The following is a 57,671-nucleotide window of genomic DNA, read 5'->3' as shown; positions in this document are numbered from 1 at the left end:
GCTTTTCTTCTGCTGATTGGCATACCGTCCCGATGATGATACTTGTCGTGGCGGGTATCGTGGTTGCCGTGGCGTCGGTTGTGGCATGCGTGTGCAACGGCGGCGTGGCGCGGCTTCTGGAGCAGGACCGGGAGCGCGGCTTTTTCTGGTTTTCCCGCCGTCGCGCTGATGATGGCGATGCGGAAGATGATCTTGACGATTCCACTCAAGCACTGCTGGCGATGCTTCCTACGGCTTCGGCGGTTGTTGACGCCCATGACAGTGTCATCAGGGCGAGTTCCGCAGCGTACACGCTTGGCGTGGTGCGTGACGAGTCGATATGCAATGATGAGATTCTTGCCGCGGTCCATGAGGTGCGGCGTACGGGGGTCCGCAAGCAGCTTGATGTCACTACGCAAACCGCGGAACAGCGGATTGTCAGCCCGCAAGCGGATACTTGCAGTGCGGATGCCGGGTTGCAGAACATCCGGGTCATTCACGGCGTGTCGCGTCCGAATTGGCTGAAGGTGACGGTCGGGAACATCAACGACCGGTTCATTGTAGTGATGCTTGATGATGTCAGTGAAGCCATCAGGTTCGCCCAGGTTCGCGAATCGTTCATCCAGAACGTGTCCGAACAGTTGATTGAACCGTCGCATGCGTTGGAGCAGTTGGCGGATTCTTTGGAACATGATGATCTTGACCGCGATGAGGTCCGGCGTGATGCCGTCGAGGTCCGTACCGCGTGCCGGCATATGGAACACATGGTTTCCGATTTGCTGTTGCTGATCAAAGTGCAAGAGCCGATTGTCGCCTCCGGACATAACCGGATGAATGTGATGGAGCAGTTGCGAGACGTGGTCGACTCCCATCGCGAGATGGCGAGTACGGCCGGCGTATCGTTGGAATTGTCAGGTGACGAATCGTTGACGATTCACGGCGAGCCTGACCAGTTCAAGGCCGCGGTGTCCAAGCTGGTGGAGAATGCGGTCGGATATTCCCCTCAAGGCGCGGTTGTCGCGATTTCAGTGAAACGTTCCGATGATGGCAATGATGCCGCGGTCAGCGTCATCGATCGTGGCTGTGGTATTGCGAAAACCGAGCAAAACCGCATTTTTGAACGGTTCTACCGTGGGTCGCATCAGACTGAACGCACACGGCATGGTATCGGCTTGGGATTGGCGATTGTCAAGCATGTCGCGCTGACCCATCATGGGAACGTGAGCGTGTGGAGCGTACCGGGACAGGGCAGTACCTTCACCATGACGATTCCGCTGGCCGCGCAATCACAGAGTACGGCTTCCTGACAGTAAGCGCAGTAGCAGCGTGTAGCATGTGCAGGCGGTTGAATGCCGCCATCGCAGGCGGATTATTTCCCCAAGCGCCGGTAATCCCACCGGTCGAAATGCTCCCAGATGAGCAGCACGATACCGACGAACACGCCTGCCGCGCACACGACGAGTTCCCGAAGAACCGGAACGTGCAAGGCGAGCAGCATCGCGCAAATAATCAGCGCCGCGGTCCACAATGCAGTACCGATCAGGAACACCTTGCGCAGGTCGACGCGCACAGGCTTGGGCGACGGTTTGCGGGCCGCCGGATCGAAAATCGGAGCCAACTTCATATCTTTACCATAACGTGCGGGGTAACCTTGTTAGGTATTGTTCGCCGGAAGAAAGGGGCGTCATAGCCGTGTACGTGATACGTCCGGTCCCCAAACGCTACGCATGGGGGTCGTATACCCGCCTGCAATCCTTGTTCTCCGATGAGCCCGCCCTGGCTGCGGCAGATACGGGCGATCCGGCAACAGGCGCGGTCGATACGGCGAATAGTCCACTCGCGGAGATGTGGTTCAGCGGACACCCCCAGTCACCCTCGCAGCTCATCGCGCCGGACGGGACACACACCACGGTGCTGGATGCGATTCGTGAACGGCCTGAATACATGGTCGGCCGCCGCTGTTCCGAACAATTCGGTCCGGAACTGCCGTTCCTGTTCAAAATCATCGCAGCGCGCATTCCACTGTCACTGCAAGTCCACCCTGTGGATTTCGAGGCGAGGGCGGGATTCAACGCCCAGAACGCCCAAGGTATCGCGCAGGACGCTCCAGAACGGTCGTTCCATGACGCCGAAGCGAAAAGCGAGATGGTTGTCGCGCTCGAACCGTTTGAAGCGAGTGTAGGATTCAGCCCGATTTCAGTGATGCTGCACAATCTGAGTATGGTCAGCCACCCGCTCGCCGCCCGCATGGTTGATGCGTTGACGCAGCGGACACTGCGCATCGGTCAGACTCCTGAAGGCTTTGAGCATGCTGACGCGATGATGCCGATGTCGTCCATGGTTTGGCCTGATTCGAGACGCCGTATTTTCCGAGCATTCCATACGGCGATCACCGCGGGACCGGTCGAAGGGCTTGAAACGCAACTGCGATACGCTTCGCTGCGGGTGAGCGACCCGGTTGCCCGCAGCGCGTTCCATCATGCACTCGCCGCGGCCGCCGCGTTCCCGAACGATCCGAGTGTCTTGACGCTGCTCATGCTGAATCCGGTGTCCTTGCAGGAGGGGGAGTCGGTGTTCATCCCGGCGGGCATCCCACACGCGTATATCCATGGCATGGCGGCGGAAATCATGAATAATTCCGACAATGTGCTCAGGGCCGGAATGACAGTCAAGCATAAGGATATTCCCCGGCTGTTGCACACTTTGAATTGTCAGCCGGGGGCTCCGGTGGATCCGGCCGACGCTCGATTCGGCGATATGGCTACCCGTGACGGTGACTTGATTGTCTATACGCCCCATATTGACGAATTCATGCTCGCATACGGGCATACCGGCCCAACGGCTGCCGCCTGGCCGGTGATGGATCGGGTGCTTCGACGCTACGGCGCTTTGCTGCGCCAGCTGGCGCGAGGACGCATCGATCAGGGGCGTCACAAGCCGCGCATCGTGCTATGTACCGCCGGATCAGTGCGCTGCTCCAGCGAAATGGACGCACGGGAACTGTCCGCAGGCCAAGCGGTATTCATCCCGGCAGCTGAGGGATGGGTGAGTGTGGAATCCTGCGGAGGCGGCTCATCGGACGGCGGGTCGTTCCTGATGGCAACCACCCAAGTGTGATTCCCCGTGAGTCAAGCGCGAGCAGCTGTACAACAAAAAACCGGTTACGTTCGCGGTGAGCAAGCGTAACCGGTTCAACAAGACGGTGGCGTCTGGTTACATATGTTCGACGACGTAATCGACGCACTTCGTCAGCGCCACGATATCCGCAGGCTCAACCGACGGGAACACGCCGATGCGCAGCTGATTGCGCCCAAGTTTGCGATAGCCGCCGGTGTCCACGATGCCGTTGTCTCGCAGCATCTGGATGACCTGTTTCGCGTTGACGGACTCGTCGAGATCGATGGTCACCGTCGCGGTGGAGCGTGCATCCGGATTCTCGACGAACGGCTTGGCATATGTGCTGCGTTCCGCCCACTGGTAGAGCAGGGAAGCGGACTTCGTGCACCTCGCGTTCGCCCAAGCCAGACCGCCGTTATCGTTGAGCCAACGAATCTGGTTTTCCAGCATGATGAGCGTGGCCACGGCAGGGGTGTTCAGCGTCTGATCCTTGCGTGAATTCTCGATTGCGGATTTCAATGACAGGAACGACGGAATCCAACGGCGCGCGCCTTCCAGCTTCGTGCTTGCTTCAAGCGCGTACGCGCGTTCGATGGCCGCGGGGGAGAGAATGGCGATCCACAGGCCACCGTCGGAGCCGAATGCTTTCTGCGGAGAGAAGTAGTAGGCGTCGGTCTGCGCGATATCAACCGGCAGTACGCCGGCGCCGCTGGTCGCGTCCACCAGCATGATGGCACCCTGCTCGGCGCTGCCGGCGATACGCTTGACCGGCGTGGCAACACCGGTGGACGTCTCATTATGAGCCCAGCAGTAAGTGTCAACATATTCGGTCAGTTCCGGCAAACGGTATGTGCCGGGGTCGGAACGGAACATTTCCGGTTGCTCAAGGAACGGGGTGCGTTCGGCTTCGATGGCGAATTTCTCGCTGAACGAGCCGTACACGCCGAAAGCGGCCTTGCGGGTGATCAGTGAAGCACACGCCGTATCCCAGAACGCGGTGGCTCCACCATTGCCGAGCACGACTTCATATCCGTCAGGAATGCTGAAAAACTGGGCAAGCCTCTCGCGGATGGAACCGACGAGCTGCTTGATCGGCGCTTGACGGTGGGATGTGCCCAGCAGCGTGGTGGCGCCAGCGTCGAGCGCCTGCACCTGCTCCGGGCGGATTTTGCTCGGGCCGGAACCGAAACGACCGTCCCGAGGCAGCAAGGATTCGGGGATTGTCACTGTATTGCTCATGCTTGCAAGGGTAGCCAACACGGTGGATTGGCGGCAAGGTACGTGCGTATCGTGGTCACCTGGCGCTATGGCCGTATCGCGCTCGCTGTTGTCTGCCGGGCAACACGCCGTTCCCGGATTGCGTATCGGTGGCGGCGGTGGCCGCGGAGAGGCAAGTATTCCGCGGCAGAAGCCGGATTGTCGGCTGGTTGATGTTCGACGGCAATCGATTGACATGTTGCATACCGGACATATCGGGTTGTATCGTGGGGGGTATCGAGCCGGTTCGGCGCTGTCTGATTGGGAACGGTGATATTGCCGATTCCACAGGCATCCGTTGCGCTGTACCGCTCATGTAATCAGTGTTGCAGCATCATTGATGCGCGGCGTTAGGGAACGACAAACGACAACAAGGAGTGCACAGGTATGGGACATGCGGCACACAAGGCGACGCGTTCACAGCATCGCTTCAGTGTCACTGACGTCTTTTCCAAGTCGTCCCACGGTGCCCATGCGGCTCATGCGATGCGTTCCGTATCCGCCGGATCCGCGGCGGCTATCGACCCGGCGCTGGCTGCAAAACTTGATGAAGTCGCACCGTTGACGCGTCGCGCGATTCGCGAGTCCGCCCGCGCTGCCCGTCGTAAAACCCGTTTTATGGCTTCCGGATCGTTCGTGGCCTTGGCCGGTGCCGCGGCGGGAGCTATCAGTCTCAGCGATATGGGGGCTGTCACCTCAGTGGCATCGGGAACCTCGACTGTCCAGCAAGCAGGTCGGACGGGTACCGGCAGCGTCGTCTCGCGTTCCCAACAGCGTACGTCATTGGGGTCGGCCGGCCAGACCAGTTCGGGAAACTGGTCTCTTGGCGCTTCCAATTCCGATCTTGATGTTTCGCAGATGTCGCAGACCACCATATCCAATCCTGTGGTGGCCAAGCTGGTTGAAAGCGACAGGAACCAACTGCCTTCTGGTTTCGATCCGAATCATGCCACTGGCGACTCCGGCAACCAGTATTCGTTCAGCCAGTGCACGTGGTGGGCGTATGTACGTCGTCAGCAACTGGGATTGCCGGTCGGTTCGCATATGGGCGATGGTGCGCAATGGGCGGCTTCCGCGAGGAAACTGGGCTACTGGGTGGATTCCACGCCGCGGCATGTCGGCGATGTCATCGTGTTCCAGCGTGGCCAGTATGGTTCCAGCACGGTGTATGGGCACGTCGCCATTGTTGAGCAGATCAATGATGACGGTTCGATTGCGACTTCCGAGTGCGGTGCCACCCTTCAAGGCAAAACGGTTTCCCGCACGTTCACTGCTGATCAGGCGGCGCAATTGCAGTTTATTCATTACTGAATGATTGCTGAGTGATTACTCAGCAATGCATGGAATGTCGCCGACAGGTGGGTTCTTGGTGTCGTGGCGTAGTGTGTTCGGCGTGTCTTCAGGGATACCGCGGATAGCCCCCGATGCCCTCGGATTCTTGTAAGTTTCACATGGTACAGTGCCGTGTTGATGATGAAATTAGGTAGATCTCTTACAGCGATGGTCGCAGTTGCAGCCGCGTGTTTGTCGTTGGCGGCGACTGCCTCATCAGCGTCCGCACAATCCTCGACGTCCGCGACGGCGATCACGTCATCGCGCTCGTTCCCCAAAACCACAACGGTGAAGAAGAATCTGCTCGCTGAATCAACGTCGACCAGCGTGGACTCCAATTCCAATTGGGGTGGCATCGAATCGTTGAATCCGCCGCAGACCAAGTCCACGGCCGAAAAGGAAGCCGAAGCGAAGGCAGCCGCTGAAAAGGCGGCGGCTGAAGCGGCGGCCCAAGCTGCGGCGCAAGCGGCAGCCCAAGCGGCAGCCCAAGCTCAGCAGCAGGCGGCGAGCCGTTCGCAGAGCCGCAGCAGCTTGAGTGCTTCGACATCAAGCCCGAGTGCCACGGTGACGGTCAACCCGCCCGACAGCGCATCGGCCAGTGCTCTGGTCGCCTACGCGGCGCAGTTCGTGGGTGTGGTTCCCTATGTCTCAGGCGGCAATACCCCCGCCGGCTGGGATTGCTCCGGCTTCGTGCAGTATGTGTTCGCACAGATGGGTATCAGCCTGCCCCATTATTCCGGCGCCCAAGCCACGCTCGGTACGGCTGTGCCTTCTTTGGCTGAGGCGCAGCCCGGCGATATCATCGCCAATGGCGCGCATGCGGGCATCTACGTCGGCAACGGCATGGTGGTCAACGCATTGAACAAGAACGCCGGAACCGTGTACACGCCGGTCGCGTACGCGTTCAGCGGGTCCTACTCCATCCGCCGGCTGCTCTGAGCCGCAGTGCCTGTCGGCTCAATCCGGCTGAATTCGTGATCGTGAAGCGTCCGAAAGGGCGCTTCACGTGTTGTTAGGCGATTTTCATGCGACACCTCCTTGGAACACTCGTCCGGGTGGAGTAAGGTAACACGTAGGGACGGCGTACTGCTGCGCCGCTCATCAATGAAGGAGGTCGTCATGATCAACGACAAGGCAATCCTCGTCGGCGTGGATGGATCCCATGCGAGTTACAAGGCCACATGGTGGGCCGCAAACTACGCAAAGCACGCAGGCCTGACCCTGCAAATCGTGTGTGCATACTCACTGCCGAGCTATGCTGCTGTATCATTCGATGCCACGTACACGGCAATGGGGGATGACAATGCCGCGCATAATGATGCGCAGGAGATCCTGTCCAAGGCCAAGGCCATCGCGGATGAGCAGGGGGTGAAAGCCGCAACACTGATTGTCACGGGTGATCCCGCATCCGTGTTCGTGGAACTGTCCCGCAACTACAATCTCATCGTGATCGGCAACCGTGGTAAGGGCGGTTTGGCCGAGCGTCTGCTGGGCACCACCAGTTCCTCACTACCCGCCTATGCGTACTGCCCGATTGTCGTCGTACCGTATACCGACGATGAGGGCAATCTGATGCATTTGAACAACCAGATCACGCGCGTAGCCGTCGGCTCCGACGAATCCAAGTGGGGGTTGAAAGCCCTCGAAATCGCCGCCGACTTCGCGGCGAGCTGGAACGCGCAGCTCGATGTCATTTCCGCTGTGCCCAACGTCAAGGGTGCTGCGGAGGACGAAGGCGTGATGGCTTCGTACCTGGAAGATCTTGACGTGCGTATCAAGCCGATTGAGGAAGCTCACCCGGATCTTGAAATCCACAAGTCGATTGTGCCGGGTAACGCGGTCGATACGCTCACCAAGGCGAGCTACGACCATGATGTCGTCGTGGTTGGTTCGCGTGGTCGTGGCGGATTCACCGGCCTGCTGCTTGGTTCGACCAGTCAGGGACTGCTCCAGCATGCGGTCAGCCCGGTGTACGTGGTGCCGCGCAAGTATGTTGAAGCCGCGGAATCCCGTCTTGATACCGTGCCCAGCTCCCCGGCGGACGTGCCGACCAAGCCGATCGATGACATCTCCGGTGTCGAAACCGTACAGGTGCCGACGGCTGGTGCCGAGCAAGCCAACGCCATCGAGTCGAAGATCGATCCAGAACACAAGGAGTAGGGGCTCGGGCGTCCGGCAACGCGCCGAAGCCCGGCTCCATATACGGTGATGCCTCCATCCGCAAGTTACGGATGGAGGCATCACCGTGTTGTAGTCTGCGGTACGCCTGTCGCTGTGTGTATTCGCTGTGATTACTTGCGCACCGTGACGTTCACGCGCACCGGCGTTTCCTGGCGGTACGTATGGGCGACCGTGCAGCCCTTCTCGATATGGCGTGCGACACGTTCCTTGAGCTTGGCTGCATCTTCCTCGCTCAGATCGGCGGAAGTCGCATCCACGTTCACCTGCTCCTCGAACGCCGTATAGGAATCGGTCTCGGGGTCGTACGTACCGTCGACGAGGATCCTGGCGCCCGAACCCTCGCCCAGCGTGTTCTCGACCGGGAACTGGCTGGACAGCGCCGCGCAGCCCGCAAGAGCGACCTTCATGAGGTCGCCCGGCGTGAACAGGCCCTTGCCCTTGCCGAACTTGAGATGCGCGCCGTCCTCGCTGAACGCGTCCCATGAACCGTCCTTGTTGCGTTCTACCCAGAGCCTTTTGCCCATGTTGTGCCTCCTGGAGTTGCTGGCGCGCTTCTCGCGCCGATGCTTACAGATTAGCCCAAGCACCTGCCCGGTATCCGCTCACAGCGGGATTCGTGGACTCGATTGCGTCTGCAGCGGTGTCGCACTCGGTATCACACGCCGGTGTTTGGGCTGATACAGAGTCGTTTGCAGGATGGCTACCGGCGTAAATCGGCGGGTCACTGCTACCATAGGGTCATGCCTTTGACCGCCGAACAGCTTGCTGATATTCGCACCCGTATTCCGGAACGCCCGCAGACGGACATTCCCATGCCCTACGAGGACTTAGTCCGCAAGATCCTCAAGGAGGGGACGCTGAAATCAGACCGCACTGGTACCGGTACGATTTCGCTGTTCGGTCAGCAGATGCGTTTCGATTTGAGCAAGTATTTCCCGCTGCTCACCACTAAGACCGTGTTCTTCCGCGGCATTGCCTACGAGCTGTTGTGGTTCCTGAAAGGCTCCACGAATGTGCGCTGGCTGCAGGAGCACAATGTGCATATCTGGGACGAGTGGGCCGACGAGAACGGCGATCTCGGCCCCGTGTATGGTGCCCAGTGGCGTAGCTGGCCTGCTCCGACCCCTGACGATCCGAACCGTACCATCGACCAGATCTCCAATGTGCTTGATCTGATCCGCAATCATCCGGATTCACGTCGTATGGTCGTCAGCGCTTGGAATCCAGCCGAAGTCGAGCATATGGCCCTGCCGCCATGTCACGCGCTGTTCCAGTTCTATGTGGCTGATGGTCGTCTGAGCTGCCAGCTGTATCAGCGCAGCTGCGACATGTTCCTCGGCGTGCCGTTCAATATCGCGTCCTATTCGCTGCTCACCTTGATGATCGCACAGCAGACAGGCCTTCAGCCTGGCGAATTCGTGTGGACCGGCGGGGACTGCCATGTGTACGACAATCATATCGACCAGGTGCTTGAGCAGCTGTCACGCACCCCATACCCGTACCCGCAGATTGAGATCCGTAAGGCGGATTCGCTGTTCGACTACACGTATGACGATTTCAAGATTGTCGGATACCAGCATCATCCGACGATTAAGGCTCCTGTTGCCGTCTGAAGTATCGTCTACACTTATCCCAGTCCATTGAGTTCAAGGAGTTTATGAAATGGGGTATGACAGTAGCCAAAGCGGCTATCACGAACGCAAGCCCGGTTTGGCCGGGCTGGAGGACACCGAGGATTGGGGTGATGATTTCCCCAAGACGTTCACGGTGAATCTGATTTGGGCACAGGCGCGCGACAATGAAGGACGCGAAGGTGCTATCGGCTTCCATGGCGGCATGCCATGGCATTTGGCTGAGGATATGAAACGGTTCAAAGAACTGACTGTTTCCCACCCGGTCATTATGGGACGCAAGACATGGGAGTCTCTTGATCCACGGTTCCGTCCGTTGCCGAACCGCGACAATATTGTCGTGTCACGCAACAGCGGGTATGTGGCCCCGGGGGCCACGGTTGTGGAAAATCTTGATGACGCGTTCGACTTGGCGCGCCAGGAGGCGATTCCCGATGACGGGCTTGACCGCAGCGAGATCTGGGTGATCGGCGGCTCACAGATATTCAAAGAAGCCTTGCCGTTCGCCCGTCAGGCGTTTGTCACCAGGATCCGCGCCACGGTGGATGCGGACACGTACGCGCCGGATATGCGGGCGCTCACTGATTCAGGCTTGTGGAAGCTTGCTGATGTGACGCCGTGGATGCTGCCGAAACATCCGGAAAACGGTATCCGTGAATACCGTTTTGAAACCTATCGCAAAATCGACGGCGCAACGGAAGACGACGAAGCATTGTGAAGCGTAAGCCGTAAGCGCGTGTAGCACTTTCGGCTACGCGGCATAACGATACGTTTCATCCATGGAAAGGGGCTGCGGCATGGCCGCTACGCAATCATCCCAAGATCCGCGATACACGGTGATGACCGTGTGCACCGGCAACATCTGTCGGTCACCGATGGCGGAGATTATTCTGCGCGAACGGTTCAACGAGCGCGGGCTCGCCGACCAGGTACGGGTCATGTCCAGTGGTGTCAGTGATGAGGAATACGGTCATCCGATCGACCCTCGTGCGGTCGTGGTGCTGCGTCAACGCGGTTATGAGATTCCCGCACATCATTTCGCGCACCGCATCACGCGTCAGGAAATCAACGATAGTGACCTGTTCCTGCCGATGACCGCCTCCCATATGCGTGCGCTGGTGCGTTTACTGCCCCCGGCCAAACGGACGGAAGTACACATGTACCGCAGTTTCGACCCGAATCTGCCGAAGCCGCCTGCCGGGCGTGAGGATCGGATTGATTTGGTTGACCCGTGGTATGGCGGTCCGGAGGATTTCAATATCGCGATCGACCAGATCGAACAGGTCGCCCCGTATATCGTTGATTGGGTGAGCGAGCGGATCGGTCAGTAATTGCGGACGGTCAGCCGCGTCGCATATGTCTTGACACACGTGACGCGGCTGACCGTGCCCGCGTATCTGACGGGTAACACGTGAGTCGGCATACGCGATTCAAGGAATCGTGGTGAATACGAGCCTGATAATCATCGATGATGCTCGGTGGCCCGAGTCGAGGGAGGATAGCCGTAAAACAAAAGAACCCGCCGTTTGTGGCGGGTTCTGTATCCGTACCCCCTGAGAGAGTCGAACTCTCGTTGTCAGATTGAAAGTCTGGTGTCCTAACCGTTAGACGAAGGGGGCGTCAAACAACTTGATTATGATAAACACAACAACGTCAGAATGCAAAATCGGGGTCTTCGGCGTGTCGTTTTTTGATGGGCCGAAGACCCACGTCGCTCGATGTGATGCCGGTCAGATGGCCTGGTAGGCGAAATCGTGGATGACACGACCGGCATCCAGTCCTTTCTTCTCGAAATTCGTGAGCACTCTGCCGTCGAACCGTGCCGATTCGACGAAATCCGCGTGAGGCATATCCTGCGCCAGATCGGCGTTGCCTTTGCCGACATGCCCGGTTGGCAGGCTGACGGTCACATCGCCGGTATTCCTGAAGTCGGTGCGCGCATCCATGATTTCATGCACGTGCAGCGCATAATCTTCGATATCGGTGGCGATACGCCACAGGCCGCCAGGTATCAGCGCACGATGAATGGCTTCGGCAAGTGCCGGCTGGACGATGCGACGCTTGTGATGTTTCATCTTGGGCCATGGGTCGGGGAAGAACGTCCACACCTCGTTTACGGTTGCGGTATCGGCTTTCGCGAACAGCTCCGGAGCGTTGATCTGGGCGATCCGCAGGTTGCCGAGCTGCTGTTTGCCGGCGCGCAGCATGGTGTGCGCGACACCCGGATCGTACACTTCAAGCGCCAGATAATTGGTCTGCGGGTGTTGTGCGGCGGCCGCGACGATATTCTCGCCTTGCCCGGTGCCGATTTCAACAATCAGCGGGTGATCATTGCCCCATGTGGAGCGAATCCAATCATCGGTCAGACGCCAGTCGTCGCGAATATCCAGTGAGCCTTCCCCGGCGTTCAACGGCAGCAGATACGTGTCGGCATACGTGTCCCAAGCGCGCTGAAGTCTTGCGTCAAGCCTGCCCGAGCGGCGGACGAACGACAGCACCAGATGCTCGTGGCGAGGTTGTGCGGTGTCGTTTGTGGGTTGTTCCTCAAGTTCATGCATGGTTCTTTTATACCGGCCGGTGTCGGACACGCCTCTCACCAGCGTGGCACGTCCAAGTCGCCCAGACGCCAGATGCCGTATCCGGCGTCCGGCAGCGTGAAGAGCGCCCCGTGATCGCCCGGTTCCATAGTGCCTTCGCCGCACACCAGTTGCGGGTCGCCGCCGCCCAGCAGGTCACGCGTCACGCGCACATGCTGTCCGCCTCGCCGTGCGGCGACGACAAGCAGCCGGTCGTTTGCGTCCTCACGCAGGTAGGCGACCGCATCCGCCTGTACATTGACCCAACGTAGGCCACCGTGGGTGAGCGCACTTGACGTGCTGCGCAGCGTGAGCAGATCGCGGTAACGGCTCATCGTCGCACAATGCGCGTCTTCGGGCGCGTCCCAATCCATGGGGGTGCGGCTTTCCTCGCCGGTGACGCCGACCGCGTCCCGCTCATCGCCGGCGAACGCCATCGGCACGCCCGGGTAGGTCATCATCATGCCGAGTGCCGCATGGGCGACATGCGGGTTTCGGGTGAGCGTGAGAATACGCGCGCTGTCATGACTATCGATGAGATTCCATTGGGATTCGGCGACTTTCCACGGGATTTGGGCGAGCAGCTCGCGCATCGTGCCGACCATCGCGGTGCCGTCACGCCTGGGGAACGTCACGTCGAAGCCGAATCGTTTGACACCGCTGTCGGGGCTCGCCACCCACATCCACAACGGGTGGGAGAATGCGGCGTAATTCATGACGCCCTGCCAGCCGTCACCATCCAGGTCGCGGGTGGCGTCCGGCATGTATTCGGCGATGAGCGTCCCATTGCCATCGGTCAGCTCGTCGACGGTATGCCGGATGGTGGTGGCGACCATATGGTTCTCGTCCATGGCCGCCCAACGCCCCGTCTGGTTGGCGACGTCGATACGCCAGCCGTCCAGACCGCTTTCGCCGCCCAGCCATTTGCCTGCGCTGCTGGACGCTCCTCGGATCATCCGGTCAACCAGTTTGGCGGAAGTCCAATTGAGTTTCGGCAGCGCTTTGATGCCCATCCACGCCACATAATCGTCTGGATACCGGTTCCACAGGTAATAGTCGCGTTCTTCACTGTTCGGGTCGTGCAACGCCCGCTGGAACCATTCATGGCTGGAACCGGTGTGGTTGAGTGTCAAATCGCCCATGATGCGCATCCCGCGGGCGTGGCATGCGCGTGCAAGCGAGCGGAGCGCTTCGTCGCCGCCAAGCAATGGGTCGATATGGTCGAATGTCGAAGCGTCATACCGGTGGACCGAGCGTGCGGGGAAGCATGGCGTGAGATACACCGTGGTGAACCCGAGGTCGTGGATGTACTCAAGATGCTCTTCAATGCCCTTGAGATCGCCGCCGTACCATTGGCGACCGGTTTCGACGCCGTAGGCAAGCGGTGTGGCGGACCATGCGGTCGGATGTGCCCAATCGGGTGCGGAGCGTTCTGCGGATTGCCGGGAGCGGGCGAAGCGGTCGGGGAAAATCTGGTATGTGGCGCCTTCACGGTTCCATGCGGGCGATGGTGCGAAAGTGGTGACGCGGAAATCGTAGACGTCGCTGACCTCACGGTCAAACACGCCGAGAGCGTTCAGCCAATCAAAACCGCCATCGCGGAGCAGAGCGAAACGGTATCGGGTGACAGGATTATGGACGGGTAGCGGCGCCTCATACCAGATTTCGTCAGGGGTGCGCAGAATCGGCCGTGCGTCTTCAAGGTGCATTTCGTCATCGACGAGCGAGTGGAGCTTCACACCGGTGTACGGGTTGGACGCAGGAATACGGACGCGTACGCGAATCGTCTCGCCGAGTCGGGGCGTGGCGTTGGATACGTACAGTCTTGACCCGTCATGGTGGGGGAGTGCCGGGATGGTTCCGTCGGCGGGCTGGTATGCTTCCTGTGCTGCTGTGGTCATCATGCGTGCCTTTCGTCTTGTGTGTCTTACGAACGTTCGCTAGTTCGTCTTTGGCATCGTTATATGGCTTTTCCGGTCCAAGCTAGGGTGATGATACAACGACAATGATGACGTTTGCAGGGTGTGGCGAGTTAACCGGGGGGTATGCCGTGTTCGGATAGAATGCAACCATGAGTGATTATGATGATCAGGCGCAGACGCCTTCTTCCGGGGACTCTCAGCAGTCCAACCAGTCCAGCATGGCTGATGCGCCGTCCGGCGTATATACACCGTATGATGCGCAACCCACGCAGGCCTTCGCGCCAACCGGTGCGTATGAGACTGCGCCGACGCAACCGATTCCGGGGGATTGGAGCCAAGATCCGCAGGACGCGCCGTATGGCACGACCGCCGAACAGTCGCAGTATGGGCAATCCGGCCAGCCTGAACAATACGGGCAGTATGGGCCGCAGTCGCCGGTTGGGCCCGCCGTGCCGACAGGTCGGACGGATGGCGGATATCAGCAGTATCAGTATGATCAGAACACGGGGTATGGTTCACCGGCTTCGCCAGCCGGATACGCGTTCCCGCCGCAGGGCGCTTACCCGTATACGAATCCTGCTGATTCTTGGAACGTGCTGACCATCATCGGTTTCGTCTTCGCGTTCTTCAACCCCATGCTTGGCTTGATCTTCTCGATTATCGGCTTGATGATGGTCCGCAAGTCGGGGCAGAAAAGCCGTGGACTGGCGATTGCCGGCATTGTGATCAGCGCGGCCACTGTCGTGTTGACTGTCGTATTGGCGGTTTTCGCGGTTTCCGCCCTCAAATCCATGACATCGGGCAGCACCAGTTTCTCCAGTCCGAGCAGCTCGAGCAGCTTGGGACAGTGCACCGGGAACGGATGCGATTACCTGCACGAGTATGGCTTGGATGACAATGATGCGGACGGCTGGAGCGATGACGACCTGTACGGTTACGGCAGCGATTCCGGCGATGGCTATGGTGGCACGGGCGATTACAACGATCTTCAGGACAGTGACGGCGTCTCGTACCTAGATGTCACGGTGGCAGGGCAGCCTGTACTGATTTACTGAAATCCCAGAAATCGCAATGGTTTTGCGTCGTTCTGAAAAAACGACACGCCGAAGGACGCTCTCGATTTGCGTGGCGGGAGGATCTGAGTAATATAAATACTCGGCTGCTCCACGGAGCAAACGCCACGGCCTCGTAGCTCAGTTGGTTAGAGCGCCGCCCTGTCACGGCGGAGGTCACCGGTTCAAGTCCGGCCGAGGTCGCGAATGGTAAAAACCCGGTTTATCCGGGTTTTTTTAACCGTCCATGGCTCTGTAGCTCAGTTGGTAGAGCGAGCGACTGAAAATCGCTAGGTCAGCGGATCGATCCCGCTCGGAGCCACAAGAACCCCGATTCCGTATGGAACCGGGGTTTTCTCATTTCTGAGACTCTGCCAATCAACCGGCTCAACCCTCCGACGACGTTGAGCCGGCTGTCAGTGTCATTAGAAGCGTCTGCCGATGCTGAGGCGGCTGTCAGTGTCGGTGGAGGCAGGGGGAGGCTGGGATTGGGGCGGTGGTGTGTGGGTGATGTGGGAGAACTGTCGGGATTTCCCGGTTCGTGCCTGTTCTCCCGTATCCGGCGTGGGAGTTTACGGGAATCCGGCGTCCTTGCGGATATTGTCCCCACGGGAACGTTGGAAATCCGCGGTTCGTGAAAATCGCCCTTGAAACCGCCGACGGGAGAAACCTTAGAAACCGTAAATCCTCGATGAACTCCCACGAAACCACGGGACATTACGACCAGATCGCCCATGCGCGGAAAATCTCCCACACCGGTCCGGCACCACCGCCGTCCGACAACATCCAAGCATGTGTTGCACCGCCAAGCATGATTGACCTCCGCCGAACACGGTGTTCTCCCAAGGCGGAGCCGTATGATGACCACCATGCTGTCCTTATACACCCGGCTTATACGCCCGATTCCTTGATTGTTCGCGTTTTCGATACGGGTTGCCGAAAAGCCGGGACCTGACCATATTCTGTGTGATTGGTCTGGCTTATGACTCGGCACAGCGGATTAGCCCACCTCTCGTGTTGTATCCGCGGTGGGATTGACTACAATGAGTTTCAACAATGGCGTTCCTACATGATGGGAACTGTTCGAAGGAGAACACACATGGTATACAGGATGATTTTCAATCAGACGGCGTATTTCGGTCGCGGCGCAATCAAGGAAATCCCTGTCGCTGCGAAGGCGCGCGGCTTCAAGAAAGCTTTCATTGTCACCGATCCGGTATTGCTGGAAACCGGCACGGTCGCCAAGGTGACCGCAGTGCTTGACGAAGCCGGCCTGCCGTATGAGATCTTCGACAATGTCAAGCCAAATCCGCCGGTTGAATGCATCCAGGATGGCGTGAAGAAATTCGCCTCTGCCGGCGCGGACTTCCTCATCGGCTTGGGCGGCGGCTCGCCGCAAGACACGTGCAAGGGCATTGGCATTGTCACCGCGAACCCGCAGTTCGCCGACGTGCTGTCTCTGGAAGGCGTGGCGGATACCAAGAACCCGTCCGTCCCGATTTTCGGTGTGCCGACCACCGCCGGCACTGCGTCGGAAACGACCATCAACTATGTGATCACTGACACAGCGAACAAGCGCAAGTTCGTGGCGGTTGATCCGCATGACATCCCTGTCGTCGCTTTCGTGGACCCTGACCTGACCGATTCCATGCCGCGCGGGCTGAAGGTCGCCACCGGTTTGGATGCGCTCACCCATGCGATTGAGGGGTTCGTCACGCCAGGCGCGTGGGCGCTGTCCGATTGCCTGTCGATGCAGACCATCCGCATGATTGCGCAGAATCTGGCGAAAAGCGCCGACGGCGATGTCGCGGCGGGTGAGCAGATGGCGTACGCCAGCTATATCACCGGCATGGCGTATTCCAATGTCGGCCTGGGCTTGGTGCATGGCATGGCGCATCCGCTTGGCGGCCGGCTGGGTGTCGCTCATGGCGTGGCCAACGGCATCCTGCTCGCCCCGGTCATGGAATACAACAAGGACTACACCGGCGAAAAGTACCGTGATATCGCCCAGGCGTTCGGTGTTGCCGATGCGATGAACGGCGATCTGGAGACCGTGCGCGAGGAGGCCGTCCAGGCGGTCCATCGCCTGACCGTCGACCTTGGCAATCCGACGAAGATCTCGCAGGTCGGTGCGACCGAGGCTGATCTCAAGCCGCTTGCGCACGACGCGTTCCATGACGTGTGTACGCCGGGCAACCCGCGCAAGGCGACCGAAGAGGACATCCTCGCCATCTACACGTCCCTGATGTAACGGGAAGAATCCCATACGCATCCTGATACACAAACTGGTTACGCTCAAACATTCGTGAGCGTAACCAGTTTGTGTATCAGCCGGCACATTTCGGCGGCGTGTCGGGCGTCGTGAGCCGAGCACCAGACTACGGCTTGGAGTGGCTGTTCTCTTCCCCGACGGCATCCGCAGCATCCGCGATGTCATCGTCCGGTTCGTCGCGTCTGGCCACGTCGAACTGTTCCTTGAGCCACAGGCGTTCCGCTGGATTGATATCCATGCGGTCCAGATACCGCTGGTACATCGGGTACAGGGTGTGCATCCACGGGTAGAGCGCGTACAGCGTATGTTCTGGCTTGCGCTTGCGCCAATGGTCCGGATGGGCTGCGAAGGTGTTGCGGAATCGGTTCATATAATTGCGGAACGACGTGAACGACGTGTCCATGCGCCGGGCGGAAATGCCGCAAATCATGCGCTGGCAGTACACGGTTTTCATCGAGCGGCCAAGCAGATGCAACGAGATGTCGATATCTTCATGCATGACGTCTTCGCGATCCCGGCACACCTCGTTGGCGATCTGACGCCATGCGCTCGCACGCAACGCCATATTCGAACCGAACAGCAGCACTTGGTCGCCGTCCGCCCGGTACATGTGCCGGCGGACGCTGTCGTCACCGCGCAAACCGACGCGCTTGGCGGGCATATCGTAGTAGACGACCGGTCCCGTTGCCCCCATCGCTTCGGGATCCTCGGTGAAAATGCCGGAGACCACTTCAACCCAATCGGGTTTGAGCATACAGTCGGCGTCCACACGTCCCAATACGTCCCCGGTGGCGTGGTTCAACCCGTAATTGCGCGTAGGAATCAGGCCTTGTTCCTCATCCTGATGCAGCAGACGGACCGGCGCGTCGGGGTGCTCTTCCATGAATGTCTTGACGATGTCGACGGTCGCGTCGGTGGAGCGGTTATCCACCACAATCACCTCATGGGGCATCACGGTCTGACGGGTTGCGTTCGTCAGACAGTCGGCGATGCGATCCTCCTCGTTCCACGCGGGAATGACAATCGATACGGTTAGCATGTTTTCTAGGATAGGCAAGGACGTCTACACGCCGGCGTCAGCTTCACTTGGTTTCCCACAACAATCGCAATACGCGGCCGGCAATACGACGGATACGCCACAAGCGTCTGTTTCCGCCGGCTATGTAGAATGGGGAGCCATGAATGAACAAGGTGAACCGCAAATCGATCTCGCCTCGGTCTTCCCGCAGAAGGGCGACCCCCGGCGCCCGCCTGAATGGTGGGGCCGCGGGCTTTTCTATGCTGTGATCGCCGTGTTCCTCGCCGTGTTTGTCTGGAAATCGTGGGGCAAAATCGACACCATCGTCCTCGATATCGTGGTGTCGGTGTTCATTGCGCTCGCCATTGAACCGCTGGTGATCAGGCTGATCCGTCATGGTTGGAAGCGAGGCGCGGCATCGGCGGTCAGCCTGGTCGGGGTCTCCGTCATCGTGGTGGCGCTGATGGCGCTGTTCGGCAACATGTTCGTCCAGCAGGTCATCTCCATGGTGCAAAGCGTGCCCGCGTATTATGACCAGATCACCGATTTCGTATCGAAGGAATTCGATTTCCAGTTGCCGCAGATGGAGAATCTCGGCAGCGAGGTGATGAAGAACCTCAAAACGTCATGGCTTACAGACGTTGCCGGCCAAGCCTATAACACGACGGTAGGGCTGTTCGGCTTCCTGTTCAACCTGCTTACGGTGCTCATGGTCACGTACTATGTTTCGGCGGCAGGCCCTCGCGTCCGCCGCAGCCTGTGCCAGTGGCTCGGCCCCTCCACCCAGCGCCGTTTCCTGTTTGCGTGGACGGTGGTGCAGGACCAGATTTCCGGGTTCCTGTTCTCCCGCACGATTCTCGCGGCCATCAATGCCACGTGCACGGCGATTTTCCTTGATGTGATTCACGTGCCGTATTGGCTGCCGCTGGCGTTGTTCTGCGGTCTGACTTCCCAGTTCGTGCCCACCATCGGCACGTATCTGGGCGGTGCCCTGCCGGTGATTTTCGCATGGGCGTCGCGCGGGCCGACGTACGCGGTGATCGTGGTGGTGTTCATCGTCATCTACCAGCAGATCGAAAACCTGATTCTTTCGCCGAAGATTTCGCAGCGCACCATGGATTTGAATCCTGCGATCGCCTTCCTGTGCGTCTTGATTTTCGGGTCGCTGTTCGGCGCTCTCGGCGCGTTCCTGGCACTGCCAATCACTGCCAGCCTGCAAGCGATTTTCCGTGTGTATACCAAGAGGTACGACCTGATTGATTCCCCGTTGATGAACGATCCGGAGCCGAAGAAGAAATCCAAGGTCGTAGAGGGGGCCGAAGCCTTCAGCGAGCGTATCATCAAGCCGATGAGCCAACGCATGCCACGTGTAGCGCAGAGTTCCAGCTCGCATATTCCGGATGGTGACGATTTGCTTGAGCTGCAGGAGCAGATATACCATCACGTCCCCCATGCTGCTGCGAACGACGATGTCCCGACTGTCGCGATTCCCAAGGGCGTGATTCCAAGCGGAGCCAAACCGCTCAAAGGCACGGACGAGACCGACGCCTGTGGACGCGAACCCGGCGACAGCCATGACGTCGATGGCGATGAAACAGTGCGCCACGTGCAGCAACCCGCCCAGAACGATGACAATCCTAGAAAGAAGTGGCACTGATGGTCCTGCTGTCCGTCCTTGATATTCTCCTCATGATCCTTGGCGGTGCCGGACTGGTCTACCAGGCGGTATGCGTTGTTGCGTCCTTGTTCGCCAAGCAGATCACCTTTCCGGACGCTCCGATGGACAAGCGCTACGCGGTGCTGATCTCCGCCCGTAATGAGGAAGCCGTGATCGGCAATCTCATCAATTCAATCCGTTCTCAGACCTATCCGTCCCGGCTCGTCGACATCTGGCTGGTCGCGGACAACTGTACGGATCATACCGCCCAGTTGGTACGCGATATGGGATGCCATGTCGTCGAACGTTTCAACAAGGAGCAGATTGGCAAGGGCTATGCGCTGAGTTATCTGCTGGACCATATGATCAATGAGGGTGAGACGGACAAGTATGACGCGTTCTTCGTGTTCGACGCGGACAACCGCCTCGACAAGCATTACATCGAGGAGATGAACAAGGCGTTCCATGCCGGGTTCAAAATCCTCACCAGCTACCGCAACTCCGTCAATCTTGCTGACAACTGGGTGTCTTCCGGCTCCGCGTTGTGGTTCATCCGCGAATCACGATTCCTCAACAACTCGCGCATGTTGTTCGGCTCGAGCTGCCATGTCGGCGGCACTGGCTTCATGTTTTCCCAAGAAATCATGCGTCGCAACCGTGGGTGGAAATTCCATCTGCTCACCGAAGATCTTGAATTCAGCATGGATTCGGTGCTTCACGGGGATCGGATCGGGTACTGCGGTACCGCGATTCTGTATGATGAGCAGCCGGTCACTTTCGGGCAGAGCTGGCGGCAACGTCTGCGCTGGAGCAAAGGCTTCCTGCAGGTGTTCCGCTATTACGGGCCTGCGCTCATCAAACGTGCGGTGCGGGAGCGTGATTTCTCCTGCATCGATTTCACGCTGGTGCTCTGCCCGTTCATGGTGCTTGGCATCGCACGATTCCTACTGGGTTGCCTGTTCGCGGCATGCGGGTTCGTCACGTGGCAGAGCCAGCTGAACTCAATCGGCGGATGGACGTACGGCATTGTGCTCGGCGTGCTGGGCATGATGGGACTGGCTGCGCTGACCTGTGTGGCGGAACGTGACCAGATCGGCGCCACGAACAAGGAGCTGTTCGCCTATGTGCTCAGCTTCCCGATTTACATGCTCAGTTACGTGCCGATTTCTTTCCAGGCGGTCTTCTCGAAGGCTGAATGGAAGCCGATCGAGCATCATGGCAAGTGACACCAGTCACAGCGACACACCATTTCTCCATTTCTCCGTGCCGACGCTTCCACGTGGCTTCGAAACGTTTGACGGTATCGTTCGCCGCCGGCGCTAAGCTGAAAGAACATCGCATGTCCGGAGCGCCGGCGTGCATACGTATCGTGAACAGGAGGGACGTGTCTTGGGAACACGGATGGAGTTGCGCAAGCGGCGACGGGCCGATACCAGCCGCGTCATACGCGTCGCCATATCATCGGCCCTGACCGCCCTGTTGGTTGTCGGCTATGCCGTCGGGGATCTGACGGACGTGTTCCCGGGTGTATTGACCTTGCGCGATGTAGCCAACCCATCGTATGCGGCGCCTCTGTCCGCCCGTACCGCGACCGCGATTGCCGGGACAGCCAACCGGTCGAAAACCGTTGACGCCGCTGCCGCCCAACAGCTTATTGACGCGTTCGCCGCCGATCCCAGTGTGGGCACTGATTTTTCCATCGCGATCGCCACTGCTGACGGCACAGTCGTCGCCAGCCATGAACCTGATGCCCAGCGTGAACCGGCATCCACCATGAAAACCTTGACCGCGCTGGCCGCCGCATCCGTGCTGGATATGGGTTCCACGCTCGCCACGAGCGCGTATCTGTCCCAAGCCAGCGGGCAAACTCCGACCTTGTATCTCAAAGGCAGCGGCGATATGCTGCTCGGCTCGGGGGATAATGATCCGAACCATATCAACGGTCGCGCCGGATTGGGGACACTGGCGAAGACAACGGCGACATCGTTGAAACAGCGTGGAATAACGTCGGTTGCCGTGCGCTACGACGACACGGTGTTCGCCGATCCGAGATATCCGGCAACTATCGCGCAGAATAATCCAAGCAATATGTATTACACGGCCGTCTCCTCGATGGCTGTGGACGGCGGCCGCCAGTGGACGGCTGACCAGCAGCATGATCCAGACTCGTTCACCAGTTATCCGGTGTTGTCTATGACACCGGCGGCGGATGCGGCGGTGACATTCGCCCAGCGGCTGACCGAACAGGGGATCACGGTCGACGGTTCGCCGGTCGCCGCAAGCGTGCCGTCCGGTTTGCATGCCGTCGCCACGGTGCAGTCCGCGACGCTCGCGGAAATCATGGCATTCACTCTGCGGCACTCTGATAACACGCTCGCCGAAGAGTTCGGACGATTGCTCGCCAACGCCACTGGTAACGACAACAGTCCGACCGGGGCGACCACCGCAGTCAAACAGGAGTTGGACAAGCTGGGTGTTTCCACCTCGGGACTCGTCATGGCTGACTGTTCGGGCCTGTCTGACGGTTCCCGCTTGACCGCCACCACCTTGGTGCAGGTCCAGGAACGTAACCTGCGGGTCGGCGGCGCGGTTGCGGCAGCTGAGGGATTGTCGGTCCCCGGTTTGGTGGGTACGGCGAAAAGCCGTCTCGCCGACCAGGCGCTCGCCGGCCAGCTACGTGTGAAAACCGGCAGTCTTGAAGGTGTCACGTCCATGGCGGGTAACGTGTCCCGTACCAACGGCGGGCTCGTATCGTTCGCGGTGATTGTCAATAATCCGACCAACCTGTATTCCGCGCGTATCGCAATCAACAAGTTCATGAGTGCGCTGGCGGGACTGTAGGATCGATTGAGGAGCGGCATATGGCGTACACGGCAAATCTCAGAACGGCGATCGGGGATGTTCGTGCATGCTTGGAGCGTGCAGGATTGGGGCGACAGGATCCGAGGTTCGCTTGCCACGGTGCCCACGCGCCCTCATCGGATGCCCCACTGGTTCTGGTCGCGTGTTCAGGCGGCCGCGATTCCATGGCGTTGGCTGCCGTGACGCATATTGTCTGCGGCATGCTGGGACTGCGATGCGGCGCTGTCGTCGTTGATCACCAGCTGCAAGCCGGATCGACCGATATCGCGCTCGATACGGCTGCGCGATGCTCGACACTGGGACTTGACCCGGTAGCTGTGCGGTTCGTGCAGGTTGACCCTGCAGGGCAGGGGGAGGAGGCCGCCGCCCGCGACGCACGCTATGCGGCGCTGACTGAGGAGGCGCGAGCCTGTGGCGCGAGTGCCGTCCTGCTTGCTCACACGTGTGACGACCAAGCGGAAACCATCATCATGGGCTTGTTGCGTTCAGGCGGTGTGGACGCATTGTGCGGCATGCCCGCAAGCAGTGAGCGTGACGGTGTCACGCTGTTGCGGCCGTTCCTTGCACTGACGCGAGCCCAAACCACAGGTATCTGCCGTGACCTGAGCATCACGTGGTGGGATGATCCGACCAACGGTGACGGCATTCCCTTTGGACAGCGCTTGCCGAACGGCTATCCGCTGCGTTCGCGTATCCGCCATGACGTGATGCCGGTATTGGAGGAGCTTGCAGGCAGCGATGTTGCCAAGCATCTCGCGCAGTATGCCGCGGGAGCGGTGAGCGACCGCGAGTATCTGGACGATCAGGCGTCGACGGCATATCAGGGGAGTGTACGGATTGAAACGGCATCGTCACACGGTGTTTCGCTTGACGTTCGAACGCTCGAAGTTCAGCCGGCGGCGATCAGGCGCCGGGTTATCGCCCGTGCGTGTGCATCGTTGGGCGTACCGGTTTCAGCACGGCATATCGAAGCCATCGAGCGGCTGATTATTGATTGGCATGGTCAGCATGCTGTGAGTCTTCCCAGCGGATACCAAGCTTTTCGCCAGAAACACGTCATTCGCGTGTGCCAAGATAGTGGGCATGAAAATCGCTGACGTTCAAGACCAGATCGACCACGAGTTGATCAGCAAAACCGATATCCACAAGAAAATCGATGAAGTTGCCGCACAGGTGAGCCAAGACTACCGTGGCAAGGACCCGCTGCTCGTGGCAGTGCTCAAGGGCGCGGTCAACACCATGGTCGCATTCTCGCAGGCGATGAGCATTCCGGTGCAGATGGATTTCATGAGCCTGTCCAGTTACGGGTCGGGGACGTCAAGCAGCGGAACGATTACGGTACGCCAGGATCTGTCCACGGACGTGCGTGGGCGCAACGTGCTCATCGTCGAAGACATCGTGGATTCCGGTCGTACGCTCGCTTGGCTGGTTGAAGAACTCAAGCGTAGGGGTGCACAATCCGTGGAGGTCTTCGCGCTCTTGGAGAAGCCTTCCCGGCGCGAAGTCGACGTGCAGGTAAAGTACAAGGGGTATGAGGTCCCCGACGAGTTTGTTGTCGGATTCGGCCTCGACTATGACGAACGTTTCCGCAACCTCGATTCGATCGCGGTGCTGAAGCCGGAAGTATATCAAGGAGAACAGGCATGAGCTATCCGCAGGGCCCGCAACAGCGGCCTCCAATGGGTGGGAACAACGGTAACCCATTCCGCCGCGGTGATTCCGATAACACGCCGAAAGGCGGCAACGGCAATCGTCCGTGGTGGCAGTCCCCGTGGCTGTGGGTGGTTGTGCTGGTGCTGCTCACCATCGGCGCGTTCCAGATGTTCGCGTCCAGCGGCACGCAGACCATCAACACGGAAGATGGCTTGAAGCTGCTCAACAACGGCCAGGCCACGTATGCTGAGGTTATTGACAACCGGCAGCTGGTCAAGCTTGAACTCAAGAACGATTTTTCGAAAACCGATGCGCAAGGCAAAACGCATAATTACGGCAAGAACGTGCAGTTCTACTACACCTTCGCGCAGGGCGCCGATATCATCAAGGCGGTGAAGGCCGATCAGCCCAGCAACGGTTGGACATCAAGCATGCAGCAGACCAGCACGATGTCCTACCTCATCACTTCCATTCTGCCGTTGCTGATATTCCTCGGATTGTTGTGGTTCATGATGAGCCGCATGAGCAACGGTATGCTCGGCATGGGCGGACGCAAGAACAGCGGGAAGCTGCTTGAAGGCCAGACGCCGAGCACTCGCTTCGCCGATGTCAAGGGCGAGGATGCCGCATTGCAGGAAGTCGAAGAGATCAAGGACTTCCTCAAGGACCCGTCCAAGTACAAGGCACTGGGTGCCCGCATTCCGCGTGGCGTGCTGCTGTATGGCCCTCCTGGAACCGGTAAGACGCTGCTTGCGCGCGCTATCGCAGGTGAGGCGGGAGTGCCGTTCTACGCGACGTCAGGCTCCGACTTCGTCGAGATGTTCGTCGGCCTTGGCGCCTCCCGTGTGCGTGAACTGTTCGATGAGGCGAAGAAGAACGCTCCGGCGATCATCTTCATCGACGAGATCGACGCTGTCGGCCGCAAACGTGGCTCCGGTATGAGCGGCGGGCATGATGAGCGTGAGCAGACCTTGAACCAGCTGCTCGTTGAGATGGATGGTTTCGACAATGACACGAATCTGATCATCATTGCCGCGACCAACCGCCCCGATGTGCTTGATCCGGCTCTGCTGCGTCCGGGCCGTTTCGACCGTCAGGTCGCGGTCGAAGCCCCGGATCTGGAAGGCCGTGAGGCGATTTTGAAGGTTCACGCCAAAGGTAAGCCGTTCGTGCCGGATGTCGACCTGCATATGGTCGCCGTACGTACCCCCGGCTTCACAGGCGCTGATCTGGCGAACGTGCTCAACGAGGCCGCGCTGCTGTGCGCCCGTGCCGGTGCCCAGCTGATCGACAACCGTGCCATCGACGAGGCCATCGATCGTGTGCAGGCGGGTCCGAAGCGCCAGTCCAAGGGTATGGCACTCAATGAGCTGCGCAACACCGCCTACCATGAGGGCGGCCACGCCTTGGTCGCCGCGTGCATGCACGACACCGACCCGGTGACCAAGGTGACGATTCTGCCGCGAGGCCGGGCCCTCGGCTACACGGCGGTCATGCCGACTTCGGACCGCTATTCCGAGTCCCGCAATCAGCTGCTCGACCAGATGGCGTACGCGATGGGTGGGCGTACCGCCGAGGAAATCGTGTTCCACGACCCGACCACCGGCGCGTCGAACGATATTGAGAAAGCCACGAAGATCGCACGCAAGATGGTCCTCGAATATGGCTTCTCCTCGAAGCTTGGCGCCATCAAGTGGGATAACGCGGACGCCCAGGACGATTACGACGGGTTGAAGCCCCGCCCGTACTCGGAACGCACCGCGCAAATCATCGACGAGGAAGTGGACAAGCTCGTTGAGAACGCGCATACCGAAGCGTGGAATGCGATCAACGACAACCGTGACATTCTTGACGAACTGGTTCGCCAGCTGCTGGTCAAGGAAACCCTCAACGAGAAGGAGCTTGCCGAAATCTTCGCGAACGTGAAGAAAGCCCCGAAGCGTGAGGTATGGCTGTCCGATGAGCGTCGTCCTGATTCCGACAAGCCTCCGGTCGAGATTCCGGATTCACTCAAACGCGGTGTCGGCATGAAGCCGGGCGAGTGAGCGTATGGATTCGATACGTTTGACGGGGATTCGCGCCGCCGCAGGGCAGAGCGGATCCCCGTCCGCTTGTTCTGATCACAATACCGCCCCACGCTGGCACGATTTGCGGGCTGATGTCACCGTCGAGCTTGATTTGCGCGGCGCCATCGCCGGCGATGATATTACGCAAACCGTGGATTACGCCCAGTTGGCCGATCGGGTACGGCAAGTCATGACTACGGGCGCATACGATTGCGTGCTGTTGGAAACCATCGCCGGGCGCATCGCGCAGGCGGTGCTGCTGTCCCACCGCGTCCATGGCGTTGACGTGGTGCTTCACGCCGGGCATCCTCACGGTATGGCTGTTGACGACATCGCCGTGAACGTCCACCGTCTGGCCGATGACGCCGATCATGATGATGCCACGCCAGCGGCACAGGCCAGCGGATCGATGCCGAGACAAGAGGTCGGCGGGCGCCGTAGTGGCAGCCAGCATGGTGCTGATACCAGACATGCTGATGGTGCGGCACAAGCGCAGCAGTCGTCCCACGCCGTTATCGCCATGCGCGGTGGTGACGACGGGGAACGCCTGATGCGTGCCGCGGTCGTCGCTTTGGATAGCATCCCCGGTAACCAGGTGACCGGCATTTCGCCGCTCTACCATGTCAGCGCCATTGACGGCCCGGATACGATGTCAGCGGTGGTGCTCGTGGACACGCGTCTTGACGCCCCAGCGTTCAGCCATCTGCTGGAATCCATCAGTGGAAAGCATCGTGACTCGCTCGCATTGCATATGGTTGTCATGCGCTCTGATGCCGAGACCGGTCGGCGCGAACAAGTCGGCTGGCAGGAAGCGAAAACCAGTGCGGCGATTCTCGCCCCGTGGATGGATATTGAGCCGGATGCCCGACTCGGCGGTGATCCTCTGCCATATCTGCTGGCGTTGGCTCCTGATGCGACGCAAGTGGGATTGCTGTCAGACAGCTGGATTCTAGGAGGCATGCAATGAACGCCGCCAATACGAGAGGAGATTGATGATCATGCGCAGAACCCCATGGTGGCAGTATGTGATCGCCGTATTGGTCGGATGTTTGTGCGGTCTCGGTGTGGTCAAACTTTCAGAAAGCCTGCAATTCGATATGTTGGGTGCCCCGATTGCCGTGTCCGTGGTCGTGCTCGTTATGGGGTTGGTGGTGCTCGCTCTGGCGATCCAAGTACGCACGTACTCGCATACCGATCCGAAGAAGCGGACGCGACGGCTTGACCCGGAACGCGCGGTCAACACGCTGATCCTGTCGAAGGCGCTCGGATTGGCTGCGGCCTTTCTGCTGGGCTGGTACGGCGTGCAGCTGGTGTCCGCATTGCCGCATGGTGAGGCGCCGTATTATGCGAGTGCCATCCGTGAATGCGCCATCGCCGCGGTGGTCAGTTTGATTGATATGATCATCGGCATCATCAGCGAATGGTTCTGCCAGTTGCCGCCTGATGAAGGATCGGACAACCCGAAAGCCAAGGAACGTCAGCGCGAGCAACGACAACTGGCCCGCGGTGGCGCTGCCAAAGAAATCAATCCCGGCGAGAACACCCTGCCGACTCCTCACCGTCGTCGCTGACCTCCCACCTTCTGCCGACGCTCAGAGCCATACTAGTGTCGGCAGAAGGTTTGGAGGAGTCGGTTAGTTTGCAGAGGCGGGGCTGTCGGCGGATTGCAGCGTGTCGAGCGTTTCATCGGGAACGCGGATCATGGCTTCCTGCGCCATGACGGCGACGAGCTCACCTTCACGCGAATACACTTTCGCTAGCGCCAGACCGCGTCCGTGAGCGGCGGTCGGAGTGTCTTGGACATACAGATGCCACTGGTTGATATCGATATCGCGATACCACCACATCGAATGGTCGATGGACGCGTAGGAAATCCCCGGTGTCGAGATGCTCAACCCCGCCCGGCGCAGTACCGGCTCCATCATGATCTGGTCGCAGCCGAGCGCCAGCATCGCCCGATGCATCACCTGCGGTACGTCGGCGGTGCCGTCGGCTTTCATCCACACCATTTGACGGCCGCTGTCACGGTCCGCTGACTTGTGGTCGGCGCCCAGCATGATGGTCGGCGTCACATGGCGGATATCAAACGGGGATTTACTGGCGTAAAAATCAGCGAAGGGTGAACGGTCTGCATACGGTTCCATCAGCTGTTTGGCACTGGTGAGTCCTTCCGGTCCGGGCACGCCCGACGGCATGGGGTCGGCGAATTCGACGCCACGTTGGCCGGTTTCCTGAAAACTTGCGATAGCGGTGAGAATCGGCCCTTGCGCTTGCGTGACGTTGACGCGACGCGACGAGAATGAATGCCCGTCACGCAAGGTTTCCACGTCGAACAGCACATCCTGATGAATATCCCCGGCAGCGATGAAATACCCGTGAATGGAGTGGGGGAGCCGGCCGTTTGGCACGGTTTTCGCCGCCGCGACAACCGATTGTGCAATCACTTGGCCGCCGTACACGCGTCCGGTGGGGAAGTACAGGCTTTCGCCATTGATATACGTGTGGTCACGATGCGGTGAGGGTGTGCCCAACTTCAGTACTTTCACCAAATGCTTCAACGGTGTCATCGGTTCGTTCTGCGTCATAATCGCTCTTTTCTGTCTGCCCGCCGGTCAGCGCGGTGATCGGCGGGTCGATTGGCGTCATGCGCCGTATGGTGTAGTCTAATCCGTTCAACGGAAGACCTTCGGATTTCGTGGTAACAACACCATTTCGCCGCGGAATCCGCATGCTACGCACGTGCCGTGTATTGGCACCTAGTACAGCAGTCGTGTATTTCCGGTGCGATTCGATTCGCCCTCATATGTGTAAACGTGGCATGGCGTCGGATGAATGTTCGGTGACAGGGTGATGAACTGATACCGGAATACGCGGAAGCCTCCCCGCCCATGATAATCGGCAGGGAGGCTTCCCGATGACTGCACGACGCAGTGATACTGCGGATCCGCAGGTTTGCGAGTACTAGCGGGTCAGCTTGCGGTGCAGGCGATGCGGGCGTGCCGCATCTTCGCCGAGGCGCGCGACCTTGTTCTCCTCATACGCCTGGAAATTGCCTTCGAACCAGTACCAGTGCGCCGGGTTCTCGTCGGTGCCTTCCCACGCGAGGATATGCGTGGCGATGCGGTCGAGGAACCAGCGGTCGTGGGAGATGACCACGGCGCAGCCGGGGAATTCGAGCAGCGCGTTCTCCAGGCTTTCGAGCGTTTCGACATCAAGGTCGTTGGTGGGCTCGTCGAGCAGCAGCAGATTACCGCCCTGCTTGAGCGTCAGCGCCAGATTCAGGCGGTTACGCTCGCCGCCCGAGAGCATGCTCACGAGCTTCTGCTGGTCGGAGCCCTTGAATCCGAAGCTCGCCACATAGGCGCGGGTGGGCACTTCCACGCCGCCGACCTCGATGAAGTCAAGCCCGCCGGAAACCGCTTCCCACAGGTTCTTATTCGGGTCGAGTCCCGCACGGTTCTGGTCGACGTAGGAGATCTTGACGGTGTCGCCGATGGTCAGGCTGCCGGAAGTCAGCGGTTCCAAGCCGACGATTGTCTTGAAGAGGGTGGATTTTCCGACGCCGTTCGGTCCGATGACGCCGACGATGCCGTTGCGTGGCAGCGTGAACGAGAGATCGTCGATGAGCACACGGTCGCCGAACGCCTTGTGGATATGCTCGGCTTCCAGCACCTGCGAGCCCAGACGCGGCCCCGGCGGAATCTGGATTTCGGAGAAGTCCAGCTTCTTGGAGTTGCGTGCCTCCTCTTCCATCTGGTCGTAACGCTCGAGACGCGCCTTGTTCTTGGCCTGACGGGCCTTCGGCGAGGAACGCACCCAGTCGAGTTCGTTCTTCAGACGCTTGGCGAGCTTGGCGTCCTTGGCACCCTGGATTTCCATACGCTTGGCCTTGGTTTCCAAGTACGTGGAGTAGTTGCCCTTGTACGGGTACAGGTGGCCGCGGTCGACCTCGCAGATCCATTCGGCCACGTTGTCCATGAAGTAACGGTCGTGGGTGACGGCGATGACGGCGCCCTTGTACTGATGCAGGAACTGTTCGAGCCACAGGATCGATTCGGCGTCCAAATGGTTGGTGGGCTCGTCGAGCAGCAGCAGGTCAGGAGCTTCGAGCAGCAGACGGCACAGGGCGACACGACGGCGCTCGCCGCCGGAGCACACGCTGACCGGAGTGTCCGGGTCGGGGCACTGCAGTGCGTCCATGGCCTGTTCGAGCTGGGAGTCGAGATCCCAGCCGTTGGCGGCGTCGATTTCGGTTTGCAGTTTGCCCATTTCCTCCATGAGGGCGTCGAAATCGGCATCCGGATTGGCCATTTCTTCGCCAATCTGGTTGAACCGTTCGACTTTCTGGGCGATCGGGCCGAAAGCGAGCTTGATGTTTTCGCCTACGGTTTTGTCTTCGTCCAGCGGCGGATCCTGCTGGAGGATTCCGACCGTGTAGCCGGGGGTGAGGGTCGCCTCGCCGTTCGAAACGGTGTCGAGGCCGGCCATGATGCGCAGCAGCGTGGACTTGCCCATGCCGTTGGGGCCCACCACGCCGATTTTCGCGCCGGGCAGGAAGCTCAGGGTCACGTCGTCGAGGATGACTCGATCGCCGTAGGCCTTGCGCGCCTTGATCATTTGATAGATGAATTCAGCCAAAGTTGTTCCGTTCTCCTGATGTGCGCCGCGTGGACGCATATGGAATGTCATCGGTCACAAATAACCCTTCCATTATGGCGTATGCGGTCTACAGCGGGCAGGGTTGATGAATTTCGGCGAGCCATGTGTCCGACGTATCGCACGGCGGGCGGATACTGCCTGTTTGCGGCAGTCCGGTGGGTATCTGGCCGCGGTGTGACTGGCTGATCGCATGGAACGCGGATATCGCCGCGCCGGCCCGGGCAGGAAAACGGGACGGTATCTGCCCGCCGTGCGACGGTCCGGTCGCATCGCGACGCGATACGGCTCCACGACGGGCATCGCTCGAGCCTGCGCCCGTGCCGGCCATCCATTCGTGGCATCATCGCGCGCGTTCATTATGTGGACACAAATATGGACACCCCGATTTCGTCATCATACTATCAATCGCACGATACTTCAGTCATATCAATGCATCGACAGAAAGAAAGAGGAGCGCCATGGACATCATCTATACCGACGAGAAACGATTCACCGAACAGCAGGTGGAGCATCTGTTCCTGTCCGTTGGGTGTCCGGCAAATATCCCGATCGGCTGTATCGGGTCTTGATGGGCTCATCAACCGTGTTCACCGCGTGGGACGGCGACCGTTTGGTCGGACTGATGAGAGTGCTCGACGATTCCGCCATGATGGCGTACATGCATTATGTTCTGGTCGATCCCGCATACCAAGGGCACGGCATCGCCGGTCACATGGTCGAGATGGTCAAGGAACGCTACAGGGTCTTCTATATTGAAGTGATGCCGGAAGAAAGCAAGAACGCCGCGTTCTATGAGAAGCATGGGTTCACGGTGATGCCGGACGGTGTTGCGATGCAGATTTGCAATGGCTGATTGACGTGAAAGGGCGGGCGGCGATATGCGCATGATTGGTATCGTCACGGGCGCCCAAAGAGGCAGGGAGACACGATGATTGCAGGATATTCCATACTGACGTTGCTGTTGGTGGTGCTCGCCGGCGTGGGCGCAGGATTCGTCGGATACGCTGTGGGGGCGTCGTCGCTTATTTCCTATCCGGCATTGTTGGCATTGGGCGTACCGCCGGTCATCGCGAACGCGTCGAACACGGTCGGTGTACTGGGCACAGGATTCGGCGGCGTACTCGGCGCGCGCAAGGAGCTCAAGGGGCAGAGCCTCCGCGCGACGATATATGTGATCATCGGCGTGGTCGGTGGCATACTCGGCGCATTGCTGTTGCTTAATCTCAATCCGAAAGTCTTCGAAAATGTCGTCCCGCCGCTGATCGCGCTCAGCAGTGCGGCCATCGCCCTTAATCCCCGCGGTCGTGCCGAAGCCAAACAAGCCGCAGCGGACGCCCAGGCGCAAGCAGCCCGACTGGGACTCGATGAAATGGCCGATACTGCAGGGAATCGCCATTCCCATCCACTGATACGCACACAGACCGAACCATTGTCCGAAGACCCATGGTGGGTGTGGGTCGGCGTGTGCTGCTGCGCGATATACAGCGGGTATTTCGGCGCAGGAGCGGGCACGCTGGTTCTCGCCGTGCTCGATGCGGCCGGCATCGGTCCCTTCCATCAAGTCAACGCGCTGAAAACCCTGATCGGATGGGGTGCGAATATGAGCGCCTCTGTGGTGTTCATCATGCGCGGCGTCGTCGATTGGCCGCTGGCGATCGCCATGTGTCTCGGATGCTTCGCCGGCAGCTATATTGCCCCGGCAGTCACAAGGAAAATCCCCGCACGCATCATGCGCGGGGCGGCTGTGATCGCCGGTGTGATTTTGACCGTCGATCTGGCCGTCAAAACATACTGACTGTCACTTGCACCGCATGCCGATACCGAGCCGCTGCGTCGATCCACGCGCCGCGCGTCGAATTCGACACCTCGCGATAAACTGAAGTGTCTGAATAACGCCGCTGGAGTGCGGCTGGGCCGCTCCCGCGGCCGACTTACGATCGAAAGAACACAGTGACTGATTCCAAATCCTCTCAGCATGCCCATAAGCACGACGGCAAGCGGCATAGCGATTCCTTCAAACATCACGGCAAGGGCGGGCATAAGGGCGGTAAACGCTTCGAACGCCGTGGCGACAAGATCTCCTCCTTCAAGAACCAGAACATCGAAGAAGAACTCCACGAAAGCAAATATGTCGCCGCAGCTGAAGCCGCGGCTGCTGATTCCGCGGCGCACCGCGACGAACCGCCGCGCACTTTCGCCGAACTCGGGGTTCCACATGAGCTGGTCGACGTGCTCGCGCGTGACGGCAAAACCACGGCATTCCCCATCCAAGCGGACACTCTGCCCGACTCCCTCGCCGGACGCGATATTCTCGGCCGCGGCCAAACCGGTTCCGGCAAGACTCTCGCCTTCTCCATCCCGCTGGTGGCGCAGCTCGCCCAAACCAGCGAATCCGATGATGCGATCCGCGACTTCCATGCACTGAAAAACAGCGACGACAAGGACGCACGCAAGAAAGCCATGCTGCCGCATCCGCGCGCACTCATCCTCGCCCCGACGCGAGAACTGGTCAACCAGATCGATGAGGTCGTCCGCCCACTGGCCGAAGTGTACGGCATGCGCACCGTCACCATTTACGGCGGCGTACGGCAAGGCCGTCAGGTTGACGGGCTGCGTCGAGGCGCCCAGATCATCGTCGCCTGCCCGGGCCGTCTCGAGGACCTGCTCAACCAGAAGCTGCTCACCCTTGAATCCGTACGCGTCGCGGTGCTGGACGAAGCCGATGAAATGGCCGACATGGGCTTCCTGCCGTCCGTCGAGAAACTCCTCGCACAAGTCGCCCCGGACGGTCAGCGCATGCTGTTCTCCGCGACCCTCGACCACGGTGTCGACAAGCTCGTCGACGAATTCCTGCACGAGCCGAAAGTCCACGCGGTCGACGCCGCCGACGCCCAAGTCGATACCCTCACCCAACACGTCTTCAAAGTCACCAAGGACAACAAGCCCGACGTGATCCGTGCGCTCGCCAGCGGCAAGGACAAGCGCATCATCTTCACCCGCACGAAATACCAGGCCAAGGAGCTTGCTGAAAAGCTTATCAAACATGGCATTCCCGCGGTTGATTTGCAAGGCAACCTGTCGCAAAAGCAGCGCGATCATCATCTTGCCGCCTTCGAACGTGGTTTCGTCCGTGTGCTGGTCGCTACGGATGTCGCCGCGCGAGGCATCGATGTCAGCGATGTCGCTTTGGTGATCCAGACCGAACCGCCCGCTGACCCGAAGTCGTTCCTGCACCGTTCCGGCCGTACCGCGCGTGCGGGCGAGCATGGTGATGTGGTGACGCTCGTGCTGCCGAACCAGCGCCGGTCCTCGCACCGCCTGTTCCGCAACGCGGGCATTGACGCGAAACCGGTCGCGGTCACACCGGATTCCCCGGAACTGCTTGAACTTGTCGGTGAGGTCGCGCCCGTCGTAGAAGGCTGGGATTTGGGCAAGGTCGACTTCGGCGACAAGCACGGCAAGAAGAAGGACGGTGGTCGCAAGCGTAAGGATCGTAAGGACCGTAAAGGGCGCCGTGACCATGCCGATCGCCACGAGCACAAGGGCAAGGGCGGCAAGGCTGATGCTTCCCGCGAAGCATTCGACCGCTTCGACCAGCCGCAATCCGTGGATTTCGCTGCGTCCGATGATTTCACAGCATTCAAGGATGCCAAGCGTCACGGGCATAAGGATGCCAAAGGCCATAAGCACGGCAAGAAGCGTTCCGACCGTGATTTCGACCGTCAGGACCGCTTTGACCGCGGTGAACGCACCTTCGACCGCACTGACCGTTTCGATCGTGCACAACGCTTCGATCGCTCCGGCCGTGAAGATGACATGCCGCAACGCCACACCGGACGCCGTATCTCCTCGTACGATGAGGGACCACACAACCGCAAGCAGCGTCGTGACCGCGAGTTCGGCCACCGTGCGAACGGGTTCAAGAAAGGCGGGCATCATCGCCACGATGAGGTTCGGTTCGTCACCACTTCCGGTAAGAAAGCGAAGGCCTCAAAGAAAACCAAGGCGGGGAAAAAGGCGAAATCAGGCCATAAGCATGCTGGTGGCAAGAAGCGTCGCTGAGTGATGGACGGGCGGGAACGCGCAATCGTGCTCCCGCCCGTCTTGCGTTACGATGGGATACGTGCGTGATGAAGGATGGTGGTTATGGACTGGCATGCGTCGGTATATGGGGGACGAGGCAATGGCGGGTATCACAGCTACCGGGATTATGAGGAGGATTCCGGAGCATCATACGGGGCACACAACGAAGTCGTACCGGAAAGCAAGCTGAAGCGGCGGGGCGGCGCTGCGTATTTCCGCGCGTTTGACGTGCTTTCCAGCAACAGGATGCGCGATTTCACCTGCACATACACAGATGATGGCGAAACATTGCACGCAACCGTGCACAGTACTGAGAATTTCCTGAGCGATTACGACGTCAGCACCCATATCGACGAGAATCGTTCGGATTTCAACGATTCCTCATGCACATGCCCGGCGTTCGGCAGATTCGGTGGCATGTGCAAACACGTGCTCGCCCTCATCATGGCGTACAACGAGGACCCGTCATCATTCACGGTGAACGGGGATGAAAGCCAGCAAAGCTTGCGTCGCCGTCGCAGTACATCGCCGATGCTGGAACGCTTCATGTTCGACGAGGATAGACGGCAAGCCGACCAGGCAAAAAACCGGCAGCTTGACCTGCTCAAACAAGTCAGCGCCGCAGAACAAAATGGCGGCGTACCGACCGCAGTGCAAGGAAGCCGCCACCTGCCCATCGGCAGCGTGCATCTGGAACTCGCGTTCGCGAAAAACTTGTCGTCCGGCTGCACGATTCGACTCAAACTCGCGGTCCCGTCACTCAAACTCAGTTACGTGGTCAAAAGCATTCCCGGTCTGCTCCGTGTCGTGCGCGATCAGGAATACTACCAGTACGGGCAAAAACTCGCGTTCGTCCACACGCGCGACACGTTCGACGAGCAGTCACGCAAGATGCTTGACATTCTTGACCGCGCCGCACAAGTCCGGGAAAGCCTGGGCGACGCCATGTACTATTCAAGCATCCGTCAAACGTCAGGCGAAGGGTATCTTCTTGCCGACGATGAGATGGCGGAACTGCTTGACCTGTTTGTTGAAGGAAAAGAAACCGTCGGATTCGCGCGATACGGGCAGCCGTTCGTCAACGCACGCGATATGCGCGTAGTGGACGGGGACCCTGATTTCGGTTTGCGTATCACTTCGGAACCTGATGGCGGGTACACCATTACGCACACGGCGCATGTATTGGCGATGATTGATGGTCACCCGCGCTCCTACGCGATCGTCGGCTCCACCATGGCGCCGAGCCATGACTGGATACCGGTCGCTACTGACGGACTGCCGATGATTTTCCGTTGCTCACGCGAGTTTGCCAGCCGTGAGCAGCTTGCGCTCGCCTTGTGCGGGGAGGACCGTGAAACCGAACAGTATGTGAGCCCACGCGACGTGACCACGTTCAGCCGTACTGTACTCCCGCAGCTGACCGTCGGGGCCGTCGACGGGGTGCCGGTCAGTGAGCCGGATGATGCAAGTGCTGCTGGCGATAGCGCTGCCGTTGCGGCAACGGGTGAATCAGCAGAACCGGCACAACAGCATGAGCACAAGCTTTTGCATGGCCTGATCGCCGATATCCCCGCCACGCTCCTAGCCACCATTCAACAGCCATGCACAATCGAACTGTATTTTGACCGTGACCGCGATGGGATTACGTGCGATGCGCAAGCCCGATACGGTGAGAAGCGTTTCCACATTTTCAACGGCAACGGGCGGCACGACGGCGTCGCACGGGACACTGCGACCGAACGGCTTGCCGTCGAAGCGCTCCTGCATTACTTCCCGCGGCCGGACGGTCCGGTCGCCCGGCTTCCCGAGGATGACGACAAGGCGATATACCGGTTGCTGACCGAAGGGCTGCCTGTACTGCGTGGCCTGGGAACCGTGTTCTCCACTCCGGCGTTCGACGGATTGACCTCCATGCCGTCGCCAACCATCAAAATCGGGCTGTCCATGCGTTCGGATTTGGTTGAAATCTCGCCGATCGCCGACGAAGTCGACCCGAGCGAAGTGCCGTTGCTGTTGCAAAGCTACCATCAGCGCAAGCGGTTCCATCGGTTGCGTGACGGCCGGTTCGTTGACCTCGCAGCCATGGACACCAGTGAAATCGACACTGTCGCCGGCGATCTGGGGATCGACAAGGATGCGTTCGACGATGGTGCCGTTGACGTGCCCGCATTCCAGGCTTTCTACCTTGACGGACAGGCCGACGATGAAGACAAGGATGACGGTTTTCACCAGTATGTCGAGAACCTTAAGGTCATCGACCCGAACCGCTACCAAGTGCCTGACAGCCTCAAACCCATACTCCGACCGTATCAGGCAGAAGGATTCCGTTGGTTGAACGCGGTGTGCGACAAAGGATTCGGCGGAATCCTGGCTGACGAAATGGGTTTGGGCAAAACCGTGCAAATGCTCGCACTGCTGCTCAGCAGGCTGGATGAAACGCGTGAAACCGGCCCGAACCTGATCGTCTGCCCGGCATCGTTGGTATACAACTGGGCTGCGGAAGCGGAAAAATTCACGCCCGAACTGCATGTCGCCACGCTTGCCGGCAGTAAGGACGAGCGTGAGGCGATCCTGTCCAGCGCCCGTGACTACGACTTGCTCATCACGTCGTACGATCTGCTGCGTCGTGACCTTGACGAGTACCGGGACATCCAGTTCACATGCGTGGCGCTTGATGAAGCGCAGTACGTGAAGAACCATGCGACCAAATCCTCGCAGGCTGTGCGCGCGCTCAAAGCCAAGCACCGTTTCGCGTTGACCGGCACGCCGATCGAAAACCGGTTGTCTGAGTTGTGGAGCATTTTTGATTTTCTCATGCCGGGCATGCTCGGCAGTTACCGGCATTTCCGTTCACGCTTTGAAATGCCGATTCTCAGCGGCGATGACATCGTGCAACGGCGGTTGCAAGTGTTCGTCGGACCGTTCATCCTGCGGCGTCTGAAGAAAGACGTGCTGGGTGACTTGCCGGACAAGATTGAGAACGTCATCACCGTCCAGCTGGAGGGCGAACAGCGCAAACTGTACGCTGCGATGGAACAACGGTTGCGCGCTTCCATCAACAAAGATAAGGACTTCGACTTCGGGCAGCGCAAGATTGAGGTGCTTGCCCAGCTGACCCGGCTGCGGCAGATTTGTTGCGACCCGCGGTTGGTGTACGAGAATGCGGGGAAGAAATCCGCCAAGCTTGATGCGATTGAGGAGCTTGTGGAATCCTGCCGTGATGCGGGACGCAAGATGCTGATTTTCTCGCAGTTCACCAGCTACCTGCATCTGATCGGTAAGCGGTTGCGCAAGGATGACATTGATTACGATGTGATCACCGGCGGAACCCCGAAGAAGAAGCGGCTTGAGCTGGTCAACCAGTTCAACAATGACGACACCCCGGTGTTTCTTATTTCGCTCAAGGCCGGCAATACGGGACTGAACCTGACGGGTGCCTGCGTGGTGGTGCACGCCGACCCGTGGTGGAACGCAGCTGCGCAGAACCAGGCGACCGACCGTGCCCATCGCATCGGGCAGACGCAGGATGTGAACGTGTACCAGATTGTGGCCAAGGATACAATCGAGGAGCGCATCCTTAACCTGCAGCATACGAAGTCCGATCTTGCGGCGAAATTTGTGGACGATGCGTCGACGACCGGTGGAAGCGCCATCAGCCGGCTTACTAAGGATGATCTGCTCGCGTTGCTCGGGTGAATCGCTGCGCTGATTGTGTGCTCAGCTTGTTGCGAGCGTATCTGCGGGTTGCTGTGGGGTCCGCGTTCCGGCATCCGGCGGATACGCTTGTATCTGCCGGTTCCTGTGCCGCGGATTGTTCGGGAACTTGCGGTTGTGGCGGCTTCTGGCACAGACTGTTGGAATTGGCCGGCCGTCTGCGGGTTCTTGAGTGGTCCGGGTTCCGGTGTGTGGGGAATGGGTGTGTTTTTGGGGGGTTCCTGTGCTGCGGGGTGTGCGGGGACTGGTGGTTGCGTCGGCTTCTGGTGCGGGTTGTGGGGGTTGATTGGGTATCTGTGGGTTCCTGTGTGGGCTGGGTGTCGGCGTCCGGGAGATGGGTGCGTTTCTGTCGGGGCCTGTGTTGTGGGGTATGCGGGGACCTGCGGTTGTGTTGGTATCTTGGGCGACTTGGCTGGATTGACGGCGTATCTGCGTGTGGTTGCGTAGGTTGGGGCGCGGCGTCCGGCCGATGCGCCTTCATCTGCCGGACGCTGGAATCGCGCCGATGCGGGAGTTTGTTGTTACACGACTATCTCACGCAAGATTCCCGAGACGGCAGTGTATTCGCGCACAGTCGGCCCGAGTGGATGTTCAGCAGCCGCCAGTTGCAGCCACCTGCCGAACATCACTTGCCGCCGTGTGGGCGCGGGACGGTGTGGATTTTGCCGGTAAAACTGGTGGATACGATTTGCCAGACCGTGACGCTCATCATCTGCTGTGCGGTGAACGGCACGTGATCCATGCCCGCTTGCTTGCTCATCAGGGCTTGCATGGCTGTGATTTTCTCATCCAGATTCGTTATCACCGATGCCGTGCCCGTACCGACAATCGAACGGAAGGACGCCGACCAGTTGCATGGTGTGCGGCCTTCGTGCACCTGATGGTCGCAGTCAAGTTCAAAGGCGACTGGAAGCGCGTTGCCGGCTGCACTGATGGCGTCGATCTTGCGCCCCTCATGCGCCGAATGCAGGAAAATCCGCAGCTCGCCGAAATCCGGCGGCAGCGGTATCCCGTCCTCCGACAGGCTGACCGGAAGGTCGTTTTCGGGGTGTGCGAATCGCTCGAGAGTGAATCGGTATCCGAAGTTCATCGGTACGATGGTCAGGCCTTCGGCGTCCTGGTAGGCGACGCGCACGACCTCGCACGAGTCGAGAATATCCTTGATTTGCTGTGGGGAGCGTACTTCGCGATCGGCTCGGCGCATCGGACGATGCACTCCGGGGGTCGTCGAGGCGTGCACATGTGGCGCGCGGCGCAAAGAGCCAGATGGCGGTAATGGCGTCTTGAGTGGGGCGGGCGCGGCATCCTGCGGTGTTGGCGTGTGTTGTTGCGGTTGAAGAGCGGAATCGGTCATGGAATCCTCACAGTATGGTGATGCGGTGGCATACGAGCGGCATTCGGTACGGGACGCGCATCCAGGCGGTTGTTACAGTGCAGTATAGAACGTAGGGCACCTCGCGACGTGATATGCCGCAATGATTGAACGCCGCAGAGCATGAGGCTGGTTCTCGTTTTCAATGGTTCTCGATGCGCTGGTATCGGATGGTGCGGCGTCCGACGGAATCCGGCGGAATAGTGAACATTGCGCGGGATGACGGCAATCGTGCTGGCAGACGGGCATAGTGATGCTGACCGGGGATATGCCGCAGGGGCGCACGATGGTGCATGACGGGCGAATTCCGGAACGCAGGGGCGGCTCAACTCGATGATAGGGGCGGAACTCGTGCGTGTATGTCCCGGTGCCTGAGGTAGGGTGGCTGGGCAACCTAGGGGAGCTGCGGCGGGTCCGCGGCTGAGAGTGCGCAAGGCGCAGACCCTGTGAACCTGTCCGGGCAATACCGGCGAAGGAAAGGAATGACCATGACGGCGTCATCTGCTCAATCGAATCATGGTTCTCGAACGGCAATCGTGCCGAACATTGCTCAAACCGGTCAATCCGGCAAGTCCGGCGCATCCGCGGAATCCACTGAAACGAGGGAACCGGCAGCCAAGCACGTTCCGCTCGCTCCGGCGAGCAACAGCGGTGATTACGCGTTTCTCGGGGCGACCCCCGGCAGTGTGGCGGACCGGTTTTATCTGGCTGCGGCCGAAGACTGGAATGCGGCGATCAATTCGCGTTTCGTCAATGAACTGCTTGACGATACGCTGCCTGACAGCGTGCTGATCAGCTATCTGATTCAGGATTTCACGTTCTTCACGCAGCCGACGCTGGAACGCCTGACCGCGCAGGCGCCGACGCAGGAAATCCGCGACATGCTCAACCGGCAGGCCGAGTTCTTCGCTGACCAGGAGAAACCGTATTTTCTGCGGTTCCTCGAGGAATATGGGGTTGATGAGCGCCAGCAGGCGAGCGTGCCGCAAACCCCGGCGAACCGTGAGTATTGTGCGTATCTTGACCGGATTGCCGCGACCGGCAGTTTCGCCCAGCTGCTGTGCCTGATGTGTGCGATGGAATGGCTGTATCTGGCGTGGGCCAAGCGCACGGTGGATGCGGGCGTTGTGCAGCAGGTGCCGGCGCATCGCGGTTGGGTGGAATTGCACGAGGGTGAGCTGTTCCGCCGCTGGGTGGGCAATCTCATCGAGCTTGTGAACCGGTACGCGAGCGTCGACGGCCCGGAAGCCGCCGTATTCCCCGAGGTCGCCCGACTCGAACGCGCGTTCTTCGAGGATTCATATGTGTATGGGGTGGGGGAGTGACGTTTCGCTTGCCGTGTGGAGACGCATGTTGAGTGTTTCAGGACTTGCGAGATAGCGGACAACTGGGCGTACCATCCGACAACGCTGTTCCAAGGTCGGTATCTTGTGTATCTGAGGTATCGCAAACGTGCATCTCGGCTATCTGTAGTACCTGCCGGGACATATCTTCATTATGAGGGTTCATCGTTGCCTGAATCGTAAGTATGGACTGTGGAATTCCAACAGTTCCAACTCTGATATCAGATAACGATGAACCCGCGTAAGTGAGATGACTTCTGACATGTACTACAGATAACCCGGATACGGGTACGAGCTTCAACTTGAGCTTGGCTTCAAACCCGAGACATCGCCGTTACCCAACTTGCTCGTCGGTGAGGTGTCGCAGCAGATCCGGCGGCACGGGGTGGATCAGGTGCAGGTTGGAAACCACTACGCGCTGCTGGATTTCTTCGCCGTCCTTGTTCACGCCTCGATTGGTTTCCTCGTGTGAATCCTCGATCGACGCGGCGCGGCCGACATAATAGTACGTCGTCTCCTTCGTTTCGACTTTCCTTCGGATGAACACCGGCACGAAATGCGACTCCTGCCAGGGTTTGTCGTTGGTCTCGCGGATCCACTGGAATTCGGGCGATTGCGCAGAACGATTGTTCTTGCTGAACCACTCAATGTTCTGATCATCGACGAACCGATCCTGATATTGGCTGGATTCGTACTTGATGAAGATCGGCATGGTACCGGTGTGCTCGTCATAACGGTAACCGCCCACGTTCTGCGGTATTTGCTCGTCAGTCCAGCCGCACATCCGCATTACGTCGAACAGTGAATACTTTTCGCTGACGATGAACCCGTGGTCGAGCACGGCAGACAACGGGAGACCCTGCTTACTGGCGGTGCCATGGGCCTCCTGGTAACGCTGGAAGCACAGAGTCAGTCCTGCCTGCACGGTATCCACGAAGAACCTGCGGAATGTCGCATTTCCTTGCAGCGAGGTGCGTAATGGATCGGACAGGCGCACTCGGTCATCTTCCAACCGTTCAATCATTGGCGTGCCGCCGAAACGACTCCGGTTCGCGTTGTTGAAATATGAATAGTCGAGCACGCGCAACGCCGACTCGCATTGCATTGCATCGCTATTGCAAGCAGGGAACAGCTCAGAGACTAGGCGCTGCAACGCTGGAGTGTCCAAGACGTCCATAGGGTCGATCCGTGCAGGGGTATTGGTATGGGCATCGAGGGTTTCACGTAAGGCGAATGGAAGATCAATCCCCGCGAGCAACGCCAATGCCACCAGCTCGTGCGGCCGTAGACCACGCAACTGCGTATCGGTCAGCATGGTCAGCATACCGTCTTCGGCCGAGGACGTCGCATCGAGCTGGAATCGCATATCGGCATCGTCGTTCTTTGCATTGAGACTACGCTCGCGTGAACGGACGAAAGCCAGATAGTTCTTCGATTTGCTGGCCATGGTGTACACGAGTGATGTGTCGCGTGCTGCGATGTCCATGAGCATCGGGATCCGGTTGAGTTCGCGGCGCAGTTCCCGATATTGTTCGCTGAGTTTTCTCATGTCGGACAGGTCGGCATGATCGATCGCATCAAGCACACGCTTGCGGGCGATAGGGTCGAAACTGATCGAACATAAGCCTGGTGCTTGGTTGCCTAGGTTCTTGCGTACGCGGTCGCGGTCGCCGCTATTGCCGTATAGGGCGATCGGGATGAGATAGTTGTTGGCGTAATTGCCGATGAAATCCACAACGACGACTGATGATTTTCCAGGGTATTTGCGTAGGCCTCGGCCGAGCTGCTGAGTGAACACGATGCTGGACTGTGTTTGCCGTAGCATCACGATCTGGTTGGTAGCAGGAATATCGATGCCTTCATTGAATAGATCAACGGTGAAAATGTAATCAAGTTCGCCGTGTTGCAACGCTTGCTCCACCTGCTCGCGCTCTTTCGGCTTGCTGGCTCCTGTCAGACATGCGGTGCGGTAGGGGTGTTCCGCTTGTTCATTGATGAAGTGGGTGAATTTCTCTGCGAGGATCTGGGCTTCTTCGACCCGGCTGCAGAATACGATGCCTTTAACTGGTTCCCCTGCCTGCCCATACACGCGTAGCTTGTCGACGATGTAGCTGACGCGATCATCAGCAGTCAATTCGTTGACCCACTTGCGTAGTGCCGCTCGATCCTTGTCGTTCGTGTGTCCCATACTCACACCGGTGTCGGGCAGTCCTTCCGCAGTCTCGGTGATGAACTCGCTAACACCGTAATAGTGGAATGGGCAGAGCATGTCCTCTTCAAGCGCCCGCTGGAGACGGATCTCATAGGCGATGTTGTTGCCGAACAGGTCGAAGATGTTCCCGCTGTCGTTGCGTTCCGGGGTCGCGGTCATGCCGAGCAGGAATTTCGGTGTGAAATGGTCGATGATGCGCTTGTACGTTTCGGCTGCGGCATGGTGAGCCTCATCGATGAGAATGTAGTCGAACGCATCCGTGGGGAAGGAATCTAACACTGACGACTGTGCCATGGTTTGCACTGTTGAGAAAACGTATTGTCGATCAGCGCCGCGTTTATCGTTTCCCGTGTACAGGCCGAGCTTGTCTGCTGAACACCCCAGCACAAGGCGGTAAGAATCCATCGCTTTGGTAAGGATTTCCTGGCGATGCACCAAGTATAGCATCCGCTTGGGATGGCATTGCTTCACATCGAACGCGGACAAATACGTTTTTCCGGTACCGGTCGCAGAAATCACGATGGCACGAGTCTCACCCTGCGCTCGCAGACGGCGAAGATTCGCCAGCGCTTCTCGCTGCATTGTGTTCGGCTCTATAGGCTTATCGGTCTGCTGATTGTCGAATTGTGTAGGATCTGGTCCTGACGATCTGCGTGAAGGTGAAAGCAGTGGGGCATGGCGCTTGAATTCTTCCTCGTACGTTTCGATCCATGCGTCATCAAGTGGAACGGATTGTTCTCGTTGCAGCTTGATCTCTTGCTCAAGTTCCTGTGCGAATCGACCGTTATGCAGAGAAGGGACGCGCAGATTCCACTCGCGGTTGTTTCTCAAGGCGTTCTCGGTCAGGTTCGAGCTGCCGATATATACCGTGTACGCGTCCTGCCCATTGATGGTGTGGCGGAATACGTAGCCTTTGGGATGGTAGTTGTTGCGCGAAGGATCAGAATCCGGATGGCCGTTGGCGTCAGGCCGTTCCCATACACGTACATCGATGTCTGTTGTCTGTTGAAGCTGATGTAATTCCCGGAACGCTTGCGGCGAATTGAAATAGTTGTAGGTCGAGGTGATGATACTGCCGGCGTGGGCATGATTGTGATCGTGGAAATTCAGGAAATGCTGTTTGAGCGTCTGGATCACCGATTGTGTGACGAAAGCGACGGACATGGAGAAGCCGTTGCTGTTGTCCAGCTCATGGATCAGCGCGTCCTCCATGGTCCTGCCGCCTTGGTTGGCGATCAGCTGAGGAACATATCGTTCGTCTGCGCGGGTGTCCGCGACGATGAACCCCGAACGCAGTGATCCGGCGATAAGCCGTTGCGTGGTATCGGCGATAATGCTGGAGTCTGCGGGCTCAGTTGAGAAACGACCGGACATGTTCGGCATTGGCGTGGTGGTCATGATTGCCGGGCCTCCGGGGAATCGTAGTCTGCGCCGACGGTGGACGGGATGCCGCTCAACAATCCGACGGCTTCCCTGTCGGCCGGAGCCCAGTCAAGCTCGTGGAGATGATCGGGAAACAGCCATCGAACCTCTTGGTGCTCAGTCAGATACGGCTCACCTTGTGTCAAATGGCATAGGAATGTCGTCAATTCGATAGTGCCGAAATCATACGTGTACTGAGTTGTGCATAGCTTGCGTCCGACTGTGATCTCACAGCGCAATTCTTCTTCAATCTCGCGTTCAAGCGCTTGCTGTGGTGTCTCATGTATTTCGATTTTGCCGCCGGGGAACTCCCAGTATCCGGCCAAGGATTTGCCGCTGCCACGTTGCGCACACAAGATAGTGCCGCCACGCATGATTGCAGCACCGACGACCCGGATCAAGCGGCTTGACGTCTCCGATCGTGATGGTTGCGGTGCCGCATGCGGCGTTGATGATTCATTGTGCTCCACGCTGCGCTCCCTCCCATGATGATCACAGTCAGGGCCCAGGATACAACGGCAAACGATCAGACGGTGTGCGTGTCGTCATGTGTGCTGGTATCGATCGGCATCGCACACACCCACCTCACTCACACGGGTACCGCAGCCCCCAGCGCTCGCGGATGTGGTCGAGCAGGCGCATCATCCGCAGGGTGTCGGCGTGCGGCATGTCCGGGCATTCGGTTTGTCCGGCGGCGATTGCGCTGGCGCAGGCGGCGACCTCGTACTCGTAGCCGGTCAGCTGCGCGGGTACGGGGATGCTGCGAGTCAGCGCGTGATCCTTGCCGTACACGTCGATGCGTTCCACGTTGTTCACGTTGCGGCACATGAGGTAGCCGTCTGTTCCCCAGATCGCCCCATCGCGGTCGGACACGGCCAGCAGCGAGCAGGTGCTTACCGCCATCACGCCGTCATCGTAGAACAATGTCGTCGTGCTTTGCGCGTCCACGCCGGTCTTGTACGGAATCATTGCGGTTTCCATGCGGGCGATGTCGCGTCTACTGCCGCCGCCGATCGCCATATCGATGAAATTCAACGGATACACGCCGACATCAAGCAACGCACCGCCGGCGAGCTTCGGGTCGATGATCCGCTGCTTGTGTGTGGTCGGATAACTCAGATTCGCGCTGATCGCGCACACGTCACCGATGGTGCCGTCCTCGACCAGCTGGCGAATCATCGCGCGCGACGGCATGTACCGTGTCCAAATCGCCTCGGCGCACAGTTTTCCGGTCTGCTGGGAGACTTCGATCACGCGTTGCGCCTGTCCGGCGTTCACTGTGAACGCCTTCTCAACCAGCACATGCTTGCCGGCTTCCATGCACGCAATCGCCTGTTCGGCGTGCAACGAATGCGGGGTCGCGATGTACACCAAGTCGACTTCCGGGTCGTCCAGCATCTGCGCGTATGACCCGTACGCCACGGGGATGCCGTACTGCGCGGCGAATTCGTCCGCGCGTTTCTGGTCGCGCGAGGCGATGGCGTACGGTTTGGCATACGCCCGATACGTCTCGTTCCGGGCCATGAGATTGAGCGTGGTCGCCATTTTCTGTGCGATACGCCCGGCGCCAAGGATCGCCACGTTGATTGGTCGTTGCGGCAGTTGGTATGGTGCCGTCGCTGTGCTTTCGCAAGTGCTGTCTGTCATGGATGCTCCTATGGTCTAGTCGTTTCATCAACACTACGAGCTACGCCTGAACGTACGATGATACGGCGTGGCTGCTGCGACTGTCGGGACCCGCCGGATCATTTGCCGGGTTGCGTGTGCGGGGCATACAGTGCGGCGGCGTTTTCGACTGGAGTCTGCCCATCATGACGGAGCGCGACACGCCATCCGGGTGTGGTTTTGTGAGGATTGGCTCACACAACAACTGGTCACCGCTACGGGCGTAAGCCGCGTCGGCAGGTCAATCGTGTGTCCCGCGAGCCCCCGCCGCCCGGCTTCGGTCGGGGCATCTGATAGTGCGGCATAGATAACGGCGATAGCCTGCAAGGCGTTTCCGCTGCGCAATCGTGATTGCATACCATACAGCACAAGACGGCGCAAGACAGTAGGCGGCAGCAACCGGAATCCCCGGTAACGGTCGCGTGAAAGGAGCGGACGAATGACACAGGCAGCAACGGCAAGTACCATAACAACACAGGACATCACTGCGAATATCGCCGATCGGGTGCGCGGCATCCCGGCGAATCCGTTCGCTGCGGCCAACGCTCGGGTCGCCCGCTACAAGGCCGCCGGGCATGACATCATCGACTTGAGCCAAGGCAATCCCGACGGCCAGCCCCCGCAATTCATGATTGACGCCATCGCCCAGGCCGCCCAAGATTCCGCTGATTTCAAATACCCGTCGTTCAACGGCAAGCCAGCGTTCCTCAAAGCGGCTGCCGGATGGTATCAACGCGAATTCGGCGTGACGCTCGACCCGTCCACCCAGCTGCTGGCGACTGCCGGCGCGTCCGTCGGCATCAGCGCTGTCATCCAGACATTGGTCAACGCCGGTGATTTGGTGGCGCTGGTCGGCCCGTACTATCCCCAGTACGAGGGCTCGACCGCTGTCGTGCAAGGCCGGGTATACACGATTCCTACGAGCCCGGAACGCGGCTTCCTGCCTGATCTTGACGCCGTCCCCGATGACATCTGGGATGAGGCGAAACTGCTCATCCTCAACTATCCGAACAATCCGACCGGGGCGGTAGCCACCCGTGAACTGTTCGAAACAGCCGTGCGCATCGGCAAGGAACATCATGTCGTCATCGTCAACGATTTCGCCTACGCCGGTATCGGCTACGACGAGCAACCGCCGATCAGCCTGCTGAGCACCCCGGGCGCCCTTGACGTGTCACTGGAATTGTGCTCGCTGTCGAAAATGTACATGATCGCGGGTTGGCGCGGCGGCTTCGTGGCCGGCAACGCCCAGCTCATGGCGGCTGTCAAATCCGTGCATGCACAAACCAGCCTGCTCGTGTCTTCGATTGTGCAGGACGCGGGCGCGGCGGGGCTGAACAGCGACCAGTCCACGGTCCGTGTGCTCGCCGACCGGTACCACCACCGGTATCTCGCCTTGCGTAACGGCCTGGCAGAAGCCGGTTTGCATTTGGCGGATTCGCACGGCGGCCTGTTCGCCTGGCTGCCGGTTCCCGGCGGCGACGACCAGGCTTTCGCGCAATGGCTGATTGACAAGGCGGGCGTGGCGGTGATCGCCGGCTCCGATTTCGGCCCGACCGGCGCCGGATACGTACGCTTCAGCCTGCTTATGCCGCAGGAAACGCTTGCCGCTGCAGCCCGTCGCATCCGGGACGCACGCGGCGACGCCTGGTGAGCGGCATCCATCCGTACGTGTACACACGGTACGCCCGCACATCTCATCAACGAACAATATGGCCAACCAGCACACAACAGTAAGGAAACCAATGAAATACGCAGTGATCGGAACCGGCGGCATGGGTACGCAGTACGGCGTGCTGCTCCAGGAATTCGCCGGCAAGGATGTCGACTTCATCGACACATGGCGTCCGAACGTCGAGAAAATCCATGAACAGGGCGGCGTGTACTGTTCGCAGGATGAGAAGGACCGTCACCTCGTGCCCATCAACGTCTACTACCCGGAGGAGTATCACGGTGACCCGGACGTGTGGATCGTGTTCGTCAAGCAGATGCAGCTCGACGGGGTGCTCAAACGGTGCGCCCACCTGTTCAACGACCGTCAGTACGTGTTCTCCGCGATGAACGGGTACGGGCATTTCGAAAAACTCGCCGAATACTTCCCCAAGGACCATATCATCGGCGGAACCGCACTGATCGGGGCGGTCGTCTACGGTCCCGGCGATGTGAACTTCACCGGCGGCGCCCACGCGAAAGCGATGAACATGTGCTGCTATGACGAAACGCAAACCGCGGTCAGCCCCGCCGAGCAGCAGATATTCGACGATTTCAAGGCCGCGACACTCAACCCCACCATCGTGGACAACTTCCTGGGCATGTGCATGGCGAAAATCGTGTTCAACTCGGTGCTCAACACCCTGTGCACCATGTTCCTCATCCGTTTCGGCGAATTCGAAGGCTCCGACGTGGCCAAACGCATGACCGAAGAGCTTGTGGACGAAGCATACAGCGCGGCCGAACACGCGGGCATCACCCTGTTGGGGACCCGCGAGTCGGAAGTCAAGACGATTCTGCACACCGCCGGCGTGGCCCATCCGCTGCACTTCCCGTCCATGTACCAGGACCTGACCAAGGGCAGGCCGACCGAGGTCGACTACATCAACGGCTACATCGCGCGTATCGGACGCGAGCATGGGTATGTGTGCAAGCTGCACGAGTTTGTCACCGACGAGTTGCATCTGGCGGAACGCGCGTTCGCCATCCACCATCCCGATGTCATCGCCGCCGAGGAGGCGAGCCTGAAGTAACCTGCATATCGTCGGCCATGCTGATATTGCCATGCTGATATTGCCGACAACCTGACCATCCAAACCCACGGTGCGGCCGGACACCCCGGCCGCACCGCTGTATTTCCAACACATCGCCAACCAATCGCATGCACGGCGGCATCCATGTCGATAACGGCATCAAAGCAGAATCGATAACAGGCAAAGAAACACTGAAAACCGCGGAATATCAAGGATTTTGATGTTTTGGTGTCCGCCATGGCAAGCGTCATAATCACAGCTGATAGCCACGCCGGCGCATCCCGCCCAACACGGCCGTACATTACAACCAACGCCGCTGAACCAGCCAGAAGAAGCCACCGGCCCCAGATTGCGGCGAAACCAAACAACCAAACAGTCCGGGCACTGTCCGGGCGAGCCAAGGAGAGAGCAATGTCAGTACGCACCGTGTGGAACACCAGTAGGAAACTCATCGCAGCAACGGCCGCCGGCATCATGCTGGCCGCCGGTCTCGGCGCCTGCGGCTCAAGCAACGCCTCGACCGCCAGCCTCGACTCCACCAAAGGCAAGACCACGAAGATCGTTGTCGGCGTGTGCCCCGGCCCGTACGGTGACATGGTCAAGAAGGTGTTCGCCCCGCTGCTCAAGGACGACGGGTACGAGCTGACCACCAAGGAATTCACCGACTACGTGCAGCCCAACAAGGCGCTCGCCTCCGGCAGCATCCAGGCGAACCTGTTCCAGCACGGCAACTATTTGAAGAAGTTCACTGCCGACAATCACCTTGACCTCACCTCGCTCGGCCAGACCCCGACCCTCGGCCTGGGCATCTACTCCAACAAGTACAAGAAGATCAGCGAGATTCCGGACGGCGCCACCGTCGCCATCGCCAACGACGCCAGCAACCTCGCCCGTTCCCTCGGCGTGCTCGAACAGAACAAGCTCGTCACCTTGAACGGTGACGTCGACGCGACCAAAGCGACCATCGACGACGTGAAGAGCAACCCGAAGAACCTCAAATTCAAGACCCTCGACGCCGCCCAGCTCGTGCGCTCCCTCGACAATGTCGACTTCGCGCTCGTTCCCGGCAACTACTCGTGGGCCGCGAACCTCAAGCCGTCCAGCGCGCTCGCCCTCGAAAAGCAAACCAGCGGCGTGATGGAGGTCTTCGTCGTGCGCACCAAGGACAAGAACAGCGACTTCGCCAAGAAAGTCAAGGCGCTGCTCACCAGCCAGGAGTACAAGGACGCCATCGCCAAGAGCGAGTTCAAGGACTTCGGCAAGCCGGCAAGCTGGAAAGAGTGAGGCCCCGTGAACATCATCGAACTGCAAGACGTCCACGTCACCTTCCACGAACGGCATAAAACCGTAGAAGCGGTCCGTGGTGTCAGTCTCAAGATCGAACAAGGCGAGATATTCGGCATCGTCGGATTCTCCGGAGCCGGCAAAAGCACACTCGTACGCACCATCAACCTGCTCGAACGGCCCACCCAGGGCCGCGTGCTCATCGACGGCAAGGACATCACCGCGGCAACCGGCGACGAACTGCGCAAACTGCGCCGCAACATCGGGTTCGTCTTCCAAAGCTTCAACCTGATCGACAACATCACCGTCGGCGCGAATATCGCATTCGCGTTGAAAGCCGGCGGCGTCGACAAAGCCGCATGGCATGATCGGACCGTCGAACTGCTCAAACTCGTCGGGCTTGACAGCAAAATCGACAGCTACCCTTCCAGCCTGTCCGGCGGGCAGAAGCAGCGTGTCGCCATCGCACGGGCGCTCGCCAACAACCCGCAGATCCTGCTGTGCGATGAGGCGACCAGCGCGCTTGATCTGGAAACCACTGAGGAGATTCTCGCGCTGCTCAAACGCATCAACGCCGAAATCGGTATCACCATCGTGTTCATCACCCACCAGCTTGATGTCGCCAAGCAGATCTTCGACCATGTGGCCGTAATGGAGGATGGACAGATCGTCGAGCAGGGGGAGACTTTCGACGTGTTCAGCGCGCCGAAACACCCGACCACCAAATCCCTGGTCGACCGGTATCTCGGAATCGCTATCCCGCCGCAACTGGTGCCTTCGCTGCCTGCGGGCACGATTGTGGAACTGCGCTACCGCGGTGACGGGGCGTTGGAGCCCCTGATTTCCGATGTCACCCGCCAGTATGGTGTCAGCATCAACGTGCTGCACGGCGATGTCGAATATTTCGGCCCCAAGCCGATCGGCACGCTTATCGTGCTGGTCGACGGGCCGGCCGAGACGCTCGCCGCGGCATTGAACACGCTGAAAACGCACGTGTACAGCTATCGCGAGCTTGATCGCAAGCAGCTCGCCCAGCCGGCGCGTGGCGACGGACAACAAGGGGAGGAGTGACATGGATTCCACATGGCAGATTCTGCAGGAGCATTTGCCGCAGGCGCTTATCGACACGGCGTACATGGTGGTGGTTTCCGCTGTGGTCGGCGTGGTGCTCGGCTCGCTGGTCGGCCTGCTGCTGTATTTGACCGAAAACCGGCTGTTCCACCCCAATCATGTGCTCAACAGTGTGGTCGGTTTCATTGTGAACGCGATCCGCTCGCTGCCGTTCCTGATCCTGCTGGTCGTACTCATCCCGGTGGTCCAAGCCTTGATCGGCGACCCGTACACGCCGACCGGCGGCGCGATTGCGCTGTCGGTATCCGCGGTCCCGTATTTCGCGCGTATCAGTGAAAGCGCGTTCTCCGAAGTCGATGACGGCATCATCGAAGCGTGCCTGTCCACGGGGGCGACCACGCGGCAGGTGCTGACCGGTGCGGTGCTGCCGCAGGCTCGCCCGAGTTTCGTGCGCGGCGTGGTCCTCATGATCATCTCGCTGATCGGCGCTTCTGCCATGGTCGGCACCATCGGTGCGGGCGGTATCGGAGACATGGCCATCCAGTACGGCTACAATCGCTACGAAACCGGTGTGCTGCTGGTCATCGTGGTCATCCTGATCGTGCTGGTGCAAATCATCCAGTGGATCGGCGACCGTCGTGCCCGTCATTTGACGCATTGAACGCCAGTACGCAGGGTATGCGCCCCGCGTACGCCAATCAACATGCCCATCGTGTGTATCCGCTCGCACGATGGGCATGCGTATACGCTCTGAACTTGCCGACAATCATAAAGTAGAACGTTCTACGTGCCAATCCGTGGCGATACCGCATGTTTTCATGCCGGATGCGCATTACAATGACGTAAGGTTCGGAAAAACCACAACGGTCACGCATGGCAAGCGGATGATACTGATGTCACCGCTGGTCATGACGGCACAGCAGCCACGGCCGGAAGAGCACAAGTCGGGAGAGACTATGAGCATAGAAGCGCGGTATGCGGGCGACGCGGCGAATACGTCCGGGGAGTCGGAGCAAAACGTTATCCTCAAGCCGCTGGCGGATCGCATGCGTCCGAAAAACCTTGATGATGTCATCGGCCAGGATGAAGTGTTGGAACCGAGTTCGCCACTACGGATCATGGCACAAATGCCGGGAGCTTCACAAGTGGTCGTTCCCGGTGCCGCCCTGCTGTACGGCCCTCCTGGAACCGGTAAAACCACGATTGCGCATCTGGTGGCCTCGCAATCGCACCGGCGTATGATCGAACTGTCCGCCGTCGACTCCCAAGTCGATGAGCTGCGTAGCGCCCTGTCCGCGGCGGAACGTCTCAAGCGCCGCGGTGAGGAAACCGTCCTGTTCATCGACGAAATCCACCGGTATTCACGCGAAGAACAGGATATGCTGCTGCCGGCGGTGGAAAAGCGGCTGGTCACGTTCATCGCAGCGACTACGGAAGCGCCGTCAAGCACACTCGCGCCGGCACTGCTGAGCCGTTGCATTATCGTGCATCTGCACCAGTTGGGCATCAACGGCTTGGAGCAGATCATTGACCGTGCTGTCGCCTCACCGGACGGTCTCGACGGCAGAATCAGCCTGGAACCCGACGCGCGCAAACTGATCATCTTGAGCAGCGGCGGCGACGCCCGACATGCGTTGACCACGTTGGAAGCCGCGGCGTCACGCGCGTCGCATCGTGCCCAAGATGAGGGAACGGACGCGCTGTTGACCTCCGACGACGTGCGCACCGTAGTCGACAACCTGCCGTCATGCAGCGTCGAAGACCATTACGATATGGCCAGTGCGCTGGTCAAATCGATGCGCGGTTCCGACGTGGACGCCTCAATCTATTGGGCGACCCGCATGCTCGAAGCGGGAGAAGACCCGCAGTTCATCGCCCGTCGCGTCATCGTGTGTGCGGCGGAGGATGTCGGTATGGCACAGCCTCAAGCTTTGCAAACCGCCGTATCGGCGGCGCAGGCTGTGGCGCTTGTCGGCATGCCGGATGCTCGCGTTCCCCTGCTTGAAGCGGTTATCGCCGTTGCCATCGCCCCGAAATCTGATGCGGTACTCCAAGCCGCGCTTGCCGCCAAAGCCGATATCGCCGGCGGCAAACTCGGTATTGTGCCGATGCATTTGCGCAGCACCAAAGGCTTCGGCGACAGCAGTACCAGCGCGAGCACGGATACGGGGTATCGCAATCCGCATGATTTCGGCGGATTCGTGCGCCAACAGTACCTGCCGTACGGTATTGAGGATGCACAGTATTACCATCCCAAGCATTCCGGTATGGAAACGAAAATCGCCCCGTGGCTGGAACAGTATCGTGAAGCCAGCCAGAGCGGGCAGACGACAGCGGACTGAAACTCGCCCGGGCGGGTCGGAGCCGGTGCTGCGCGGCCGGCCCGCCCGGCGTGCGGATGTTGAGGTTTCGCTCAGTTCAGTGGAGCGAAATCGGGCACGTGCAACGCGGTCATGGAATCGCGTAACGCCTTCGCTATCCGGCGGATATCCGCATCATGCAGTGGCTCGCGGAAAGAGAATCGCAGCGCGGATTTCGCATCCGTCTCGCTCAATCCCATGGCCAGCAGTGTGCCGGGGGCCTCATGCCTGCCGATAGCGCACGCCGAACCTGAGGACACTTCGACACCGCGAGCATCCAAATCGACAAGCAGTGCCTCACCGTTGACATTCGGGAACACGAATGAAGCATGACCGGGCAGCCGGTTCGTTGGATCACCGGTCAGTGTCGCACCCGGAACCGCGTCTCGGATAGCCGTGATGAGGACGTCACGCGACGCGGCCAGACGGGTGTTGCGCTCCTCCATACCAGAACACGCCTCACGCAATGCGACCGCCAATGCGATCGCACCCGCGACATTCGGCGTGCCGGAACGCACTCCACGCTCCTGCCCGCCGCCGCTCATCAGCGGTTCGATAGCCACACGACTGCGAGCGAGCAGAGCCCCCAAGCCCTTCGGGGCGCCGAACTTATGACCGGATATGGCAAGCGTATCGGCGTCAAGCCCGCGAAAATCCACCGGAATCGTGCCGGCCGCCTGCACGGCGTCCACATGGACAGGCACTCCTGCAGCGTGGCAGATACGCACCGCGTGGTCCACCGGCTCAATCGTGCCCACCTCGTTATTCGCCATCATGATGCATGCGAGGGCCGCCCCCTGCTCGGCTTCGTGGGAGAGCGCGTCGAGATCGAGATGAGCCTGCGCGTCAACGGGAATACGCACCACGTCGAAACCGAAGAAATCATGCAACCATTGCGCGGATTGGGCGACCGCAGGATGCTCCACCGCCGAGATGAGGATTCGCTTCGGTGGTACCGGTGATGTCGTGGTGGTGTTCCGTTCGCGCCTGATCTGGGCGAGCGCAATGCCTTTGATGGCGAGATTGTCTGCTTCCGTGCCTCCGGAGGTGAAAATCACGTCGTTCGGCCGTGCCCCCAAGTCGGCGGCGAAGGAGGCGCGTGCCGCGTCAAGCGCTCGGGCCGCTGTTTTTCCGCTTGCGTGAACGCTTGAAGGATTGCCGTACCCATCGGTCAGGAACGGGATCATCGCATTGATGACATCTGCCGATACCGCGTCGGATGCCGCAGCATCAAGATACAGTTCATGCTGTGAGCCGGCTGCCGGATTATCCGACGTGGTGTGCTGACGTTCGGGGATCGCCTGCCCGGTCATGCCCAATCCAATCCGAGATCGATCGCCCGTACGGAATGGGTGAGCGCGCCGACGGAAATCACGTCCACGCCGGTCGAGGCGACTTGCGGGACACGTTCCAAAGTCATCGTGCCGGAGGCTTCCACGATCGCCCGGCCGGCGATCATGGCGACGCCTGTACGTGTGTCCTCGAGCGAGAAATTGTCCAGCATGATGGTGTCCGCACCACCTTCGAGCGCTGCCGGAATCTGGTCGAGACGGTCAACTTCCACCTCGATATGCGTAGTGTGCCCGACTTGTTCGCGGATGTGCCGGATACCGGCGGCGAGGCCGAGCCCTACGGCCTGCATGGCGGCCACGTGATTGTCTTTGACCATCACCGCGTCGGACAGGCCGTAACGGTGGTTGTGGCCGCAGCCGCAGACAACCGCATACTTGTCGAAAGGCCTCAGTCCGGGCACGGTTTTGCGCGTATCCGCGATACGGGCGTGCGAACCCGGCGCCGCATTCGCCGCGTCCACGAACGCACGGGTCATCGTCGCGATACCGCTCATACGTTGGGTGAAGTTCAGGGCGACGCGTTCGGCGGTCAGCATGCCGCGAGCGTTGCCGCGGATTTCGGCGAGGGTATCGCCAGCAGTGAAGCGCTCGCCGTCCGTGATGTGCATGGTGACTTGGATGGTTGGGTCGATTTCGTGGAAGGCGGCGGCGAACACGTCCGCGCCGCTGAACACGCCGTCTTCGCGGGCGCGCAGTATGGCGGTCGCGGCCTCGTCGGCCGGGATGGTGGTCGTTGCGGTGATGTCTCCGGTCGGCGCGTCTTCCATGAGTGCACGGCGGACTGCCTCTTCAATGACTAGACGGGTGAGCATGACTGTCTCCCTTTCTTGCATGTGCTGTATTGCGTGGATTCCGCGCTGTGATGCGGTTCAGCCGCGGATGAATGGCCGCGAGCAGGCCTGGACGCTGTCGGTATCCGGGAAATCGGTGCGGGCGTGTGCGCCGCGCGACTCGGTTCGAGCCAGGGCGGCGGTGGCGGCGATCAGTCCGATGGTGGCGAGATTACGGTTTTCCAAAGCGGTTACGGTATTCGCAATATCGTCGGGCGTGGGCACCGATGCGGTTGCGGGCGTGGTTGTGGTTGCGGCGGTGCCGTCGGTCTTCGGTTTTTCGGCCATCTTGGACAACGCGGCTTGCGCCTGTGCCTGCGTCTGCTCGACAAGGCCGGTCAGACGGTTTTGGGCGTGGCTCAGGCCGTCGGCATCGCGAAGCACGCCGACGCCGTGCCACATGGTCTGCTCGATGGCGTCGCGCACATCGGCTGGTTTGGCATCGGTATCGACTTGGGTGTCGGGGCTTGGTATGGCGAGTGTCTGCGGTTCGGTGATTTCGCGGGTCTGTGCGTTCGCGGCACTGCCCAGCAGCGACTGGGGCTGCCAGACGGCGGCATCGGTATCGCGTAGTGCGGCGAGTCCGGCACGGCGGCCGTATGCCAATCCTTCAAGCAGCGAGTTCGATGCCAAACGGTTCGCGCCTTGTACGCCTGTGCGGGCGCATTCGCCTGCCGCATACAATCCGCGGATGCTGGTGCGTGCCCACACATCGGTACGGATGCCGCCCATCCAGTAGTGTGCCGCCGGGGTGACGGGAATCGGTTCACGGCTCCAATCAAAGCCCATGGAACGGGTGTAGGCGTCAATGGTGGGGAAGCGGCGTTTGAGGAACGCTGTAAGCCCGGCCTGATCCAAACCCATCTTGCGTCCGATGGCGGTCGCGTCCAAAAGCACCGGACGCCCGCCTTGGGCCATCATCTGGCGGAAGTTTTCGCGGGCGACCACGTCGCGTGGGGCGAGTTCAGCACGCGGGTCGATCGTG

General features: G+C 59.6%; 43 protein-coding genes, 3 tRNA genes, 1 pseudogene and 1 riboswitch (2 of these 48 running past the window's edge). Of the genes and pseudogenes, 31 read left to right on the top strand and 16 right to left on the bottom strand.

Annotation, left to right across the window (positions count from 1 at the left end):
• Nucleotides 1-1,286 carry the 3' portion of a sensor histidine kinase gene (locus BBOU_RS07060; protein ID WP_238552134.1) on the top strand. It extends 67 nt beyond the left edge of the window, so 1,286 of the gene's 1,353 nt are visible here — the last part of the coding sequence; the start codon falls outside the window, past its left edge; its stop codon occupies nucleotides 1,284-1,286.
• Nucleotides 1,287-1,348: 62 nt separating this feature from the next.
• Here the strand turns inward: BBOU_RS07060 and BBOU_RS07055 are convergent, their stop codons facing one another.
• Nucleotides 1,349-1,603, bottom strand: a complete 255-nt coding sequence (locus tag BBOU_RS07055; protein ID WP_026502340.1) for a hypothetical protein — start codon at nucleotides 1,601-1,603, stop codon at nucleotides 1,349-1,351.
• Nucleotides 1,604-1,671: 68 nt separating this feature from the next.
• Here BBOU_RS07055 and manA point away from each other — a divergent pair, with 68 nt between their 5' ends.
• The gene (gene manA, locus BBOU_RS07050; protein WP_026502339.1) at nucleotides 1,672-3,096 is read left to right on the top strand and encodes a mannose-6-phosphate isomerase, class I; all 1,425 of its coding nucleotides are present in this window, start codon (nucleotides 1,672-1,674) and stop codon (nucleotides 3,094-3,096) included.
• 96 nt (nucleotides 3,097-3,192) lie between these two features.
• On the opposite strand, the gene serC is transcribed toward manA, so the two are convergent.
• The gene (gene serC, locus BBOU_RS07045; protein WP_026502338.1) at nucleotides 3,193-4,335 is read right to left on the bottom strand and encodes a phosphoserine transaminase; all 1,143 of its coding nucleotides are present in this window, start codon (nucleotides 4,333-4,335) and stop codon (nucleotides 3,193-3,195) included.
• A gap of 405 nt (nucleotides 4,336-4,740) precedes the next feature.
• Here serC and BBOU_RS07040 point away from each other — a divergent pair, with 405 nt between their 5' ends.
• From BBOU_RS07040 to BBOU_RS07030, 3 genes are all read left to right on the top strand, one after another.
• Nucleotides 4,741-5,664 (top strand): CHAP domain-containing protein, encoded by a 924-nt coding sequence (locus tag BBOU_RS07040; protein WP_026502337.1) that lies wholly within the window; start codon nucleotides 4,741-4,743, stop codon nucleotides 5,662-5,664.
• A gap of 189 nt (nucleotides 5,665-5,853) precedes the next feature.
• Nucleotides 5,854-6,624 carry a C40 family peptidase gene (locus BBOU_RS07035; protein ID WP_193352444.1) on the top strand — a complete coding sequence of 257 codons (771 nt, stop codon included), beginning with the start codon at nucleotides 5,854-5,856 and terminating at the stop codon, nucleotides 6,622-6,624.
• A 180-nt stretch (nucleotides 6,625-6,804) separates the two neighbouring features.
• Complete coding sequence (locus tag BBOU_RS07030; protein ID WP_026502335.1) at nucleotides 6,805-7,845, top strand: universal stress protein; 1,041 nt, start codon at nucleotides 6,805-6,807, stop codon at nucleotides 7,843-7,845.
• Between the two features lie 131 nt (nucleotides 7,846-7,976).
• On the opposite strand, the gene BBOU_RS07025 is transcribed toward BBOU_RS07030, so the two are convergent.
• A complete protein-coding gene (locus BBOU_RS07025) occupies nucleotides 7,977-8,390 on the bottom strand; it encodes an OsmC family protein (protein WP_026502334.1) in 414 nt (137 codons plus the stop codon).
• A gap of 288 nt (nucleotides 8,391-8,678) precedes the next feature.
• On the opposite strand from BBOU_RS07025, the gene BBOU_RS07020 reads away from it, so the two are divergent.
• The 3 genes from BBOU_RS07020 to BBOU_RS07010 all read left to right on the top strand — a co-directional run bounded on the left by BBOU_RS07020 (nucleotide 8,679) and on the right by BBOU_RS07010 (nucleotide 10,828).
• Complete coding sequence (locus BBOU_RS07020; RefSeq protein WP_193352447.1) at nucleotides 8,679-9,479, top strand: thymidylate synthase; 801 nt, start codon at nucleotides 8,679-8,681, stop codon at nucleotides 9,477-9,479.
• Nucleotides 9,480-9,528: 49 nt separating this feature from the next.
• Complete coding sequence (locus tag BBOU_RS07015; protein WP_026502332.1) at nucleotides 9,529-10,215, top strand: dihydrofolate reductase; 687 nt, start codon at nucleotides 9,529-9,531, stop codon at nucleotides 10,213-10,215.
• Between the two features lie 79 nt (nucleotides 10,216-10,294).
• Complete coding sequence (locus BBOU_RS07010; protein WP_026502331.1) at nucleotides 10,295-10,828, top strand: low molecular weight protein-tyrosine-phosphatase; 534 nt, start codon at nucleotides 10,295-10,297, stop codon at nucleotides 10,826-10,828.
• A 216-nt stretch (nucleotides 10,829-11,044) separates the two neighbouring features.
• Here the strand turns inward: BBOU_RS07010 and BBOU_RS07005 are convergent.
• The 3 genes from BBOU_RS07005 to BBOU_RS06995 all read right to left on the bottom strand — a co-directional run bounded on the left by BBOU_RS07005 (nucleotide 11,045) and on the right by BBOU_RS06995 (nucleotide 13,977).
• Nucleotides 11,045-11,116, bottom strand: a tRNA-Glu gene (locus BBOU_RS07005).
• Nucleotides 11,117-11,227: 111 nt separating this feature from the next.
• Entirely contained in the window at nucleotides 11,228-12,055 is an 828-nt protein-coding gene (gene trmB / locus BBOU_RS07000; protein ID WP_026502330.1) for a tRNA (guanosine(46)-N7)-methyltransferase TrmB, read from the bottom strand.
• A 35-nt stretch (nucleotides 12,056-12,090) separates the two neighbouring features.
• Entirely contained in the window at nucleotides 12,091-13,977 is a 1,887-nt protein-coding gene (locus tag BBOU_RS06995) for a glycoside hydrolase family 13 protein (protein WP_051616594.1), read from the bottom strand.
• Nucleotides 13,978-14,144: 167 nt separating this feature from the next.
• On the opposite strand from BBOU_RS06995, the gene BBOU_RS08925 reads away from it, so the two are divergent.
• The 4 genes from BBOU_RS08925 to fucO all read left to right on the top strand — a co-directional run bounded on the left by BBOU_RS08925 (nucleotide 14,145) and on the right by fucO (nucleotide 17,298).
• On the top strand, nucleotides 14,145-15,050 hold the full coding sequence (locus tag BBOU_RS08925) for a DUF4190 domain-containing protein (RefSeq protein WP_026502329.1): 906 nt from the start codon (nucleotides 14,145-14,147) through the stop codon (nucleotides 15,048-15,050).
• A 127-nt stretch (nucleotides 15,051-15,177) separates the two neighbouring features.
• Nucleotides 15,178-15,251, top strand: a tRNA-Asp gene (locus BBOU_RS06985).
• Nucleotides 15,252-15,296: 45 nt separating this feature from the next.
• Nucleotides 15,297-15,369, top strand: a tRNA-Phe gene (locus tag BBOU_RS06980).
• A gap of 777 nt (nucleotides 15,370-16,146) precedes the next feature.
• The gene (fucO, locus tag BBOU_RS06975) at nucleotides 16,147-17,298 is read left to right on the top strand and encodes a lactaldehyde reductase (RefSeq protein WP_026502328.1); all 1,152 of its coding nucleotides are present in this window, start codon (nucleotides 16,147-16,149) and stop codon (nucleotides 17,296-17,298) included.
• Between the two features lie 127 nt (nucleotides 17,299-17,425).
• Here the strand turns inward: fucO and BBOU_RS06970 are convergent, their stop codons facing one another.
• Nucleotides 17,426-18,358 carry a glycosyltransferase family 2 protein gene (locus tag BBOU_RS06970; protein WP_033490322.1) on the bottom strand — a complete coding sequence of 311 codons (933 nt, stop codon included), beginning with the start codon at nucleotides 18,356-18,358 and terminating at the stop codon, nucleotides 17,426-17,428.
• 139 nt (nucleotides 18,359-18,497) lie between these two features.
• Here BBOU_RS06970 and BBOU_RS06965 point away from each other — a divergent pair, with 139 nt between their 5' ends.
• From BBOU_RS06965 to BBOU_RS06930, 8 genes are all read left to right on the top strand, one after another.
• Nucleotides 18,498-19,994, top strand: a complete 1,497-nt coding sequence (locus BBOU_RS06965) for an AI-2E family transporter (protein WP_081815438.1) — start codon at nucleotides 18,498-18,500, stop codon at nucleotides 19,992-19,994.
• A complete protein-coding gene (locus tag BBOU_RS06960) occupies nucleotides 19,994-21,220 on the top strand; it encodes a glycosyltransferase family 2 protein (protein ID WP_026502327.1) in 1,227 nt (408 codons plus the stop codon). The genes BBOU_RS06965 and BBOU_RS06960 overlap by 1 nt, the downstream gene beginning before the upstream one ends.
• 175 nt (nucleotides 21,221-21,395) lie before the next feature.
• The gene (gene dacB, locus BBOU_RS06955; protein ID WP_051616593.1) at nucleotides 21,396-22,835 is read left to right on the top strand and encodes a D-alanyl-D-alanine carboxypeptidase/D-alanyl-D-alanine endopeptidase; all 1,440 of its coding nucleotides are present in this window, start codon (nucleotides 21,396-21,398) and stop codon (nucleotides 22,833-22,835) included.
• A 20-nt stretch (nucleotides 22,836-22,855) separates the two neighbouring features.
• Complete coding sequence (gene tilS, locus BBOU_RS06950) at nucleotides 22,856-23,953, top strand: tRNA lysidine(34) synthetase TilS (protein ID WP_026502325.1); 1,098 nt, start codon at nucleotides 22,856-22,858, stop codon at nucleotides 23,951-23,953.
• Entirely contained in the window at nucleotides 23,940-24,503 is a 564-nt protein-coding gene (gene hpt / locus BBOU_RS06945; RefSeq protein ID WP_026502324.1) for a hypoxanthine phosphoribosyltransferase, read from the top strand. The genes tilS and hpt overlap by 14 nt, the downstream gene beginning before the upstream one ends.
• Entirely contained in the window at nucleotides 24,500-26,554 is a 2,055-nt protein-coding gene (ftsH, locus tag BBOU_RS06940; protein WP_026502323.1) for an ATP-dependent zinc metalloprotease FtsH, read from the top strand. The genes hpt and ftsH overlap by 4 nt, the downstream gene beginning before the upstream one ends.
• A gap of 4 nt (nucleotides 26,555-26,558) precedes the next feature.
• A complete protein-coding gene (locus tag BBOU_RS08920; RefSeq protein ID WP_051616592.1) occupies nucleotides 26,559-27,542 on the top strand; it encodes a dihydroneopterin aldolase in 984 nt (327 codons plus the stop codon).
• 25 nt (nucleotides 27,543-27,567) lie between these two features.
• A complete protein-coding gene (locus BBOU_RS06930; protein ID WP_051616591.1) occupies nucleotides 27,568-28,146 on the top strand; it encodes a DUF3180 domain-containing protein in 579 nt (192 codons plus the stop codon).
• A gap of 63 nt (nucleotides 28,147-28,209) precedes the next feature.
• Here the strand turns inward: BBOU_RS06930 and BBOU_RS06925 are convergent, their stop codons facing one another.
• Nucleotides 28,210-29,160, bottom strand: coding sequence for an acyl-CoA thioesterase (locus BBOU_RS06925; protein WP_033490321.1), 951 nt, complete (start codon nucleotides 29,158-29,160; stop codon nucleotides 28,210-28,212).
• Nucleotides 29,161-29,536: 376 nt separating this feature from the next.
• Nucleotides 29,537-31,213 (bottom strand): energy-dependent translational throttle protein EttA, encoded by a 1,677-nt coding sequence (gene ettA / locus BBOU_RS06920; RefSeq protein ID WP_026502322.1) that lies wholly within the window; start codon nucleotides 31,211-31,213, stop codon nucleotides 29,537-29,539.
• A 479-nt stretch (nucleotides 31,214-31,692) separates the two neighbouring features.
• Between ettA and BBOU_RS06910 the strand changes: the two are divergent.
• From BBOU_RS06910 to BBOU_RS06895, 4 genes and pseudogenes are all read left to right on the top strand, one after another.
• Nucleotides 31,693-32,087: pseudogene (locus BBOU_RS06910) on the top strand (GNAT family N-acetyltransferase).
• Nucleotides 32,088-32,162: 75 nt separating this feature from the next.
• Entirely contained in the window at nucleotides 32,163-33,029 is an 867-nt protein-coding gene (locus tag BBOU_RS06905; RefSeq protein ID WP_026502320.1) for a sulfite exporter TauE/SafE family protein, read from the top strand.
• 155 nt (nucleotides 33,030-33,184) lie between these two features.
• Nucleotides 33,185-35,296 (top strand): DEAD/DEAH box helicase, encoded by a 2,112-nt coding sequence (locus tag BBOU_RS06900; protein WP_033490320.1) that lies wholly within the window; start codon nucleotides 33,185-33,187, stop codon nucleotides 35,294-35,296.
• 84 nt (nucleotides 35,297-35,380) lie between these two features.
• Nucleotides 35,381-39,013: a DEAD/DEAH box helicase gene (locus BBOU_RS06895; protein ID WP_026502319.1), complete on the top strand. Its 3,633-nt coding sequence runs from the start codon at nucleotides 35,381-35,383 to the stop codon at nucleotides 39,011-39,013.
• A 643-nt stretch (nucleotides 39,014-39,656) separates the two neighbouring features.
• Here the strand turns inward: BBOU_RS06895 and BBOU_RS06890 are convergent.
• Nucleotides 39,657-40,235: a pyridoxamine 5'-phosphate oxidase family protein gene (locus BBOU_RS06890; RefSeq protein WP_026502318.1), complete on the bottom strand. Its 579-nt coding sequence runs from the start codon at nucleotides 40,233-40,235 to the stop codon at nucleotides 39,657-39,659.
• A gap of 554 nt (nucleotides 40,236-40,789) precedes the next feature.
• Nucleotides 40,790-40,898, top strand: a riboswitch (TPP riboswitch).
• On the opposite strand from BBOU_RS06890, the gene BBOU_RS06885 reads away from it, so the two are divergent.
• On the top strand, nucleotides 40,892-41,728 hold the full coding sequence (locus BBOU_RS06885) for a TenA family protein (protein WP_152595623.1): 837 nt from the start codon (nucleotides 40,892-40,894) through the stop codon (nucleotides 41,726-41,728). Its footprint overlaps the riboswitch before it by 7 nt.
• Nucleotides 41,729-42,080: 352 nt before the next feature.
• Here the strand turns inward: BBOU_RS06885 and BBOU_RS06880 are convergent, their stop codons facing one another.
• From BBOU_RS06880 to BBOU_RS06870, 3 genes are all read right to left on the bottom strand, one after another.
• Complete coding sequence (locus tag BBOU_RS06880; RefSeq protein WP_238552131.1) at nucleotides 42,081-45,356, bottom strand: DEAD/DEAH box helicase; 3,276 nt, start codon at nucleotides 45,354-45,356, stop codon at nucleotides 42,081-42,083.
• Nucleotides 45,353-45,781 (bottom strand): (deoxy)nucleoside triphosphate pyrophosphohydrolase, encoded by a 429-nt coding sequence (locus BBOU_RS06875; protein ID WP_268820246.1) that lies wholly within the window; start codon nucleotides 45,779-45,781, stop codon nucleotides 45,353-45,355. The genes BBOU_RS06880 and BBOU_RS06875 overlap by 4 nt, the downstream gene beginning before the upstream one ends.
• A gap of 184 nt (nucleotides 45,782-45,965) precedes the next feature.
• The gene (locus BBOU_RS06870; RefSeq protein WP_051616590.1) at nucleotides 45,966-47,027 is read right to left on the bottom strand and encodes a Gfo/Idh/MocA family protein; all 1,062 of its coding nucleotides are present in this window, start codon (nucleotides 47,025-47,027) and stop codon (nucleotides 45,966-45,968) included.
• A 457-nt stretch (nucleotides 47,028-47,484) separates the two neighbouring features.
• Here BBOU_RS06870 and BBOU_RS06865 point away from each other — a divergent pair, with 457 nt between their 5' ends.
• The 6 genes from BBOU_RS06865 to BBOU_RS06840 all read left to right on the top strand — a co-directional run bounded on the left by BBOU_RS06865 (nucleotide 47,485) and on the right by BBOU_RS06840 (nucleotide 54,486).
• Nucleotides 47,485-48,699, top strand: a complete 1,215-nt coding sequence (locus tag BBOU_RS06865; protein ID WP_081815437.1) for a pyridoxal phosphate-dependent aminotransferase — start codon at nucleotides 47,485-47,487, stop codon at nucleotides 48,697-48,699.
• Between the two features lie 91 nt (nucleotides 48,700-48,790).
• Nucleotides 48,791-49,789 carry a ketopantoate reductase family protein gene (locus tag BBOU_RS06860; RefSeq protein WP_026502313.1) on the top strand — a complete coding sequence of 333 codons (999 nt, stop codon included), beginning with the start codon at nucleotides 48,791-48,793 and terminating at the stop codon, nucleotides 49,787-49,789.
• 411 nt (nucleotides 49,790-50,200) lie between these two features.
• Complete coding sequence (locus tag BBOU_RS06855) at nucleotides 50,201-51,073, top strand: MetQ/NlpA family ABC transporter substrate-binding protein (RefSeq protein WP_026502312.1); 873 nt, start codon at nucleotides 50,201-50,203, stop codon at nucleotides 51,071-51,073.
• 6 nt (nucleotides 51,074-51,079) lie between these two features.
• The gene (locus BBOU_RS06850; RefSeq protein WP_026502311.1) at nucleotides 51,080-52,144 is read left to right on the top strand and encodes a methionine ABC transporter ATP-binding protein; all 1,065 of its coding nucleotides are present in this window, start codon (nucleotides 51,080-51,082) and stop codon (nucleotides 52,142-52,144) included.
• A 1-nt stretch (nucleotide 52,145) separates the two neighbouring features.
• Nucleotides 52,146-52,805 (top strand): methionine ABC transporter permease, encoded by a 660-nt coding sequence (locus BBOU_RS06845; protein ID WP_026502310.1) that lies wholly within the window; start codon nucleotides 52,146-52,148, stop codon nucleotides 52,803-52,805.
• Nucleotides 52,806-53,100: 295 nt separating this feature from the next.
• Entirely contained in the window at nucleotides 53,101-54,486 is a 1,386-nt protein-coding gene (locus BBOU_RS06840; protein WP_081815452.1) for a replication-associated recombination protein A, read from the top strand.
• A 71-nt stretch (nucleotides 54,487-54,557) separates the two neighbouring features.
• On the opposite strand, the gene BBOU_RS06835 is transcribed toward BBOU_RS06840, so the two are convergent.
• The 3 genes in view from BBOU_RS06835 to nadB are tightly spaced (at most 57 nt apart) and all read right to left on the bottom strand, a layout consistent with a single transcriptional unit that may run on beyond the window.
• Nucleotides 54,558-55,817, bottom strand: coding sequence for a cysteine desulfurase family protein (locus BBOU_RS06835; protein WP_051616588.1), 1,260 nt, complete (start codon nucleotides 55,815-55,817; stop codon nucleotides 54,558-54,560).
• Nucleotides 55,814-56,668: a carboxylating nicotinate-nucleotide diphosphorylase gene (gene nadC, locus BBOU_RS06830; protein ID WP_026502308.1), complete on the bottom strand. Its 855-nt coding sequence runs from the start codon at nucleotides 56,666-56,668 to the stop codon at nucleotides 55,814-55,816. The genes BBOU_RS06835 and nadC overlap by 4 nt, the downstream gene beginning before the upstream one ends.
• Before the next feature lie 57 nt (nucleotides 56,669-56,725).
• A protein-coding gene (nadB, locus tag BBOU_RS06825; RefSeq protein WP_238552129.1) for an L-aspartate oxidase crosses the window boundary here: on the bottom strand, nucleotides 56,726-57,671 show its 3' portion. The gene runs 929 nt beyond the window's last position; 946 of the gene's 1,875 nt are visible here — the last part of the coding sequence; the start codon falls outside the window, past its right edge; it ends in the stop codon at nucleotides 56,726-56,728.

It is taken from the genome of Bifidobacterium boum, from assembly GCF_000741535.1.
GTDB lineage: Bacteria > Actinomycetota > Actinomycetes > Actinomycetales > Bifidobacteriaceae > Bifidobacterium > Bifidobacterium boum.
This window is presented reverse-complemented; position numbering and strand designations above follow the sequence as displayed.

Coding starts and splice junctions, on each gene's coding strand:
- BBOU_RS07055 (WP_026502340.1), bottom strand. CDS start 1,603: ATGAAGTTGGCTCCGATTTTCGATCCGGCGGCCCGCAAACCGTCGCCC.
- serC (WP_026502338.1), bottom strand. CDS start 4,335: ATGAGCAATACAGTGACAATCCCCGAATCCTTGCTGCCTCGGGACGGT.
- BBOU_RS07040 (WP_026502337.1), top strand. CDS start 4,741: ATGGGACATGCGGCACACAAGGCGACGCGTTCACAGCATCGCTTCAGT.
- BBOU_RS07035 (WP_193352444.1), top strand. CDS start 5,854: ATGGTCGCAGTTGCAGCCGCGTGTTTGTCGTTGGCGGCGACTGCCTCA.
- BBOU_RS07030 (WP_026502335.1), top strand. CDS start 6,805: ATGATCAACGACAAGGCAATCCTCGTCGGCGTGGATGGATCCCATGCG.
- BBOU_RS07025 (WP_026502334.1), bottom strand. CDS start 8,390: ATGGGCAAAAGGCTCTGGGTAGAACGCAACAAGGACGGTTCATGGGAC.
- BBOU_RS07020 (WP_193352447.1), top strand. CDS start 8,679: ATGCCCTACGAGGACTTAGTCCGCAAGATCCTCAAGGAGGGGACGCTG.
- BBOU_RS07015 (WP_026502332.1), top strand. CDS start 9,529: ATGGGGTATGACAGTAGCCAAAGCGGCTATCACGAACGCAAGCCCGGT.
- BBOU_RS07010 (WP_026502331.1), top strand. CDS start 10,295: ATGGCCGCTACGCAATCATCCCAAGATCCGCGATACACGGTGATGACC.
- trmB (WP_026502330.1), bottom strand. CDS start 12,055: ATGCATGAACTTGAGGAACAACCCACAAACGACACCGCACAACCTCGC.
- BBOU_RS06995 (WP_051616594.1), bottom strand. CDS start 13,977: ATGATGACCACAGCAGCACAGGAAGCATACCAGCCCGCCGACGGAACC.
- BBOU_RS08925 (WP_026502329.1), top strand. CDS start 14,145: ATGAGTGATTATGATGATCAGGCGCAGACGCCTTCTTCCGGGGACTCT.
- fucO (WP_026502328.1), top strand. CDS start 16,147: ATGGTATACAGGATGATTTTCAATCAGACGGCGTATTTCGGTCGCGGC.
- BBOU_RS06970 (WP_033490322.1), bottom strand. CDS start 18,358: ATGCTAACCGTATCGATTGTCATTCCCGCGTGGAACGAGGAGGATCGC.
- BBOU_RS06965 (WP_081815438.1), top strand. CDS start 18,498: ATGAATGAACAAGGTGAACCGCAAATCGATCTCGCCTCGGTCTTCCCG.
- BBOU_RS06960 (WP_026502327.1), top strand. CDS start 19,994: ATGGTCCTGCTGTCCGTCCTTGATATTCTCCTCATGATCCTTGGCGGT.
- dacB (WP_051616593.1), top strand. CDS start 21,396: ATGGAGTTGCGCAAGCGGCGACGGGCCGATACCAGCCGCGTCATACGC.
- tilS (WP_026502325.1), top strand. CDS start 22,856: ATGGCGTACACGGCAAATCTCAGAACGGCGATCGGGGATGTTCGTGCA.
- hpt (WP_026502324.1), top strand. CDS start 23,940: ATGAAAATCGCTGACGTTCAAGACCAGATCGACCACGAGTTGATCAGC.
- ftsH (WP_026502323.1), top strand. CDS start 24,500: ATGAGCTATCCGCAGGGCCCGCAACAGCGGCCTCCAATGGGTGGGAAC.
- BBOU_RS08920 (WP_051616592.1), top strand. CDS start 26,559: ATGGATTCGATACGTTTGACGGGGATTCGCGCCGCCGCAGGGCAGAGC.
- BBOU_RS06930 (WP_051616591.1), top strand. CDS start 27,568: ATGATCATGCGCAGAACCCCATGGTGGCAGTATGTGATCGCCGTATTG.
- BBOU_RS06925 (WP_033490321.1), bottom strand. CDS start 29,160: ATGACGCAGAACGAACCGATGACACCGTTGAAGCATTTGGTGAAAGTA.
- BBOU_RS06905 (WP_026502320.1), top strand. CDS start 32,163: ATGATTGCAGGATATTCCATACTGACGTTGCTGTTGGTGGTGCTCGCC.
- BBOU_RS06895 (WP_026502319.1), top strand. CDS start 35,381: ATGGACTGGCATGCGTCGGTATATGGGGGACGAGGCAATGGCGGGTAT.
- BBOU_RS06890 (WP_026502318.1), bottom strand. CDS start 40,235: ATGCGCCGAGCCGATCGCGAAGTACGCTCCCCACAGCAAATCAAGGAT.
- BBOU_RS06885 (WP_152595623.1), top strand. CDS start 40,892: ATGACGGCGTCATCTGCTCAATCGAATCATGGTTCTCGAACGGCAATC.
- BBOU_RS06880 (WP_238552131.1), bottom strand. CDS start 45,356: ATGACCACCACGCCAATGCCGAACATGTCCGGTCGTTTCTCAACTGAG.
- BBOU_RS06870 (WP_051616590.1), bottom strand. CDS start 47,027: ATGACAGACAGCACTTGCGAAAGCACAGCGACGGCACCATACCAACTG.
- BBOU_RS06865 (WP_081815437.1), top strand. CDS start 47,485: ATGACACAGGCAGCAACGGCAAGTACCATAACAACACAGGACATCACT.
- BBOU_RS06860 (WP_026502313.1), top strand. CDS start 48,791: ATGAAATACGCAGTGATCGGAACCGGCGGCATGGGTACGCAGTACGGC.
- BBOU_RS06855 (WP_026502312.1), top strand. CDS start 50,201: ATGTCAGTACGCACCGTGTGGAACACCAGTAGGAAACTCATCGCAGCA.
- BBOU_RS06845 (WP_026502310.1), top strand. CDS start 52,146: ATGGATTCCACATGGCAGATTCTGCAGGAGCATTTGCCGCAGGCGCTT.
- BBOU_RS06840 (WP_081815452.1), top strand. CDS start 53,101: ATGAGCATAGAAGCGCGGTATGCGGGCGACGCGGCGAATACGTCCGGG.
- BBOU_RS06835 (WP_051616588.1), bottom strand. CDS start 55,817: ATGACCGGGCAGGCGATCCCCGAACGTCAGCACACCACGTCGGATAAT.
- nadC (WP_026502308.1), bottom strand. CDS start 56,668: ATGCTCACCCGTCTAGTCATTGAAGAGGCAGTCCGCCGTGCACTCATG.